At 40.1% G+C, this 57,671-nt stretch carries 50 protein-coding genes (2 of these 50 running past the window's edge); 30 read left to right on the forward strand and 20 right to left on the reverse strand.

The window, feature by feature from the left end; translation table 11 throughout:
• Positions 1-77, reverse strand: partial view of a cellulose biosynthesis protein BcsE gene (gene bcsE, locus ACT3S9_RS11130; RefSeq protein ID WP_444750942.1) — the 5' end (the start) only. The gene continues 976 nt to the left of window position 1, outside the view; the window shows 77 of its 1,053 coding nt (coding positions 1-77); its start codon is at positions 75-77; the stop codon falls past the left edge of the window.
• 97 nt (positions 78-174) lie between these two features.
• Between bcsE and istA (ACT3S9_RS11135) the strand changes: the two genes are divergently transcribed.
• The 3 genes from istA (ACT3S9_RS11135) (at position 175) to ACT3S9_RS11145 (ending at position 3,441) form a co-directional block, all read left to right on the forward strand.
• The gene (istA, locus tag ACT3S9_RS11135; RefSeq protein ID WP_443490040.1) at positions 175-1,668 is read left to right on the forward strand and encodes an IS21 family transposase; all 1,494 of its coding nucleotides are present in this window, start codon (positions 175-177) and stop codon (positions 1,666-1,668) included.
• Complete coding sequence (istB, locus tag ACT3S9_RS11140; protein WP_444750943.1) at positions 1,661-2,389, forward strand: IS21-like element helper ATPase IstB; 729 nt, start codon at positions 1,661-1,663, stop codon at positions 2,387-2,389. Before istA (ACT3S9_RS11135) ends, istB (ACT3S9_RS11140) begins: the two co-directional genes overlap by 8 nt.
• Positions 2,390-2,472: 83 nt before the next feature.
• Complete coding sequence (locus ACT3S9_RS11145) at positions 2,473-3,441, forward strand: IS30 family transposase (RefSeq protein WP_086959932.1); 969 nt, start codon at positions 2,473-2,475, stop codon at positions 3,439-3,441.
• Positions 3,442-3,546: 105 nt separating this feature from the next.
• On the opposite strand, the gene ACT3S9_RS11150 is transcribed toward ACT3S9_RS11145, so the two are convergent.
• Positions 3,547-3,837, reverse strand: coding sequence for a hypothetical protein (locus ACT3S9_RS11150; protein ID WP_441993709.1), 291 nt, complete (start codon positions 3,835-3,837; stop codon positions 3,547-3,549).
• Here ACT3S9_RS11150 and ACT3S9_RS11155 point away from each other — a divergent pair.
• Genes ACT3S9_RS11155 through ACT3S9_RS11175 form a run of 5 tightly spaced genes read left to right on the forward strand, consistent with a single transcriptional unit; the run spans position 3,830 to position 9,304 of the window.
• Complete coding sequence (locus tag ACT3S9_RS11155) at positions 3,830-4,450, forward strand: cellulose synthase operon protein YhjQ/BcsQ (protein ID WP_441836563.1); 621 nt, start codon at positions 3,830-3,832, stop codon at positions 4,448-4,450. The genes ACT3S9_RS11150 and ACT3S9_RS11155 overlap by 8 nt on opposite strands.
• Positions 4,443-7,124, forward strand: a complete 2,682-nt coding sequence (gene bcsA / locus ACT3S9_RS11160; RefSeq protein WP_441836562.1) for a UDP-forming cellulose synthase catalytic subunit — start codon at positions 4,443-4,445, stop codon at positions 7,122-7,124. Before ACT3S9_RS11155 ends, bcsA begins: the two co-directional genes overlap by 8 nt.
• 34 nt (positions 7,125-7,158) lie before the next feature.
• A complete protein-coding gene (locus ACT3S9_RS11165) occupies positions 7,159-7,776 on the forward strand; it encodes a cellulose biosynthesis cyclic di-GMP-binding regulatory protein BcsB (RefSeq protein ID WP_444750944.1) in 618 nt (205 codons plus the stop codon).
• 34 nt (positions 7,777-7,810) lie between these two features.
• Positions 7,811-8,572, forward strand: coding sequence for an IS5 family transposase (locus ACT3S9_RS11170; RefSeq protein ID WP_089367531.1), 762 nt, complete (start codon positions 7,811-7,813; stop codon positions 8,570-8,572).
• A gap of 3 nt (positions 8,573-8,575) precedes the next feature.
• Entirely contained in the window at positions 8,576-9,304 is a 729-nt protein-coding gene (locus ACT3S9_RS11175; RefSeq protein WP_444750945.1) for a cellulose biosynthesis cyclic di-GMP-binding regulatory protein BcsB, read from the forward strand.
• A 65-nt stretch (positions 9,305-9,369) separates the two neighbouring features.
• On the opposite strand, the gene istB (ACT3S9_RS11180) is transcribed toward ACT3S9_RS11175, so the two are convergent.
• Together istB (ACT3S9_RS11180) and istA (ACT3S9_RS11185) are read right to left on the reverse strand one after the other, a co-directional pair.
• Entirely contained in the window at positions 9,370-10,125 is a 756-nt protein-coding gene (gene istB, locus ACT3S9_RS11180) for an IS21-like element helper ATPase IstB (protein WP_008108839.1), read from the reverse strand.
• 14 nt (positions 10,126-10,139) lie between these two features.
• Complete coding sequence (istA, locus tag ACT3S9_RS11185) at positions 10,140-11,684, reverse strand: IS21 family transposase (RefSeq protein WP_444750657.1); 1,545 nt, start codon at positions 11,682-11,684, stop codon at positions 10,140-10,142.
• A 169-nt stretch (positions 11,685-11,853) separates the two neighbouring features.
• Here istA (ACT3S9_RS11185) and ACT3S9_RS11190 point away from each other — a divergent pair, with 169 nt between their 5' ends.
• On the forward strand, positions 11,854-12,321 hold the full coding sequence (locus ACT3S9_RS11190) for a cellulose biosynthesis cyclic di-GMP-binding regulatory protein BcsB (RefSeq protein ID WP_444750946.1): 468 nt from the start codon (positions 11,854-11,856) through the stop codon (positions 12,319-12,321).
• On the opposite strand, the gene ACT3S9_RS11195 is transcribed toward ACT3S9_RS11190, so the two are convergent.
• Entirely contained in the window at positions 12,308-13,444 is a 1,137-nt protein-coding gene (locus ACT3S9_RS11195; RefSeq protein WP_008466968.1) for an ISAs1 family transposase, read from the reverse strand. The two genes, ACT3S9_RS11190 and ACT3S9_RS11195, sit on opposite strands and share 14 nt — an antisense overlap.
• A 110-nt stretch (positions 13,445-13,554) precedes the next feature.
• Between ACT3S9_RS11195 and ACT3S9_RS11200 the strand changes: the two genes are divergently transcribed.
• The 13 genes from ACT3S9_RS11200 to ACT3S9_RS11260 all read left to right on the forward strand — a co-directional run bounded on the left by ACT3S9_RS11200 (position 13,555) and on the right by ACT3S9_RS11260 (position 30,754).
• The gene (locus tag ACT3S9_RS11200; protein ID WP_444750947.1) at positions 13,555-13,944 is read left to right on the forward strand and encodes a cellulose biosynthesis cyclic di-GMP-binding regulatory protein BcsB; all 390 of its coding nucleotides are present in this window, start codon (positions 13,555-13,557) and stop codon (positions 13,942-13,944) included.
• Between the two features lie 76 nt (positions 13,945-14,020).
• A complete protein-coding gene (gene tnpA / locus ACT3S9_RS11205; RefSeq protein WP_301563154.1) occupies positions 14,021-14,326 on the forward strand; it encodes an IS66 family insertion sequence element accessory protein TnpA in 306 nt (101 codons plus the stop codon).
• Positions 14,323-14,676, forward strand: coding sequence for an IS66 family insertion sequence element accessory protein TnpB (gene tnpB / locus ACT3S9_RS11210; RefSeq protein ID WP_301563133.1), 354 nt, complete (start codon positions 14,323-14,325; stop codon positions 14,674-14,676). The genes tnpA and tnpB overlap by 4 nt, the downstream gene beginning before the upstream one ends.
• Before the next feature lie 39 nt (positions 14,677-14,715).
• The gene (tnpC, locus tag ACT3S9_RS11215; RefSeq protein ID WP_443489209.1) at positions 14,716-16,239 is read left to right on the forward strand and encodes an IS66 family transposase; all 1,524 of its coding nucleotides are present in this window, start codon (positions 14,716-14,718) and stop codon (positions 16,237-16,239) included.
• A gap of 180 nt (positions 16,240-16,419) precedes the next feature.
• Entirely contained in the window at positions 16,420-17,550 is a 1,131-nt protein-coding gene (bcsZ, locus tag ACT3S9_RS11220) for a cellulose synthase complex periplasmic endoglucanase BcsZ (RefSeq protein WP_441835601.1), read from the forward strand.
• Complete coding sequence (locus ACT3S9_RS11225) at positions 17,541-21,377, forward strand: cellulose synthase subunit BcsC-related outer membrane protein (protein ID WP_441835602.1); 3,837 nt, start codon at positions 17,541-17,543, stop codon at positions 21,375-21,377. The genes bcsZ and ACT3S9_RS11225 overlap by 10 nt, the downstream gene beginning before the upstream one ends.
• A gap of 293 nt (positions 21,378-21,670) precedes the next feature.
• On the forward strand, positions 21,671-23,167 hold the full coding sequence (locus tag ACT3S9_RS11230; protein ID WP_441835603.1) for a peptide MFS transporter: 1,497 nt from the start codon (positions 21,671-21,673) through the stop codon (positions 23,165-23,167).
• Between the two features lie 269 nt (positions 23,168-23,436).
• On the forward strand, positions 23,437-24,327 hold the full coding sequence (locus ACT3S9_RS11235) for a hypothetical protein (protein ID WP_441835604.1): 891 nt from the start codon (positions 23,437-23,439) through the stop codon (positions 24,325-24,327).
• Between the two features lie 47 nt (positions 24,328-24,374).
• Complete coding sequence (locus ACT3S9_RS11240) at positions 24,375-26,183, forward strand: hypothetical protein (RefSeq protein ID WP_441835605.1); 1,809 nt, start codon at positions 24,375-24,377, stop codon at positions 26,181-26,183.
• 293 nt (positions 26,184-26,476) lie between these two features.
• The gene (gene hppD, locus ACT3S9_RS11245; protein WP_441835606.1) at positions 26,477-27,523 is read left to right on the forward strand and encodes a 4-hydroxyphenylpyruvate dioxygenase; all 1,047 of its coding nucleotides are present in this window, start codon (positions 26,477-26,479) and stop codon (positions 27,521-27,523) included.
• Between the two features lie 143 nt (positions 27,524-27,666).
• The gene (gene fahA, locus ACT3S9_RS11250; protein WP_441835607.1) at positions 27,667-28,980 is read left to right on the forward strand and encodes a fumarylacetoacetase; all 1,314 of its coding nucleotides are present in this window, start codon (positions 27,667-27,669) and stop codon (positions 28,978-28,980) included.
• A 141-nt stretch (positions 28,981-29,121) separates the two neighbouring features.
• Positions 29,122-30,273, forward strand: coding sequence for a M23 family metallopeptidase (locus ACT3S9_RS11255; RefSeq protein ID WP_441835608.1), 1,152 nt, complete (start codon positions 29,122-29,124; stop codon positions 30,271-30,273).
• The gene (locus tag ACT3S9_RS11260; protein WP_441835609.1) at positions 30,263-30,754 is read left to right on the forward strand and encodes a bactofilin family protein; all 492 of its coding nucleotides are present in this window, start codon (positions 30,263-30,265) and stop codon (positions 30,752-30,754) included. The genes ACT3S9_RS11255 and ACT3S9_RS11260 overlap by 11 nt, the downstream gene beginning before the upstream one ends.
• A 32-nt stretch (positions 30,755-30,786) precedes the next feature.
• On the opposite strand, the gene ACT3S9_RS11265 is transcribed toward ACT3S9_RS11260, so the two are convergent.
• Positions 30,787-31,269: a hotdog fold domain-containing protein gene (locus ACT3S9_RS11265; RefSeq protein ID WP_441835610.1), complete on the reverse strand. Its 483-nt coding sequence runs from the start codon at positions 31,267-31,269 to the stop codon at positions 30,787-30,789.
• A gap of 182 nt (positions 31,270-31,451) precedes the next feature.
• Here ACT3S9_RS11265 and ACT3S9_RS11270 point away from each other — a divergent pair, with 182 nt between their 5' ends.
• The 4 genes from ACT3S9_RS11270 (at position 31,452) to ACT3S9_RS11285 (ending at position 34,857) form a co-directional block, all read left to right on the forward strand.
• Positions 31,452-32,639 carry a multidrug effflux MFS transporter gene (locus tag ACT3S9_RS11270; RefSeq protein WP_441835611.1) on the forward strand — a complete coding sequence of 396 codons (1,188 nt, stop codon included), beginning with the start codon at positions 31,452-31,454 and terminating at the stop codon, positions 32,637-32,639.
• 14 nt (positions 32,640-32,653) lie between these two features.
• On the forward strand, positions 32,654-33,289 hold the full coding sequence (locus ACT3S9_RS11275) for a LysE family translocator (RefSeq protein ID WP_441992976.1): 636 nt from the start codon (positions 32,654-32,656) through the stop codon (positions 33,287-33,289).
• A gap of 119 nt (positions 33,290-33,408) precedes the next feature.
• Positions 33,409-34,377 (forward strand): IS30 family transposase, encoded by a 969-nt coding sequence (locus ACT3S9_RS11280; protein ID WP_086959932.1) that lies wholly within the window; start codon positions 33,409-33,411, stop codon positions 34,375-34,377.
• A gap of 12 nt (positions 34,378-34,389) precedes the next feature.
• Positions 34,390-34,857, forward strand: coding sequence for a methylglyoxal synthase (locus tag ACT3S9_RS11285; protein WP_441993519.1), 468 nt, complete (start codon positions 34,390-34,392; stop codon positions 34,855-34,857).
• Between the two features lie 5 nt (positions 34,858-34,862).
• Here the strand turns inward: ACT3S9_RS11285 and yegD are convergent, their stop codons facing one another.
• The 8 genes from yegD to ACT3S9_RS11325 all read right to left on the reverse strand — a co-directional run bounded on the left by yegD (position 34,863) and on the right by ACT3S9_RS11325 (position 44,171).
• Positions 34,863-36,230, reverse strand: coding sequence for a molecular chaperone (gene yegD / locus ACT3S9_RS11290; RefSeq protein ID WP_441834850.1), 1,368 nt, complete (start codon positions 36,228-36,230; stop codon positions 34,863-34,865).
• A 67-nt stretch (positions 36,231-36,297) separates the two neighbouring features.
• Positions 36,298-37,152, reverse strand: a complete 855-nt coding sequence (locus ACT3S9_RS11295; protein ID WP_441834849.1) for a DNA ligase — start codon at positions 37,150-37,152, stop codon at positions 36,298-36,300.
• Between the two features lie 38 nt (positions 37,153-37,190).
• Positions 37,191-37,847, reverse strand: a complete 657-nt coding sequence (locus ACT3S9_RS11300; protein WP_441834848.1) for an HAD family hydrolase — start codon at positions 37,845-37,847, stop codon at positions 37,191-37,193.
• 65 nt (positions 37,848-37,912) lie between these two features.
• Complete coding sequence (locus tag ACT3S9_RS11305; protein ID WP_441834847.1) at positions 37,913-38,212, reverse strand: hypothetical protein; 300 nt, start codon at positions 38,210-38,212, stop codon at positions 37,913-37,915.
• A 167-nt stretch (positions 38,213-38,379) separates the two neighbouring features.
• The gene (locus ACT3S9_RS11310; RefSeq protein WP_441834846.1) at positions 38,380-38,910 is read right to left on the reverse strand and encodes a hypothetical protein; all 531 of its coding nucleotides are present in this window, start codon (positions 38,908-38,910) and stop codon (positions 38,380-38,382) included.
• Positions 38,911-39,059: 149 nt separating this feature from the next.
• Positions 39,060-39,419 carry a hypothetical protein gene (locus ACT3S9_RS11315; protein WP_441834845.1) on the reverse strand — a complete coding sequence of 120 codons (360 nt, stop codon included), beginning with the start codon at positions 39,417-39,419 and terminating at the stop codon, positions 39,060-39,062.
• Between the two features lie 409 nt (positions 39,420-39,828).
• Positions 39,829-41,103 carry a group II intron reverse transcriptase/maturase gene (ltrA, locus tag ACT3S9_RS11320; RefSeq protein WP_086960535.1) on the reverse strand — a complete coding sequence of 425 codons (1,275 nt, stop codon included), beginning with the start codon at positions 41,101-41,103 and terminating at the stop codon, positions 39,829-39,831.
• 782 nt (positions 41,104-41,885) lie between these two features.
• The gene (locus ACT3S9_RS11325) at positions 41,886-44,171 is read right to left on the reverse strand and encodes a TonB-dependent receptor (protein WP_441834844.1); all 2,286 of its coding nucleotides are present in this window, start codon (positions 44,169-44,171) and stop codon (positions 41,886-41,888) included.
• A 686-nt stretch (positions 44,172-44,857) separates the two neighbouring features.
• On the opposite strand from ACT3S9_RS11325, the gene ACT3S9_RS11330 reads away from it, so the two are divergent.
• Entirely contained in the window at positions 44,858-45,403 is a 546-nt protein-coding gene (locus tag ACT3S9_RS11330; RefSeq protein ID WP_441834843.1) for an HdeD family acid-resistance protein, read from the forward strand.
• A 65-nt stretch (positions 45,404-45,468) separates the two neighbouring features.
• Here ACT3S9_RS11330 and ACT3S9_RS11335 read toward each other — a convergent pair whose 3' ends face one another.
• Positions 45,469-46,344, reverse strand: a complete 876-nt coding sequence (locus tag ACT3S9_RS11335) for a mechanosensitive ion channel family protein (protein WP_441834842.1) — start codon at positions 46,342-46,344, stop codon at positions 45,469-45,471.
• Positions 46,345-46,562: 218 nt separating this feature from the next.
• On the opposite strand from ACT3S9_RS11335, the gene ACT3S9_RS11340 reads away from it, so the two are divergent.
• The 3 genes from ACT3S9_RS11340 (at position 46,563) to ACT3S9_RS11350 (ending at position 52,532) form a co-directional block, all read left to right on the forward strand.
• Positions 46,563-46,772: a hypothetical protein gene (locus tag ACT3S9_RS11340; protein WP_441834841.1), complete on the forward strand. Its 210-nt coding sequence runs from the start codon at positions 46,563-46,565 to the stop codon at positions 46,770-46,772.
• 249 nt (positions 46,773-47,021) lie between these two features.
• A complete protein-coding gene (locus ACT3S9_RS11345; protein WP_441834840.1) occupies positions 47,022-49,154 on the forward strand; it encodes a M3 family metallopeptidase in 2,133 nt (710 codons plus the stop codon).
• A gap of 348 nt (positions 49,155-49,502) precedes the next feature.
• Positions 49,503-52,532, forward strand: a complete 3,030-nt coding sequence (locus ACT3S9_RS11350; RefSeq protein ID WP_441834839.1) for a carboxypeptidase regulatory-like domain-containing protein — start codon at positions 49,503-49,505, stop codon at positions 52,530-52,532.
• 537 nt (positions 52,533-53,069) lie between these two features.
• Here the strand turns inward: ACT3S9_RS11350 and ACT3S9_RS11355 are convergent.
• The 5 genes in view from ACT3S9_RS11355 to ACT3S9_RS11375 are tightly spaced (each overlapping or abutting the next) and all read right to left on the reverse strand, a layout consistent with a single transcriptional unit that may run on beyond the window.
• Positions 53,070-54,257, reverse strand: coding sequence for an exo-beta-N-acetylmuramidase NamZ family protein (locus tag ACT3S9_RS11355; protein WP_441834838.1), 1,188 nt, complete (start codon positions 54,255-54,257; stop codon positions 53,070-53,072).
• Positions 54,257-55,192 carry an N-acetylmuramic acid 6-phosphate etherase gene (gene murQ / locus ACT3S9_RS11360; RefSeq protein ID WP_441834837.1) on the reverse strand — a complete coding sequence of 312 codons (936 nt, stop codon included), beginning with the start codon at positions 55,190-55,192 and terminating at the stop codon, positions 54,257-54,259. The genes ACT3S9_RS11355 and murQ overlap by 1 nt, the downstream gene beginning before the upstream one ends.
• On the reverse strand, positions 55,182-55,433 hold the full coding sequence (locus tag ACT3S9_RS11365) for a hypothetical protein (RefSeq protein ID WP_441834836.1): 252 nt from the start codon (positions 55,431-55,433) through the stop codon (positions 55,182-55,184). The genes murQ and ACT3S9_RS11365 overlap by 11 nt, the downstream gene beginning before the upstream one ends.
• Positions 55,388-56,092, reverse strand: a complete 705-nt coding sequence (locus ACT3S9_RS11370) for a BadF/BadG/BcrA/BcrD ATPase family protein (protein ID WP_441834835.1) — start codon at positions 56,090-56,092, stop codon at positions 55,388-55,390. Before ACT3S9_RS11370 ends, ACT3S9_RS11365 begins: the two co-directional genes overlap by 46 nt.
• Positions 56,089-57,671, reverse strand: partial view of a sodium:solute symporter gene (locus ACT3S9_RS11375; RefSeq protein ID WP_441834834.1) — the 3' portion only. 10 nt of this gene lie beyond the right edge of the window; only the last 1,583 of its 1,593 coding nucleotides appear in the window; its start codon lies off the right edge, out of view; it ends in the stop codon at positions 56,089-56,091. The genes ACT3S9_RS11370 and ACT3S9_RS11375 overlap by 4 nt, the downstream gene beginning before the upstream one ends.

Below are 57,671 nucleotides of genomic sequence, written 5' to 3' on the forward strand. Positions count from 1 at the left end.
AAGCTTTCGTACAACTTAAGCTGTTCAATCAATTCATTGTGATTGTATGGTGTGATTAAATCTGTATTAATATGCAAAATGTATTAAGCGACAATTACGGTGGCCGGTCTAGCGACAATTATCTTGGCCGGTTGATCTGATAAGGTTCGGTACAGCAGAACGGAGGAGTTCACTGTGCCGGGAACACGAATCACTGATCAGCAGGTCACTATTTATATGAAACATAGAAAACGTAATAGCCAAGTTATCGCGGCTGCGAAAGCAGGTATTTCAGAACGTTCAGCAAGGCGCATTGATAAACTGGATGAGCAGCCATTGTCTAATAAACGCCAATGGCGAACGCGTATAGATCCACTTGAGTCTATCTGGGACAGTATTGTTGTCCCTCTACTTCAAGGTGATGCAACGTTAACTCCGGTGGGAATTTTTGATCACCTTTGCGAGTTTCACACCGACAAATTTAACCCTAGCTCACGGCGTACATTAGAGCGTCGAATTCATAAATGGCGGGCACTGTATGGCTCAAGTAAAGAGGTCGTATTCCTGCAAACACACGAGTATGGCCTATTAGGTATGTGTGATTTTACACATGTGAAGTCACCCGTTACCATTGCTAGTGAACCCTTAAAGCATATGTTGTTTCATTATCGTATGCCCGCCAGTGGCTGGGCTTACGCCCAAGTGATCTACGGCGGTGAAAGCTTTGCTGCTTTTTCTGATGGCGTGCAAAACGCATTTAAAGCAGCCGGCGGTGTGCCTAAAGAAGTGCGTACAGACAGTCTGAGTGCCGCCTATCGTAATCACACTAATGATAACGATTTTACAGAGCGCTTTAATGAATTAGTCACCCATTATGGCTTTAAAGCGACCCGCAATAACCGCGGTATTGCGCATGAAAATGGGGCTATTGAGAGCCCTCATGGGCATCTTAAATCGCAACTGGAGCAAGCATTAAAAATCCGTGGTAGTTATGACTTTCAGACAAGAGAAGTCTATGAATCGTTTGTTGCCGACATTGTAGCTCGCCGTAATCGCCGTGTAAGTGATAAATACGCAGTAGAGCAGCGACAATTACATGCTTTACCACGGACGATGAGCGTCAATTACACCGAGCATTATCTAACGGTGTCACGTACGAGTACTATTTCATTGAAACGTGTTACCTATAGCGTCCCGTCACGCCTTATTGGTAGCCGATTACTGGTTCGTTTATATGACAACCGTTTAGAGCTGCACTATGGCAGCGATTTAGTTCAAACGTTAGCGCGTGTCTATGCTTCTAAAGGATGCCGTGCACGTAATATTAGTTACTTGCATGTTATTGACGCACTGGTTAAAAAACCATTGGCATTTCGCTACTCACAACTACGTGACGACTTACTTCCAAGCGACAATTACAAAGCTATTTGGGAATACGTTAATGCCCACCTTTTAGCGGATGAAGCGAGCTATTACATGGTAAAACTGCTCCATTTAGCAAAACAAAGTGGGTGCGAACGTCAATTAGGACGATTTGTAGCAGCGTCAATTACTCAGCGACAATTACCGGCCATCCGAGAATGTGAAGCGCAATTTTTAGTGATTGCATCAAACATACCCACAATAACAATAAAGCAACACAGCTTGAGCGCTTATAGCAGCATGATACCGGGAGGTCTACATGGATAACTTCACGGCCTCGTTACCTTTAATGCTGAAACAATTAAAGCTTAGCACCATGCTTCAACAGTGGAATACCCTGGGCAAAAAAGCGATAGAAGAACAATGGAGCCCACAGCAATACTTATCTGAGCTGTGCCATATTGAACTTGCGACACGCGATGATAAACGCCTTCAGCGGCTTTTAAAAGATGCAAAATTGCCCGTGGGTAAACACCTTAGCAGCTTCGACTTTACCCTTGTTGATGGGGTTAGTAAGCCCCTTGTTGCTGATTTAATAAATCAGCCGGATTGGTTGAAGCACGGTGGCAATATATTGCTATTTGGCGCCAGTGGTCTTGGTAAAACGCATATCGCCAGTAGTATCGGTTATGGCCTTATCGAGCAGGGCCATAAAGTTAAGTTTGTTGCCGCGTCAGCGATTGTTCAACAACTCCAGCAAGCAAAGCGACATTTACGCTTGCAAGACGAACTTGTAAAGCTCGATAAATACAGCTTATTAATCGTTGATGACGTTGGTTACGTACGAAAAACGGAACAGGAAACGAGCGTGCTGTTTGAATTGATAGCCCATCGCTATGAGCGACACAGCATGATCATCACATCAAACAAATCATTCGAACAATGGGATGAACTATTTGATGATTCAACGATGACTGTAGCGGCAATAGATCGCTTGGTTCATCATGCAACGATTATTCATTGCGAAGGTGAAAGTTACCGACCCTAAATTCGGATAATAAGTGCAATTTCTCAGATTAGATGGCCAGCTGTTATAATTCGGCCATTTTCTCGCCAAAGGAAATTGCTTTAATGAAATATAAACAGCTGACACAAGAAGAAAGATACCAGATTTACGCGTTAATAAAAGCAGGAAATAACCAAAAGCAGATAGCTGAAGAACTAACTCGTTCACCGTCATCTATTTCTAGAGAGCTAAAACGCAATAAAGGACTTAAAGGCTATCGGCCTAACCAAGCCAATAACTTTGCTGAACAAAGACGTAAGTCATCTTTCAAAGCAAGTAAGTTAACAGAGGACGTCACTCACTGGATTAATAAATTGTTGCATGACGGACTTTCCCCTGAGCAAGTGGCAGGCCGCTTAGCTTTAGAGAAACAGGTCGTTTTACATCATGAAACAATTTATCAATATATTTACAGAGACAAGGCTCGTGGTGGCAAGCTACATAAGACACTCACTCGTGCATGTAAAAAGTATAAAAAACGCTATGGAAGCTATGATAAACGTGGACAGATAGTTAATCGAGTCAGCATTGATGAACGCCCAAGTATTGTGGATTCAAAGTCTAGGATTGGTGATTGGGAGGGCGATACAGTGATAGGTAAAGGGCGTAAAAATGCGCTTGTCACAATGGTTGAACGTAAAACGTTATATACAGTCGTTCACAGAATTGAAAGCAAGCATGCGAAAATAACAGCCGATGCGCTGATCACGTGTATGACACCATATAAAGGTAAGGTTATTACCGTGACGTTAGATAATGGAAAAGAGTTTGCTCACCATGAGCATGTTGCACAAAAATTAGAAGCTGATGTGTATTTCGCTCATCCCTATTCATCATGGGAGCGGGGCATAAATGAGAATACCAACGGCTTACTTAGACGCTTCTTCCCCAAGGGAACTGACTTTATGGCGCTAAGTGAAGCAGAGATACAGGCGGCAGTTGATAAGCTCAACCATCGGCCAAGAAAAACAAGAGGGTATAAAACCCCTCATGAATTATTTACGGGGCAATCAGAAGTTCTGGTGGCTGCATAATGATTGCACTTAATACTTGAATTCAAGGACGCAAAACAGCGCTCAATAAGAGCAAATAAAATTCGGTGTCAACCGGCCAAGATAATTGACGCGGAACCGGCCAAGTTAATTGACGCTAGATAGCAAAATGACAGTAGAGCCAAAAAGCTCATCGTAAACTTTTAATTCTGCAAGCAAACCACGAATGAAATGTAACTTCTTTTTCAAAGCCGTATCGCTATTAAACGTAAATGGATGTACTTTGCCTTTGTTAAATAAGCCGTTTACGGCGCTTGAGTATGGACTTTCAAAAAAAATATCTATTTGCGAAGATAAAATAAACACATCTTGTTCTGATTTTTCAGAAATTGCCTGCAAAGCAAATTCTACCCCTTGGTTATCAAATGTTTTGCTCATTGATCTTGATCCTAAAAGTGATGTCGGACTTCACCTTGGCCTTCCTTGGGAGCATGATTCAGGGTGGAGTAATTACCCAAACTTCGAAAGTGGCATAGAAGAATTTTTTACTGATAATGATGGTGTAATATTTTTACCGTTTGGCAGTGATTCATCAGCAATAGAGCGTTTACAAGAAACCATATTAGGTGCAAGTAACTTAAAAACAAGTCAAAATTCGTGGGTTATATTTGATTGCCCAAGTTATGCCGAGCTCAATAATCTTCCTGTCACTGAACAAGATATCATTTTAGAAGTCATAAATTGTGACGCAATTTGCCATAATTTAATCTACAAACGGTTGTTTTCATTAAAACAAATGGAAAAAAGTTGGCGACATTACTTTTTAATAAACAACTATAACTCAGCCAGTGAACTTGAATCTGACCTGTTACAAGTGTGGCAATCTGAAACCCCTTTATTTGCACCTGTTCATATTAATAAAGATGAAGTAATAAAAGAATCTACGGCGTTTAAAAATGTCGCTATAAATTGTGCACCTTACAGTGTTGCTTATGATGATTTTGAAACGCTTGCTGGGTGGCTAGTAAGCAAGGCTAATAAAAATGACTAAGCATCATTATGCCACAGGGGCTCTTCAGCATTCTTTTGCTCTTATACTCAGTATTTTATTTACTGAAAAGCTCGTTCGTTTTATTTTTTTCAAATTCCATTGTTATTTTAATCAACATAAGATGAGTGCCTTAGCAGCATTTGTAATGCCGTTATTTTTGCTGTTTACAACTATATTCGTCAAGCTGAATAATAAGAAAAAACAACGTTTAAAGACCAAACTATCACTGCTCTACCCGCACATCACTTCGCCTTTTGGTTCATTAGCAAACGTTATCCGGATACTATTGCAAAGTGTTTATCTAATCACCTTTAACGTTACAACAAAGGACGCTCCTTCACGAAATGAACATAAAAAGGCAACTGCACGATTAATTAACCGAGTATTTAGAGCTATTCGTTATATGGATAGTAAACTGACACGACGATGCAAAAAGTTGTGGTTACAATTACAATTAAAGTTAAATAACAAGACAAATGTAAAACCATTGCAACGTGTTAATAGTTTCAATTTATGGCAAAACCGTATATTAAAATTTGTATTTTACTTCATGTTCGCATTCACAATACTACTTTTTGTTACAGTCCCATTTAGCCTTGAAGCACAAGCAATATTTATTAGTTTGATTCTAATAGTTGCCTACTCGTTGAGACGTGTTGGAGGTCAAATGGCCACAATTACAATGATAACTCTTGCTGTGACGACTTCAACAAGGTACCTATGGTGGCGTTACACTGACACTTTAAATTGGGGCGATCCACTAGCATTAACTTTAGGTATTGGCTTATTACTCGCTGAAACCTATGCATGGCTAGTATTGACTTTAGGCTTTTTTCAAACAATTAACCCATTACATAGAAAACCGATCCCAATGGATGGTGATACATCAAAGTGGCCAACAGTCGATATATATATTCCTACCTATAACGAGCCATTAAATGTTGTTAAACCCACTGCAATTGCTGCACAGAGCATAGACTGGCCAGCAGATAAACTAAACATCTACATTTTAGATGATGGTAAGCGACCTGAGTTTGCAGAAATGGCAAAAGAAATTGGCGTGGGTTACCTTGATAGACCAGATAATAGCCATGCCAAAGCAGGTAATATGAATCACGCGATGAAATATACCGATGGTGAGTACATTGCTATTTTTGATTGCGACCATATACCTGCCCGCTCATTTTTACAAATGACCATGGGACAATTTATTAAAGACGAAAAAGTATGTTTAGTTCAAACTCCACATCATTTTTTCTCAGCAGATCCATTTGAACGCAACCTTGATAATCACCGCCAAATACCTAATGAAAACATGTTGTTTTACGGCCTAATTCAAGACGGTAATGATATGTGGGACGCGACCTTCTTTTGCGGCTCTTGTGCAGTTTTAAAGCGCGAAGCACTGGATGATATTGGCGGTTTTGCAGTCGAAACCGTTACAGAAGATGCACACACTGCACTACGAATGCAGCGCGCGGGCTATAGAACAGCATATATCAACATTCCTCAAGCTGCTGGTCTTGCTACAGATAGCCTATCAGCGCATGTTGGCCAGCGTATTCGTTGGGCTCGAGGCATGGCGCAAATATTCAGGCTAGACAATCCGTTGCTAGGAAAAGGACTGAGCTTGGTACAGCGTTTATGTTATATAAATGCCATGCTGCACTTTTTGTCTGGTATTCCTCGGATTGTATTTTTAACGGCTCCACTTGCATTAATTTACTTAGATGCCTATATAATCTACGCTCCTTTCATTGCTATATTTTTATATATAGTGCCAACCTTGATGCAAATAAAAATTACAAATTCACGTATTCAAGGTAAGTACCGTTACTCATTTTGGGGAGAGGTTTATGAATCTGTTCTTGCTTGGTATATTTTAAAACCCACCACTGTCGCCCTATTCAACCCTAACAAAGGGAAGTTTAACGTAACAGAAAAAGGCGGTTTAAATGACGTTGCTCGATATGACTGGCTTATCTCAAAGCCATACATAGCACTATTACTATTGAATGTGCTTGGTATGTGTTATGCCATCTTTAGATTAATATTTGGTGATGTATCCCAAATTGGCGTGCTATTAATCAGTATGTTATGGGTTAGCTATAATATGATGATTTTAGGTGCTGCTGTTGCGGTTGCAGCTGAAGCTAAGCAGGTCAGAAGCTCTCACAGAATAAAAGCCAATTTTCCTGCTGCAATTAGACTTGCAAACGGACGTACAATAAAAGTTAAAGTTACTGACTATTCTGATAGCGGTGTTGGTATTGAAACCGTGCATGAACATTCTTGTCGAGAAAACGATAAAGTTGAACTGCTCATAAGCCGGGGGAAAAAACAGTTTTCCTTCCCGACTTTTATTTGTAATACAAGAAAAAGGCAAATAGGCTTAACGTTAAGGGATCTTAACTTAGCAAAACAAAAAGCATTCGTTCAATGCACATTTTCTCGTGCAGATGCTTGGCTCGATTGGCAAGATAACTTTAAACATGATAAACCGTCGTACAGTTTCAAGCGGGTGTTTTATACTAGCCTTCGTGGCTATAGTAACTTGATTTTTCATGCGCCTAAACCATTTAGACCATTCATTATTTTTATGACTAGCGTTATTGAAGTCATGATTACGCTTTTACCAAAAAAACCAGAAAAGTATTCTAAATTATATGATTAAACAATTAGCTACCTCAGCCCTAATAATACTAGCTTTGGCCAGTACTCAATTTACAAACGCAGCAACTCCACTTATGGATAAGTCTATATTTGATGATGGCTACCCTGAGCAGGCACCTTCAGAAAGTCTAACGCTCAGCTTTAAACGTCTGGGGGTTAACAAATTCAAGCTAGATGGAATCGACAATACCACCTATGTAGATTTCACTAATCGGTTAGATAAAATAGGCAAAGAACTTAAATTAAACTTCTCCTATAGTCATTCGCCAGCATTGATTAGCCGCGTATCACACTTAAAAGTCTATTTTAATGATAACTTGATCACTGTTATGCCAATTAAAGATCAAGAGACACAATTTAGTCAGTTAAAAAGCCACAGCCTTGCTCTCAACCCAAAGTTAATTAAAGACTTTAACCAAATACGCTTTGAACTCGTTGGCTATTATGACTTAGTCTGTCAAGATGATTTTAGTAAAACAATCTGGACTGAGTTAAGCCAAAACAGTTCTATTACTCTTGAGCAGCAATCACTAGCACTGGAAAGTTTACTGGAGTATTTTCCTGCACCATTTTTTGATGAACGAGATTATACACAACTAGGGCGTGTTGATCTTTGTGGTATGAAAAACAAACAGCATGAAGATAAGGTATAATTGAATTCGCCAGAAAACTTTACACCGAACCTACATGCCAAGATTAATGTTAACAGACGGGACATGGAATGTCTTATCAAAAGTAATGTACTTAAGTGGTCGAATTTATAATAAGCCCAACCATAGAAAAACGCTCGAAGGCATACTGTATAAGATGCGCACAGGTATTCCATGGCGAGATTTACCTTCTGATTTTGGCCGTTGGAGTGCTATCTACAGACGGTTTAATTTATGGTCCAAAAAAGGGATTTTGAATGAACTGTTTCGCGCATTATCTCGTGATGCGGACATGGATTGGGTCTTCATTGATGGCAGTATTGTCAGGGCTCATCAACATAGTTGCGGTGCAAGAACTGCTGACAATGAATCAATTGGAAAGAGCCGAGGTGGAAATTCTACGAAAATTCATCTTGCAGTCGATAGCGGAGGGTTGCCTGTTTATTATGAATTATCCTGTGGGAATACGCATGATATCGTCCATGCAGAGTCACTCGTAGCTAATTGCCCAACAAGTAATATGGTTGTCGCAGATAAAGGCTACGACAGTGAAAAACTGAGAGCGTTTGTTCGTGATAATAACGCTACACCCGTTATTCCACGTAAGGGCAACAGTTTAGTAGGCAATGAAGATATTGACTGGTGCATGTACAAATATCGGCACTTGGTTGAGAATGCATTTGGCCGTATTAAGCAATATAGAGGGATAGCCACGCGGTATGAAAAGCTTGAACGAAATTATCATTCAATGCTCGCTTTAGCATTTACTATGATGTGGCTACCAATGTGGGCTGATTGATATATGTACTACAAAGATCAACAGCCCCTAGACTTACCTTTTATCTTCGCGAACAACCCTGATGAAAATACACTTGAAGCAGCAGCAACTCTCTCAAGCTGGTTAGGTGCCCAAGCCAATTGGCGTAAAGCAACTTTCCCGGTACAATTTAATCAAACACCTACAAAACATAGTGTCGTATTTGCGACCAATACAAATAAACCTGACTTTTTACTCGATTATCCAGATGTATCAAAGCCAACTATTGAAATCATCTCTAGCCCAACTCAACGTTATGCAAAAGTACTACTGATACTAGGCAAGAATACGAAGCAGCTAAAAGAGGCCGTCGTAGGTTTAGCATTTGGTCATAAAGTTATGACAGGGCGAACAGCAAGTATTAATGAAATTAATCATTTACCCTTAAGAGACGCTTATGATGCACCTCGCTGGGTAAGGTCCGATAGAGCCGTTAGATTTGATGAATTCACTGAGTATCCAAACCAGTTACAAACACAGGGATTAAAAGGACAACCAGTTAACCTTGATCTGCGTTTTGCCCCTGACTTATTTACTTGGCGTAAAGAAGGTATACCTATCAACTTGCATTACCGTAATGCACCAGCCGAAGACGCCCTACTTTCTCGCTTAAACATGCTCATTAACGGTAAGTTTGTCAATGGTTTTGAACTTAAGAGTCATGATGATCAAACAGTAGAAAACGAAAGCTTTGTACCCTGCGTATTCCGGTGATGGTGAACACCGATTCCGGTTTTATCGTGAACACTTAAATTCCACGCATTGGGTTCATGACATTTTTAACCTAAGTGTTCACGATGGTCAATTTTAGATTGAATTTTTCTCATAGACTCCCCCTTTAATTTTATCCGATGAGCATTGTGCATTAGTCGATCTAAAATGGCATCGGCTAAGGTATTATCGCCGATGGATTGATGCCATTCTTCGGTGGGTAATTGACTGATGATGGCGGTTGATGAACTGCCGTGCCTATCATCCATGATCTCCATTAAGTCATTTCGTTGTGCCGCTTTAAGTGGCTCAAGCCCCCAATCATCTAAAACGAGTAAGTCGATCTTAGCGAGTGACTGTAACATTCGACTGTAAGTGCCATCTGCTTTGGCTTGTGTCAGCGCAAGCATCAACCTTGAGAGTCGGTAATATTTAACGCTGTAGCCTTTCATGCATCCTGTATGCGCAAGCGCACAAGTGATATAGGTTTTACCGCTACCGCAAGGGCCTGTGATGAGTAAGTTTTGTGATTTATTCAGCCAATCACATTGCAGTAGCGATGCCATCATCGATTGATTGAGACCTCGCGGGTGATGATAATCTATGTCTCTGGCGTTAGCGGCTAATTTAAGTTTTGCCGCTTTAAGTAAGCGTTGTTGTTTTCGGCTCTCTCGGTCTTGGGCTTCACTGTCTGCTAGCAGTTGTAGTCGCTCATCGAAGGACAACCCTTCATAAGTACTTGGTTGTTCCATTTGGCTCACTAAGGCGTTGGCCATACCACTGAGTTTGAGTTGACGAAGCTGAGTTATCGTTTGTTCTAACATAGAATTTCCTTACCTTAATGGAAGCTTTTAGGACCACGGATATTTTCATGGGATTGTGGCAATAACGTCGACGGCTCTTCTTGCGTTCGCGGCAATTTATCTTGGTTGCTACTGAGTATGTCTTTGATATGTTTTAACCGATATAAACTGTATTGATTGGCTATCGCACAGGCGTTATTGAGCCGATCGGCGGGATAGCTTCTTGATAGGTTGAGTAAGCCTAAGCACACACGATACGCTTGTTCTTCATGTTGTTTCTGTGCCAATTGTGCTTTCACCCAGAGCAAAACGTCATCTCCAATATCTTTCGCCCAATTCATTAAACGCCCTGGTGACCATTTATGATGCTTCTCATGCTTTACAGGCATGTGCTCGGATGTGGTGGTCATGCCCGGATGATATTTTCTCGGGTGACTGGTGATGCGTTTATGCTTGAAATAAACCTCAATCAAGTTGTCTTTGGCATGAAGTTCAAGCTTTTCACCCACCAAGTGATGGGGTACCGAGTAAAGATGGTTATCATACTGAACGTGATAATCAATATTCACTTTGACGTGTTTAATATCCGTGAATTGATAAGCTAGTTTGGGCATGGGCGCGAGGGCGGGTTTGTCGATTGACTCGAACCATGATTGTCGTGTCCCACTCAGTTGCTTAAAGGGCTTATTATTGACCTCAAGCAGTAAGGCTTTGATGCAATGGTTTAGCTCAGCTAATGAGAAAAAGGTTTGGTGTCGTAACTTGGCGAGTATCCAGCGTTCAATGATTTGCACGCCCACTTCGGCCTTGGCTTTATCTTGTGGTTTTCTGGGACGAGCAGGCACAATCACGGTGCCATAATGCGCGGCCAATTGCTGATAACTCGGGTTAACATCAGGGTCGTAGCGACACGCTTTACTGACACCACTGCGTAAATTATCGGGGATAACCATGTCAGGTATACCGCCGATAAATTCAAATGCTCGCACGTGACTGCCGATCCAGTCGGGTAGACTTTGGCTCCAGGTTGCTTCACAAAATGTATAATTTGATGCGCCCATCACCGCCACGAATATCTGGGCGAACTTCACTTCACCCGTCGCATTACAAACAATGGGCATCGTTTGACCCGCATAATCGACAAAGAGTTTTTCTCCTGCTTTATGCACTTGTCGCATCGAACGTTTTTGCTTTTTAAGCCAGGTCATATAGCGATCGCAGAACTGAGAATAGCTGTAACAACGATTCGGATATTGCTGAGTATATTCTTCCCAGAGTAAGTTCTTGGTGACGCCTTTGCCCGTTAATTCTTTTCGAATGGCTGGCCAATCTGGCACTTCAAATCGCTGGGATGGCCGAGTGTCGGCGCGAGGATAGAACTGACTAGCAAGCACAGAATCATCAAGCTCGTCGGGCAGTGGCCAACTTAACGATAAAGCTCTGGCTTTAGTGAGTAGTTTTTGAATACCACCGACACTGATCTTAGTGCTGGCACTTATTTTTCTGACACTGAGTTGGGCAGCAAAATGTAGCCTCAACACTTCTCGAATTTTACGCATTGTGATCCTCTTAGTCGCCATATCCCTTCCTCAGTAATACAAAAAGGAAATAGCTTAACAAAGTAATTAATAATCAATGCGTTGAAATTGTACTGGTTTGGTGTGAACACCGATTCCGGAAAATCAGTCAAAAGTGTTCACGATAAAACCGGAATGAGCGTTCACGCTAAAACCAGAACGGGTGTTCACGATGGGCCGGAATCACTGTTCACGATGCTCCGGAATATGCATACCCCTTATTTCAAGTCAAGGTACAGCATACAACAAACAAGACTTTGATATAACAGGGCTGGATTTAAGTAAAAAGAATAAGCTTACCTATGACTTTAAATTTGGCGTAGTTAAAGTGGGTGAATGCAGTGCGGTACAAGCTGGTGGTGAGTATGGAGTAATAGACGGCAGCTCTACCATTGATGTAAGTGGGTTTGAACATTACATTGCATTGCCTGATTTAAATGTATTTGCAAACAGTGGATTCCCGTTTACGAAATTTGCTGATTTAGAGCAGACTACACTTATTATGCAAAAAGAAAGCTCAGCGCAAGCGATACAATTATTGTTAAATTTTACGGGGCGTTTAGGAGAAATTACTGGATATCCAACTCATAGACTTGATATTGAGTTTCCGGATCCCAGTCTCACGGCTAGCGCATTTTAATCCCAGACTCTAACAGGGTTGAGCGGTAATCATCGTCTAGCCCTGCCATTTTCTTTTTCCTCGCCATACTTGCTGACTTAGATGCATCTTGTTTAAAAAGCGCCATGGCTATCTTTCGCATTACATTAAACATTAATGGCCCTTGAAGTTTGCGTATTCTCGATTCATCTTCTCTGAAGTTCATATCAAGCATCCAATGCATGCTTTCAACCTGCCAGTGACTGCGTACTGCATTGAGTGCTTGCGCTGCATTTAAGTCTAATGAACTTATATACCAGCGTGTTTCAGTGGTATCCGACCCTGCCGACTTATCATGAACTTCAGCCCTGACCTTAATAATACTCGTTAAGCCAGGCCAACGATAATCCTTGCCTAGCCAGCTTTTATCTATAAGTAACTGCTGGCATGTACGTGTTTCAACACGCCCATGTCCTGAGCTTATTTCGGTATGTTCATCACAATTATGCTTAGTTAACCTTTCACGCTCGCACTTGTGCCACCACGCTTCTAGTTCCTTTTGCATGCCTGAATGATTACCTTTAAGTGCAAGAATATAATCTGCTTTTTGTTGGATGATTTGTTTTGCTATTTCTTGTTGGCATCCCATCGCATCTAACGTAATGATACTGTTTTCAATATCGAGCAGGGTGAGTAATTCTGGTATTGCGGTGATTTCATTTGTTTTATTATCAACAGCCGTCTGCCCAAGCACTAACTGGTGTTGGCAACTCCATGCACTGACCGTGTGTAAGGCACTTTTTCTGTCTTTTGTGGTAAATGAACGCCGTGCGGTTTTGCCATCGATAGCGATGATATCTGCACCTGTAGTTTCAATCAGTGATGATATCCAAGATTGAAATGCCCTTTCTATTTCATTTGCTTTTAACCGACACATGACGCGAGCAATCGTGTCATGTTTTGGAATTCCTGCGTTGAACGTGCCGTATTTTTTTAACCAATCAAGCTTTAGGTGCCCAAAGTCTTCAATATCTTCCCATCCTTCTGCACCAGAGAGTACAGCGCTAATAGCAAGGAGAAGAATATCGATAAGTTCATGCTTTTTACAACGTTCAATGCGAGGATCTGTAATTGAATTAAAATGTTTCAGAAAAGTAGTGCTCATATTTATGCGACCAAGTAATTATTATGCCTTGATCTGATCACTACTTGCTCTATAAGTTCAATTTATAATGATCTTGCCGTGATCCCAGTCTTGTCCTTGATGATAAAGATTTGATTGTTATTGCAAAACCAGATGCATTTACGACGGGGTTACCTCAAGATGCTGCAATCAGTGTCTTGTTAGAAGCGAACCAACGAATCGTTGAACAAGCAATTTATAATGGTGCTTATAATAATAACGATGCTCAAAAGGTAAAAGTGAGTATTGAAAGCCAAGGTAAGCTAGGAATTATTGCTGGTTTTCAATCACCATTTAATTCTGACCGTTCTGTAGTATCAATGACAGCAACAACTGATAATGCATTTACATTACTAAGTGACGCGCTGATAAAGGATGAGTCAACAGCCTTGATAAAAGGTAGCGCTGCAATAATTAATAGTTCAGGTATAAAGACAATTAATACTGATGATCAATATTTTGTCGGCTCAGTACCTATGTAAGCGCGTAATTAGCCCCACATACCAATGTTAATGGCACCTATGCATAATTTACTCAGCATATTAACCTGAGGTAATTATGAATAAACAGCAAAAAATAAAACACTGGCAAGGCATTTTTGAGCAGCAAAAATCGAGTGGTTTAGCCATCATTCAATTTTGTCGTGATAACAACATTAACGCATCGACTTTCTATGTTTGGCGTAAACGCCTTTCTGACGAAACGGTAAGGGTTAAAAAGCAACAGGTGATCCCGTTTGTTATTCATGAGCAAGCCTTTACGCAACCTTCAATCATTAAACTCACCACACCAAACGGCTATCAAATAGACTTCGAGTCGACATTAGCTAACCAAACGCTAGCCAAATTATTGAGCGTACTGTGACACCTTGCACACACCAAGTTTACTTGGTCACGGGGTTCACCGACATGCGCAAATCAATCAATGGCCTAAGTATTATTGTCAGCGATACCCTATCTCTCGATCCTTTAAGCCAAGCGTGGTTCGTTTTTTGTAATAAACAACGCGATAAATTAAAGATTTTATTTTGGGATACCAACGGTTTTTGGCTCTATTATCGTCGTTTAGAACAAGGACGATTTCAGTGGCCAAAACAGACTAATGAACACACGGCTATGGGCATCGAGCAACGCCAATTACAGTGGTTGCTATCAGGGTTACCGGTCAGTAATCAAACACGGCACCCGACTTTATCGGGGTTATCGGTGATGTAAATTAATCAGATCGTTTTTTTTACTTGAACGATCTTTCCCATGTGTCATGCTATTAAAATGCCAGACACTATTCTCATCACCGAACTACAAAATCAGCTTGCACTTATGCAGGCTAAGCTTGATGCTTTACAAGAAGATAAGGTTGAAATGCAATCGCGGATTGACCACTTGCTTGCTGAGCTTAAGTTAAGTAAATCCCAAAAATACGGTAAAAAAAGTGAAAAAGCCCCACGGGGCACCTTCAATGAAGCGGAGCAGCATAAAACGACTGAGCCGCCTAAACACCATAAGAAAGGCAAACAAACGCTGGCTGAGCACTTTGAACGAGAAGAGGTTGAGCACACCTTAACCGAGTTAACGTGTCAGTGTTGCGGTGAGCAACTACATCAATGTGGTAGTGAAGACAGCGAACAAGTTAAAATTATTCCGGCGAAAGTCAGCGTCATTAAGCACAAACAATTTAAATATGCTTGCAGACATTGCGAGCATGAACAATTGACCAGTAAAATCATCACCGCGCCTAAACCTAAACAACCGATACCGGGGAGTATTGCCAGTCCCGAGGCATTAGCGGCGGTTGTGACAGGCAAATACTGCGATGCCTTACCGCTTTATCGTTTCGTTGAAATACTGGGCCGTGGCGGCCTTGAACTATCGCGCGGAACATTAGCTAATTGGTGTATTAAAGCGGGCCTGCTAATCAGCCCCTTAGTGGCAGCCATGCAACGTCACTTGCTTAATGAGCACAGTTTATGTGCCGATGAAACCCGTACACAAGTCTTAGATGAAGGTGACAATCCTAGCAGCAATTCCTACATGTGGGTTTATCGCAGCAATGAGGTTAGCCATGAGCCTGTCGTGATTTACGATTACCAAGCAGGTCGAAGTCGCGCTTGCGCAAAAGAATTTCTTGCCGGTTATCAAGGCTATTTACAGTGCGACGGTTACCGTGTTTATGACGGTATTGAAGGCATTACCCCTGTTGGTTGTTGGGCACACGCTAGACGCAAATATAACGATGCCTTAAAAGCAGAGTCGAAAAACAAAGGTCGAGCGCATAAAGCCATCAGCTTTATCAGCCAATTATATAAACTGGAAACCCAGGCTAAAAACAAACAGTTATCCCCTCAAGCGCGGTATCAGTTACGACAAGAAAAAGCCTTACCCATATTAATGCACTTTAAAGCGTGGCTTGATGAAGCCGAAGGTAAAGTAACGGCGGGGAGTTATATTGGCAAAGCGATAAAATACACGCTTAATCAATGGCCGAAATTAATGCGATATAGTGAAGATGGCGAACTAGGGATTGATAATAATATTACTGAGCGAGATATTCGGCCGTTTACCACTGGTAGGAAAAACTGGCTATTCTCAAAGTCAATTAATGGTGCCCAAGCAAGCGCCACACTCTATAGTATTGTGATGACGTGTCGTGCCAATGACATCAATCCTTATAACTACTTTGTGCATTTATTTAAAACGTTGCCGAATCGAGATGAGGGTGATGATGATTTTACCGACCTAATGCCGTGGAATGTGCAGCTAGACTTCGATTATAGCTAAGCGCACTGCTTAAATGCGCGCTTACGTACCTATTCATACACTAATATGGTTTCACTTTTCTGATCACCCATTTATATTAGCGCTACTGTCTATTTTTGTCTTATTACTTATCTCCTTTTTATTATGGCGATTACTAGGTGTGTTAACTCAAAAACGTTTATCTGAAGGGGATGAGTAATTATGAATATTTATTTTAAAGTGTGTTTAGTTCTCACTATATTTTTATTTTCAGCACCTAGTTTCTCACAAAACATGTGCACCCCGTGGCCACAATGGGAAACATTTAAAACAAACTTTATCAGCCCTGAGGGGCGAGTAATCGATATAGGTAGTCGCCAATCAATTACCACTTCAGAGGGTCAATCTTACGCCTTATTTTTTGCACTCATTGCGAATGACCAAGCTACATTCGACAAAGTTTTAGACTGGACTCAAGTCCACTTTGCAGAAGGTGATTTAAGTACACGCTTACCAGCCTGGCAGTGGGGCATAAACAAACAAGGTCAAGAAGCTATTCTGGATTCCAACCCTGCTTCAGACTCAGATTTATGGATAGCTTACGCATTATCGCAAGCAGCGCAGTTATGGGAAGATAGGCGTTACAGTGTACTTGCTACTGTTATGGCAAAGCGTATCATTCGCGAAGAAACGGCTTACCTTCCTAACTTAGGTTTATCATTATTACCAGGGCCAAATGGCTTTGAGTTTGATAATACACGTTGGAAGCTAAACCCAAGTTATGTGCCACTGTTTATTTTAAAGCAATTTAGTCAACTCTATCCAAACTCCCCGTGGCAGCAACTGCATGATGCATCGGCTAAAATGATTATAGAATCAAGCCCCAAAGGTCTTAGCCCTGACTGGGTCATGTACCAAGCCGATGAGGGCTTTTATCATGATAAAAAAACTACCGATATAGGCAGTTATAATGCAATTAGGGTTTATTTATGGGCAGCAATGATGGCCGATGATGCGCCTTTTAGAAATGAGTTAATTACACATTTTAAGCCCATGAGCAATCATGTTGCTAATAGAGTAAACACACCATTAAATGTTTTTTCAAAAACAGGAAAAGCACAGAAAAATGGACCATTAGGCTTTGATGCAGCTATGCTTCCTCTACTTGAAATCCATAATGAAATACAAGCAAAGACGGCATTAGAGCAACAATTAATGGTTGATACTACATTTACCAAAAACCGTTATTATGACAGCGTATTATATTTATTTAGTCTAAGCACAATTAATGGATTGTATGAAATCGACACGTTAGGCAAGCTAGAACCTAATTGGAGCAATAAATGCCACTAAAATGGCTAATTAGCGCGACTATCTTAAGTGCTTTCTGTTATATCTCAGATGTGGGCTCTCAAACATCTACGGACCTCGATACAGACTCCATAGAGTGGCTAGTTAGCCAAATTGAACTCGGTGAAATTCAGCAGAATCAATTACTGATGACTAATAGCCTTGATAAGCTGTTAAGCATAGCACCTAATAATATTCTTGCTAAATGTGCCCAAGCTCGAGTATTGATTGTACAAAATAAACTGAATCAAGCACAAACTATAATCAATCAATTTAGTGCTTTTGATAGTAAACAAACATGTGTGAAACAATTAAAGTTACTAGCTCGAGTAAACACCTCTGATAAACAACAAATTCAACAAGCTCGCTTGCTTGCACGTGCGGGCCGCTACCCTGCAGCAATACAAATTTATGGTAAATTATTTTCCAGTGCTTACCCTAGCATTGAGTATAAATTTGAACATATCAACTGGATTGCCAGTGATTCAAGTAATTGGCAACAAGCATATAGAGGCTATCAATCTTTACGTGCTCGCTTCCCTAACGTAGGCCGCTTTGATATAGCCTATGCCCGACATGTTTTAAAGAAAAAACCTCAAGATAAAGACGCATTAGCAATTTATCGCCATTATGCGCAAAGTAATCAATACAGTGTGGAAACTGAATTTGCTTGGTTAGCAGCGCTCAACAATATGCCCATTAATCAACAAACAGACAAAGCATATCAAGAGTATTTAAATAGTTACCCGAATAGTAGTAAAGGGAAATTACAATATACAGACTTTCAAAAAGCATTAAAGCAGGAGCTAATAAAACAAGCAGATCCCGCTTATAAACTATGGAAAAGAGGCGCTGTTGCGCTTGAAAAAAAGCAATATAGCAAGGCTGAAAGACTGTTACTACAAGCCTATAAAGGACGCCCTAACGATCATGATGTGTTAAACAGCCTAGGTTTTTTGTATTTAAGACAAGGTATAAATGCAAAAGCATATACTTATTTTAAAAAGGCTCAACGCAGTACTGATAATATAGATTTAGTTTCTGTCTATCGAGGTTTGGCTAATACAGCTAAATTTTGGCAATATATTGATGAAACAAAAAAGGCAATAGCCGCTAAAAATTTTAAAAAAGCGATACAAAAAATCGATCTTGCTGATACCCTCTCTGAAAGCCCAGAAACCGTATACTACTATCGAGGAGAACTTTCGCGTACGCAAGGAAAATTCAAGCAAGCAATAGATTATTACAATAAAGTACTCCAAAGCGATCCAACTAACGCATCAGCACTGAGTGCGATATTAGAGGTTTTGAGTATAGATAATAACTTTGAGCGTACAAACCAATTTTATTATCAATTAACTCAAGCACAACAAATAGCGATTGCGCAGCAATACTCTCAGTTACAAAGTCGACAACTGCGGCTACGTGCAACAAATTTGGCCGAACAAGGTCAACTTGATGAAGCAGTAAATTTATTACTATTAGCGATTAAGCAAACCCCAAGGCAAAGTTGGTTGTATTACGATTTAGCTAATTTATATCAACAACAAGGTTTATTAGATCACGCTAAAGCACTTTATAAAAAAACATTATGGCAATTCCCTCTTGATGCAGAGCTAAGATATAGCCATGCAGTTTTTCTGCGCTCTATTAATGACTATCAAGGTGCTTTAGAAACACTTACTTATATTCCCAACAATGCGCGTGATGAAAATATTGTTCAGCTAATGCAGCAGCTCAATATCAATGCAAAAATGAATGAACTTGCTAGTAATATGACGGATAATAAAGCGACTATAATTTATAATTTAACTGAACTTGGTGCGCAACCGTTAACGCCTCTAATGCAAGCTGAGCTCGCTACACTTTGGAAGCAAATCAATGAATATAATGAGGCAACTAAACAGTTAAAAATAGCTCTGGAGCGAGACCCTACTTTAAATACATACTGGCATATGACCTATGGGCAGTGGCTTTTAGAAGGTAATAATGAGCAACAAGCTAAGCAATGGCTTACTAACTATCAACTGCCTCAACCTGCAACTGAAGAACAACAAACTAACTGGATTATTTTACAGGCTGATTATATAAATAAGTTTAACCAAGGCGAAGATCGCCTTGAGCTATTAAATCAACTTACGCAGTCCTACCCTAATAATTCTGCAGCATACGATGCCTTGATCAACGCCAATATCCAGTTGGGCTCCCCAAATAAAGCCGTTGAATTATACAAAAACCAACAGTTTCAGCAAGGCACACCCTTGGCTCAAGAAACAGAGCTTGCTGTGGCAAAAGTGAGTCGTGAATTAGGTGAAGATGCTTTATCCGATCGAATCATCGCTGCGTTAATAAATGACATTGATAAAGAACAAACTTATCAACAACAATTGTTAATGACTGAACTTAATGATTTTCAAGATGAAACGAATGTAATGCGCCTTGCAAATGACTTGCTTGTAAAATCAAACTATAGCCAACAGATGTATTACCAAGCAGCGCAAGTTGCACAAAGTCATGGACAAGCTGACTTTGCCGAGAGTTGGTATAAAGAAGCAATTGAGCCGCACAGTAGTATTAAGTCGAAAAACAACCCATCTCTAAATTACCAACTTTACAGTTTAGATGAAAGCGCCCCATGGTATGTCAATAATGCCAAACGTGAGCTCGCGCGAATGCAGCAACAAAACCAAGCCTATATCACCGCAGGTATTAATTTAAGTAGTCAAACAAGTACACAAAGTGATGCTACCTTAGGTGCAAGCTCTTTCCCTATAGAAGCAGGTTTTTCGTTATGGGACGGCATGGCTATTATTAAGCTCGATCCAATGTCGGTATCAAGTCAAGAAACCCGCTTTGACGAAACATTTTCAGGCAGTCGTTATGGCAAAGGTGCATTGTGTATTTTAGATTGCCCACTGAACAGCATCGAACCAAAACAACAAGGTCTGGATATTGGTTTAGCATGGCAAAATGAGACTTGGCGATTTGACATAGGAACGACTCCACTTGGTTTTTTAGTTGAAGATGTTGTTTGGGGTGTTGATTATAATGACAGTTTTGGTGACTTCGGCTATAGCGTAACATTGAATAAACGCCCCGTAACTAGCTCCGTATTATCGTATGCAGGCCTAGAAGATGTACGTACCAATCAAATATGGGGCGGTGTAAGAGCAACCAGTTTACGCTTTAACCTGTCTCATGACTTAGGTCTCGACTGGGGCTTTTGGGGATCTACTGATTTTCAACTATTACAAGGTAAAAACGTTAAAGACAACCAGCGCTATAGCATCATGGGTGGAGTATATAATCGCTACATTCGCGAAAAAAATACCGAGTTAACTCTGGGCGTTAATTTATTACATTGGTCTTATCAATACAATTTAAGTGAAGAAACCTTTGGCCATGGGGGTTACTATAGCCCACAGAATTATATAGGCGCTTCCCTACCGGTTATCTTTGACCGACGCGTAAATAACGACTTTATATATCGATTACGAGCCGGGTTATCATGGTCAACGACCACCAATGATGAGAGCGATTTTTTCCCCAATGACCCTCTATTACAAAACCAAGCTGAAGCACGGGAATCGCTAACGGGTGTTAACCCTAAATTTGAAGGTAGTTCAAGCTCAGGAGTATCTTACAACCTTGGGGGGAGCTTTGAATATCGCTTTACTCCACACTGGTTTTTCGGTGGTTTCTTTAACTTAGACCGGGCTGATTTTTACGAGCCAAACTATGCGCAATTATACTTTAGGTATTATTTCAATCCGGTGTATAGCGAAATGGCCTTTCCAGGAACTCCTGTAGTACCTTACGCAGATTATTAATATATGCTAAACACCTCAATAATACTTTTATAATGAGGTGTTTGGCTATACCCACTATTTCTACCAACTGTCGCAAGCACTTCCCCTAACCATAAGGTCTATGTATACTTAGCCGCAGTTGTAGCTAGGATAAAGGTGTGACTCTTACCACTAAGTAACACCTTAGTAAGCAAACCATTATCTTAGCTGCATAAAAAACATTCATGGCCGCCCGTTCAGTTAGTGCATTACTTACACGAACAATAAAAGCAAAAATAAAAGGCCGCAATAACAATATAAGTTAGGAAGTAAATATGAGTTCATCTTCAAATGGGGGGTTTTTCGGCCACCCAAAAGGACTTTCAACACTGTTCTTCACTGAGATGTGGGAACGAATGAGTTACTATGGTATGCGAGCATTGTTGGTGTTATTTATGACCGCAAGCTTACAAAAAGAAGGTTTAGCATTTACTGTTGCCTCTGCTTCTGCAATATATGGTTTATACACTGGTGCTGTATACTTCTTAGGCTTGCCAGGGGGTTGGCTTGCTGACCGCGTATTTGGCGGTCAAAAAGCGGTATGGTACGGCGGTGTCATTATCATGATTGGTCACATTATTTTAGCCATACCACATGAGTATTCATTTTTTATCGGATTGATTTTTGTAGCCTCCGGTACGGGTTTATTAAAACCAAATATCAGCGCGATGGTTGGTCAGCTATATTCTAGTGAAGACGACCGCCGTGATAGTGGTTTTGCCATTTACTACATGGGCATTAACTTAGGTTCGATTATTGGTTACTACGTATGTGGCTACTTTATGGAAAATGTAGGCTGGCACTGGGCGTTTGGTGCAGCAGCGGTAGGTATGGGGATTGGTTTAATTCAATATCACTTCACCACAAAGCATTTACCTACTCATAGCTCAGCTCCCGCGAATCCATTAAGTGAGCGAGGCATGACTCGTACTTGGTTTGCCATCGCAGCTTTTATAATTATTGTCGCATCGATTGTAGCTGCCGCTATGACAGGCGCTTTAGTTATTGATCCAGTAGAAGTTGCTGGCTACGTTGCCATTGTATTCACACTTATCTTCTTTGCTTACTTTGGTATTATCTATTTTAAGGGAAATCTAACTGAAGCTGAAAAACGCCGTATGTGGGCACTCTTCTTAGTGTGTGTTGCTTCAGCATGTTTCTGGTCTGGTTTTGAGCAAGCAGGCTCGTCACTTAATTTATTTGCTCGTGATTATACTGATCGTTTAGTTGGCTCCTTTGAAATCCCTACTGCGTGGTTCCAATCACTAAACGCAATTTTTATTATTGTACTTTCGCCATTTTTTGCAGCCCTTTGGATCAACTTATCAAAAAGCATGATTTCGCCTTCTTATAGTGTGAAGTGTGCATTTGGGTTGATCATCATGGCATCAGGCTTCTTAGTAATGTTTATGGCGGCTCAATATGCTGCTGAAGGCTTAAAAGTAGCACCTTACTGGTTAGTTACTACCTACTTCCTACATACTGTGGGTGAGCTTTGTTTAAGCCCTATAGCATTAAGCGCTGTGAGCCGTTTATCTCCGCAACGCTTCTCAGGTCAGATGATGGGTGTCTTTGTATTAACCTACTCTATCGGTAATATTATTGCAGGTTTACTAGCAGGTGGCTTTGATCCTAAAAACATGCAAGACATTCCTTACCTTTACCTACAAATTGCGCTATTTAGTATTGGCGTAGGTATTGTACTAGTGCTAATGAGTTTTAAAGCTAAAATATGGGAAAAACAAGGTCTAACTGAAACAAGTACTCAATAGAACCTAGGTTTTATGAATTAGTATCAAAGTATTTTCTTATAAGGCAAGATAGCAATATCTTGCCTTATCACTTTCAAGCACATCATTTAAACTTTCTCACCTTTAGTAACTAAAAATAATCCTTACGACAAATAAGTAAAATACTCTGCAGTAATATAAAAACCAGCCTATTTAATGCATATTCAAAGCATTCATGAGTGATTTTTTCTACAAGCTTGTTTCTAAAACTGATATAATTAAGCTACTCAACTAAGTGGTAGTACAGGTATATGTCTTTTTCTTCATTAATTAAATTCCCTATTTTTATAACAGCTTTAGCTCTACTAAGTAGTTGTGGCGGTGACAATACGAAAAAAGATATTAACTTTGAGGTTGAAGAAACAGGCTTAGTGATTTCTGCAAATAATGGCTTAGTTGAAAGTTTTGATAACAATTTAGTTCAGTTAAACGCCCCCGCTAATTCCGTTACAACTGACACTAGCTTTATTTTTAGTAAAGCCGAGTTAGATACTCCTAATAAAGAGCTTAATATTGTTTCCCCTCTTTATACATTTAGTCCCCAAGATCTAGTATTCAAAAAGCCTGTTACCATTAAAATTGATGTTACAAGTACTGAACCACAGCAGCTTTTAACTATAGTGCAATTAATTGATGGTCTCTGGCAGCCTTTAACCACTATAACCAGTGGCTCAAACAGCGTCAGTGCATCAATGACTAACTTTGGTACTTTCGCTGTTCAAACAAGAACGGAACCTACAATAACAACAAATATAGGTCCTACCTGTACAGCTAATCAGTCAAGTCAAACTCTACGCTTTATCCACGTTGCTGATTTACACGCCCGCTTTGGCTTCAAAGAAAAGTACTTTAGCCACATTAAAGGCTATTATAACAACGCAATAGCAGAGCAACCTTACACCGTATTTACAAATGGTGGCGACGATTATGAAAAAGGCACCGTTGCGGAACAAACCTCTATGGGAAAAGCCACCGTTGAAGCAATAAAAGCGATGGAGTTTGATGTTAGAGTTATTGGCAATCATGATTATGCTTGGGGACCGGAACAGCTGGTTGAGTACGCTAATGACGACCACGCTATCGTATTAGCAAGTAATACCAGTTATGAAGGGTCTCCACAGAGCAAGACTTTGATGGAGTAGATTTCTCAATTGTTCAAATAGGCTGCCTTAAAGTAGGCTTTTTTGGCATGACCTCTGTACCATGGAACGAACTTGATGAACCCCTGGAAGACGATCCAATCCCAGACTTTATCCGTAACTTTAAAATGAACTGGCAATGGCAAGATATTGCAGAAAATATTGTGAATCAATACCGCCAAGATGTCGATTATATGATTATGCTTAGTCACCTTGGTGAAGGTCATGATATTCGCATCGCAGAGAATGTGCCAGGCATTGATCTTGTGCTTGGCGGACACACTCATGGCGGTGAAAATTATCAACAACTTGAAAACGGCAGCTTAATTATTCAACCTAATTTTTTTGCACAAGGCCTGACCGACCTCCAGCTCACTTTTGACTTAGCTAATAAAACCCTCAAAGATATTGATTACAGCACAATAGATACCACTTTAATTAAGACCTTAGATACAGAGCTACAAGGTGAGATTGACCTAATAATGGGTCGTTACGCTCCTGATGCAAGTACAGAAATTGCTGTTTCTGAAAACTATCCCTCCGTGCTGCAACTAAGTAATATTACGGCCTTGGCAATTAAGCATCAATTTCAAAATATCGATGCGGTATTATTCGACCCAAGTCAAGTCCAAGACCGCTGGACACCGGGCGCACTGACCCAAGAGGATTTTCATGCCGCTTTTCAAGTAGAGAGACAACCCTCAAACACCTCAGGATTTAGCGCTATATATCAGGTAACAGTGACAGGGTCTGAATTAAAAGCATTAGCGACAAGCCAACCTGATTGGGTTCTAATCTTGCCAGAAGTTATTAATAATAGTCAAAGCTATACGCTCGCCTTACAAAAAGGCCCGGCATTTAACAGTGTACTATTTTTTAACAATGTAACCTTGACCGAACCACAATTGCTTTCTGAAGCTTGGGAGACACTTGATAACTACGCTCGCTATCGAACAACACAATGTTTTCATATTGACACAGACACACAACTTAATTCATGCCAAGATTATCAAGAAAATAATATAACTATTTGGAACTTTGATGACCCTTCTACTCCTTTCAAAGCTGATTATGGCCTTTCGACACTAGGCTATTTTGATCCAGATAATAGTAACTGGGGAGTTGAAGAAACGGTATTTGATACAACGACTGAGTTGAATATTGCTCCACTCGCTGATGGCCCATCTGGGGTAATGAAATTTACTGATCACTCTCCTAACGAGGGACTACTTCTTAATCTCAATACGCCAGCAAATGGTGACTTTAAAAATGAAGGATTAGTGTCTGATTATACTTTAGTGATGGACATTTATTGGCCACTTGCCGCTAAGGATATTTATCGTGCGTTAGTACAAACTGATACGGATAATTATCTTACTGACGATGCAGATATGTTTATAGCCCCTGACGGAGCGTTGGGTAAATCAACCAGTGAAAGTGGTTACTATGGAGTAACAAAATCTGATACTTGGCACCGTATTGCATTTGTATTTTATACCGCTCCGACTAACGGTGTATTTGAAGTATATGTTGATGGAGAGCTGGCTGGAGTAAAAAAAGAAGGTGAAATTAATCGCCGCTGGGCACTCGACAAAGCATTGTTACTACTAACCGATGACAATTATGAAACCGAACCAGGTTATTTAAATGCATTACTTTATGCCGGTCGAGCATTGACTGAAAGCGAAATAAAAAGCATTGGTAAGGCCCAAAAAATTATGCGGTTTAAACCCGAGGTACGGACCCTAAATCAAGCGGTCGAACGTCATTATCAGAATGCACCCACCATTACTCCAAACCTTTGGTTAGAGCAACGCAGTAAATTCTTCAAAAAAACAAGCTCTAACGTAAACAATTAATTACAGCTAAAGCAGGTCGTAAAAAGTGTACAGTTACTTTACTACCTGCTTTAAAAAAAATAAAAACATTTAAATCAATAGTCTAAAAACATACTTCCTATACTTTTCATTCTGTTTTTTTTACTATTTAAAGTATAGCTCTTTAATCCAACCACTTTAAAAATACCGTCCCATTAAATTTACAAATAGTCGCCTGGTTAAATAGCGAGCCATACTTCCCCTGCCATCATTTATAGTTAATTATCTGTAAATTGAAACAACAAAACGCAGTGTTTGATTGCGGGAGAATTATTATGAGTGAAGTGAATAACCCTTTAGGTTTAGTTGGTATTGAGTTTACTGAATACGCAACACCAGACGCTGACTACATGGATAAAGTATTTACCGATTTTGGTTTTTCCAAATTAAAAACATTTAAAGGTAAAGATATCGTTTATTACAATCAGAACGATATTCACTTTTTACTTAATAATGAACGTGATGGTTTTTCTGCTGAATTTGCAAAAAGCCATGGGCCTGCTATTTGTTCAATGGGCTGGCGTGTTGAGAATGCACAAAAAGCATTTGAAACAGCAGTAAAGCGTGGTGCAAAGCCTGCTACTGGTTCGGAAGATAAAGATTTACCCTATCCAGCAATCTATGGCATCGGCGATAGTTTAATTTACTTTATTGAACAGTTTGGCAGTAAGGGGTCAATCTACGACAATGACTTTGAAGACTTAAGCGAACAAAATGTAGTCGATAGTAAAGGTTTCCTGCGCATCGATCACTTAACTAACAATGTTTATAAAGGCACTATGGACACATGGGCGAACTTTTATAAAGACGTGTTTGGTTTTACAGAAGTACGTTACTTTGACATTAAAGGTCAAAAAACGGCTTTATTATCATATGCATTAAAATCACCATGTGGCACCTTCTCCATCCCTATTAACGAAGGTAAAGGTAGCGATAATAACCAGATAGATGAATATCTAGGTGAGTATAATGGCCCGGGAGTTCAACATTTAGCATTTTTAACTGATGACTTAGTAAACTCACTAGATAAACTTGATAAATCAACTATCGCGACCCTTGATATTATCCCTGAGTATTACGAAACAATTTTTGACCGTGTACCTTGGGTTGCTGAAGATAAAGAAAAAATCCGTGAGCACCAAATATTAGTCGATAGCCAAAGCGAAAATTGCTATTTACTACAAATTTTCTCTAAGAACTTATTTGGCCCAATCTTTATCGAAATGATTCAACGTGTTGATGATGGTGGCTTTGGTGAAGGTAACTTTCAAGCACTGTTTGAATCAATTGAACGTGATCAAGAGCGTCGCGGCGTTTTATAAAACCGACATTACAAAACGAAAGCAGCGAAGCGTTCGCTGCTTTCGTTGTTTATCTCAATTAAGTTAAAGAGAGATGTTTTAAATTACGCTATAGAGCACCATATGAGGTGTATGCGTAGTCTTACAAAGGAAAAGGAAATAAAATGAGCTTAATTAATGAAACCCATGATATTAATTTAAAAAGTTGGGTAACATCTGCCAATGTTGCTAACTGCGACTTCCCTATTCAAAATTTACCTTTTGCAGAAGTTCGTCGTAAAAACAGTAGTGAAGCATTTCGTGGCGCCGTTGCTATTGGTGACCAAGTTATCGACCTTGCAAAAGTAAATGAGCTAGCTATTTTTTCAGGCGATGCGCAAACAGCTATCGCTGCAGCAAGTCAAACCACTTTAAATGAATTTATGGGCCTTGGTCAGCAATACTGGTCAGCACTTCGTTTAGCTCTTTCGAAAGCGTTACGTGAAGATGCTGCTGAGCAAGCAACACTATCTGATGCACTTATCGCCCAAACTGACATTGAATTTGCCTTACCGTGTCGTATTGGCGACTACACTGATTTTTATACATCAATTTACCACGCAGCCGCTGTGGGCAGCTTGTTCCGCCCAGATAACCCTTTACTGCCTAATTATAAATGGGTGCCTATTGGTTATCATGGTCGTTCATCATCAATTGATGTATCAGGCCAAACTTTCCATCGCCCTAAAGGTCAAACTAAAGCACCAGACGCCGACGTTCCTTCATTTGGCCCATGTAAACGCTTAGATTACGAGCTAGAATTAGGTATTTACCTTGGTAAAGCTAATGAGCTTGGTGATGCGATTGCGATTGAAAATGCTGAGAACCACGTGTTTGGTTTTTGCGTATTTAACGACTGGTCAGCACGCGACTTACAAGCGTGGGAATATCAGCCACTAGGTCCGTTCCTTGCTAAAAACTTTGCATCTACTGTTTCTCCTTGGATTGTAACTACTGAAGCACTTGCACCATACAGGACTTCTTGGACGCGTGACGAAAACGATCCACAACCAATGGATTATTTAGAATCAACAGATAACCGCAAACAAGGTGCTTTTGATATTAAGATGGATGTACAAATCGAAACGCAAAAAATGCGCGACGAAAGCCACGCTCCAGAGCAAGTATCAAAATCAAGCTTTAAGCACTCTTACTGGACCGTTGCACAAATGGTTACTCATCATACGGTAAACGGTTGTAATTTCATGCCTGGTGATATGTTAGGGTCAGGCACACAATCAGGTCCTACTCACGAAGAAGCAGGTTCACTACTTGAACTTTCTCATGGTGGTAAAGAGCAAATTACCCTGAGCAATGGCGAAAAGCGCAGCTTTTTAGAAGATGGCGATAATGTCATTATGCGTGGTTGGTGTGAAGCTGATGGCTTTGTACGCATTGGCTTTGGCTCAGTAGCTGGTACTGTACTTCCAGCTAAGTAACTAAAATATAAACATTTATTAAAGTTATTTATTGTAAGGAGGCAACTAACGTCTCCTTTTTTACGACTAGTTACATTTTTTTTCTGGCTTTTCTAGCTCAGGTTGCTATCTTAACTGGTTTATAGTCAGTCTTTATGTGTTATGTCAGTATTTATTAAGTCTTTTTATCATCGGTTTTTTCCAGCTAGACAGCTGTTGATCCGCCAAAATGGCGAAGTAAAGCACCTAGTATTAGCACCTTGGTTACAGATAACGGCTGTGTTGATTGCTTTTTCAGCAATTGTATGGCTAAGCGTGTCTACTTTACAGGTTTATACGCAAACACATCACATTTCTGATATAGAACAAAGTCAATATTCTAAACAGCAACAATGGCAACAACAACGTAAAGCTCAACAAGCCCTCCATGAGAAACAACTAGAACAACTATCTGCGCTTGAACAAAAGCAAGCCTTGTTACAAAGCATGATTGACTCCCTGCCAGCTTCAATGAGCACCACCACCGAAGCTATAACTGATCCTGATAAGGTCATTAAAGAAAAGCAAAGCGAGTTTCATGAACCTTTAATTGATGAAAGCCCTACTAATACTCAAGTACAATCAAAGTCGCTAAGTGTTGAGCAGCGTTTTGCATCACTTAATAGCCAATATAAGCAAAGCTTTCTCAACATTGAACAACAAATTGAGCGAAGACAGCAAGACATTGTAACCATGCTTAAGGGCGCTGGATTGGATACCGCCCTTGCCCAGCAACTAAATAGTGAAGCAACACAGGTTGCGCAAGGTGGTCCACTTGATTTATTTGATGAATCAAAAATTCCTAGCAAGTTTATAGCTATTGCTGACAAACTACTGACCTTGAACAACCTTGAAAACTTACTAAACGAATTACCGCAAACACTGCCTGCGGCTGATTATTATATTTCAAGTAGTTTTGGTTTACGTAAAGATCCTATGAATAAGCGTCATGCTTATCATAAAGGGGTTGATTTAGCCGGTCGGCATAAATCTAAAATTTTTGCTCCTGCATCAAGCACAGTATTACGTGCAGGTCGCAACGGCGGTTATGGTAACTTTATAGAGCTTAAACATAAAAATGGCTTTGTAACTCGTTTTGGCCATCTTAATAAAATAAACGTTAAAAAAGGCCAAGAAATTAATAAGAATGATGTTATTGGCTTAATGGGAAGTACTGGTAGAAGTACAGGTACTCACCTACATTATGAAGTATTACTTAACGACAAACATGTCAATCCAGTAAAAATAACAAAGGCGCTTTCTCGTGTTCGGTAAAAAAAAACAACCTATCGCTAGCTCTGCTGGCAATGCATTAAAAAAAACAAACCACGCTCCTTCTATCATTTCAGAAGATATTAGGTTCACAGGCTCTTTAGTAAGCCTAGGTGAAGTACAATTAGATGGCCGTGTTGATGGTGATGTACGGGCAAGCCATCTAGTAATTGGTCACACAGGGGTTGTTGAGGGAAGTGTATGTGCCGATAGCGTAATAGTTAAAGGCAAAATCATTGGTTCATTAAATGCTAGCAAAGTAATTATTGAAAGCTCGGCACAAGTTCATGGTGATGTTTATCAAGACTCGTTGAGTATTGAAGCAGGTGCCACTATAGAAGGTAACTTAAAACAACGTCATGAAGCTGAAACAATTGAGCTAATTGCTTCAAACGATGATAATAAATCAGAGCCTACCTCGGTGCTAGATGATGAAGATAACGACTTGTCATTTTTCAATAAACAAGCCGCTGAAAAAAAGTAACCTTTATTCGCTCAGTTTTTCTTAGTGCTTTTTCATCTTGGTTTTTTCTTCTCAGTAATGTACATAGTGATATCTGCGGTGAACACCAGTTCACCGCGAGTATTATAAAGTTTAACGGGTACAATTAAATCTTCTTTATCTTGCCACTGTCTTGGCATATCTATTTCTGCAACCGCAGTAACATTTGTGTCTACTTTTGCTAAATATTGTACAGTCATGCCTTTTGGGATCCAACGATGGGTTTTAAACGGCACTGTGGAATCAACCAACACACCTGCGCACAACTCAGCTAAATTACACTGTGCAATCGCATGAATCGTTCCAATATGATTAAATATACTACGTCGCTTCTTAACCATTGCACTACAATAACCATCGCGAACATCTAAAATATAGGGTTTTATAGAAGCAAAGTAAGGGGCTTTAAAGCATACAGCTTTACTAAAAAGCCAATTCCCACATGGCCACTTGCGCATTTTAAGCCACGTTTTTAACACCGCTGATTTATCACTCATGCATCACTCTGTTTAGCAAAATTGTTATAATTACAAATTAACACATCAGACCAGTTAGAAGAAGTTTAATATAGCTAAATATAATATTTTTCCTTTGTGATTAAAAATGACTACGTATATACCCTATTAATACTTTCAATTTAATCTGCGGCGCTCTAAAATAGCAGTCCAAAGGAGAACTCATGCATACTCGCTCAATACCACCTAACCGCAGCTTACTCGTTATCTTAGTACTACTGGTTATTTTTTGCCCGCTGGGCATCGATATTTATTTGCCCGCCTTCCCTGCCATAGCAGAGCAACTTAAGGTTAGCGAACAGCAACTCCAACAGACAGTGGCAATATTTATGCTCACTGTTGGTTTAGGGCAGCTCATTGCTGGGCCATTAGCAGATAAGTTCGGCCGAAAGCCAGTGGCATTATTTGGTGTAAGCACTTACGGTATAGCAGCCGTACTGGCCTTTTATGCTCCAACTTTTAAGGTGTTAATGTTCGCAAGAGCCATACAAGGGCTTGGCGCATGCGCTACCTTCGTGATTGCATTTGCAATTGTCAGAGATAAGTATGGCAGTGAGCGCAGCGGTCAAATGATCACTTACCTAAATGGAATTGTTTGTTTTATTCCTGCGCTCGCCCCTATTTTAGGCGCTTGGCTCACTGTACAATTTGGTTGGCGGATTAACTTTTTATTTTTAGCCTTATTCGCATTAATTGGCTTACTTATTACGCTATTTTTATTTAAAGAAACTCGCCCTGAAAACACTTTATACCGAGGCCACATTCTTGATTTAAGACGCTTCATACCAATAATAAAAGATCCAATATTTTTTTTTAATAGCTGTATTTGCATGATTTCTATGTCGGCTATTTTAGCTTACGTAACGTTAGCACCAGGCTGGCTTATTACCGAGCTTGGCGGTACAGTCAGTGATTTCACCTTTTGGTTTACCATTAATGCTCTTTTAAGTATTGTCGCCAGTTTCATCGCGCCGATGTATATTAGAAAACACAGCCAAACAGCCCTACGATTAGGGTTGAGTCTGCTCGTGCTTGCAGGCGTAATACTTGTCCTTACCAGCCACATCAAAACAGCCCTAGCATTTATGTTGCCTATTTTACTTTCTGCACTGGGTTTTGCATTAACCATGGGCTCTGCAGCAGGTAAAGCGCTTTCAGGCTTCGCTCAACAAGCGGGGACGGCGTCCGCGTTACTTGGAGTAATGCAAATGAGTGGCGCGAGTATCTTAGTGGTAGTCACTCAAATTAGCGGTCTATCAACCCCACTACTTATTGCGTTACACTTACTATTTTTACTGCCTCTTTGGGCTATACTACTGACTAAGCAGGCTCATAAATTTCACTCAACATAATGTGAATAATAACGATGATAAACCCTGAATTTTTGCTCTCTTTTTTAGCAGCTAGCTTTTTAATTGCGATAGCACCGGGGCCTTCAAACGCTTTTTTAATGGCGCAAACATTTGCAAATGGCCGCGCTGCGGGGTTGCAAAGTGCATTTGGTTTCGCTTTAGGTGGTGTCGTTCATACTTTTTTTGCTGTAGTTGGCTTAACCGCTATTTTAAAAGCCTCTGAAACAGCCTACACAATAGTACAGTATGCAGGTGCGACTTATCTTTGTTACTTAGGTGTAGTGATGGTTAAAAGCACGTTTATGAAACCTTTATGCAATAGCCAAGACAAGCCCCATATCACAACCAAGAAAAAGTCGAATGTGATGTTTCAAGCCATGGTGACTGAAGTATTAAACCCTAAAGTTGCGCTGTTTTTTATTGCCTTTATACCGCAATTTGTTGATCCGAGCTTAACCACATCGACTACTTTCCAGCTGGCTTTTTTTGGTTTGCTGTACCCTATTTTTGCTTTTCCGATTGACTGCACATATATTTACTTTGGCGATAAAATTGCAAAGTATTTCCGCTCGCATCCAAAAAGCCAAATTTATATCGACCAAATTACCGGCGTAGTGTTTATCGCACTCGCAATAAATCTTCTTATATAATAAAAATTGAGTCAACATGGAACAAAAACAACCTAAATTCGGATAATAAGTGCAATTTCTCAGATTAGATGGCCAGCTGTTATAATTCGGCCATTTTCTCGCCAAAGGAAATTGCTTTAATGAAATATAAACAGCTGACACAAGAAGAAAGATACCAGATTTACGCGTTAATAAAAGCAGGAAATAACCAAAAGCAGATAGCTGAAGAACTAACTCGTTCACCGTCATCTATTTCTAGAGAGCTAAAACGCAATAAAGGACTTAAAGGCTATCGGCCTAACCAAGCCAATAACTTTGCTGAACAAAGACGTAAGTCATCTTTCAAAGCAAGTAAGTTAACAGAGGACGTCACTCACTGGATTAATAAATTGTTGCATGACGGACTTTCCCCTGAGCAAGTGGCAGGCCGCTTAGCTTTAGAGAAACAGGTCGTTTTACATCATGAAACAATTTATCAATATATTTACAGAGACAAGGCTCGTGGTGGCAAGCTACATAAGACACTCACTCGTGCATGTAAAAAGTATAAAAAACGCTATGGAAGCTATGATAAACGTGGACAGATAGTTAATCGAGTCAGCATTGATGAACGCCCAAGTATTGTGGATTCAAAGTCTAGGATTGGTGATTGGGAGGGCGATACAGTGATAGGTAAAGGGCGTAAAAATGCGCTTGTCACAATGGTTGAACGTAAAACGTTATATACAGTCGTTCACAGAATTGAAAGCAAGCATGCGAAAATAACAGCCGATGCGCTGATCACGTGTATGACACCATATAAAGGTAAGGTTATTACCGTGACGTTAGATAATGGAAAAGAGTTTGCTCACCATGAGCATGTTGCACAAAAATTAGAAGCTGATGTGTATTTCGCTCATCCCTATTCATCATGGGAGCGGGGCATAAATGAGAATACCAACGGCTTACTTAGACGCTTCTTCCCCAAGGGAACTGACTTTATGGCGCTAAGTGAAGCAGAGATACAGGCGGCAGTTGATAAGCTCAACCATCGGCCAAGAAAAACAAGAGGGTATAAAACCCCTCATGAATTATTTACGGGGCAATCAGAAGTTCTGGTGGCTGCATAATGATTGCACTTAATACTTGAATTCAAGCAACAATCACTCCCAGCTAAAAAAAATATTGCGCTTGTTGCCCACGACGGTAAAAAAGCAGCCTTAAAACTTTGGTGTGAAAAGCACCAACAAATCCTTAGCGAACATACTTTATATGGCACAGGTACAACGGGCCTTTTAATCGAACGAAGTACTGGTTTAGATGTAGTTAAACTATTAAGCGGTCCGATGGGCGGCGATCAGCAACTAGGCGCAAAAATTGCTGAACATGAAGTGCATATGTTGGTCTTTTTTTGGGATCCTCTAGCTTCTCAGCCACACGACCCTGATGTAAAAGCGTTATTACGCTTAGCTGCGGTGTGGAATATTCCTGTAGCGTGTAATGAAGTCAGTGCAGATATGCTATTAAGCTCACCAATGATGAACGCAGAGCTTGACCGCAGCCTTCCAGATTACGAAAAATACTTAGCTACTCGCCAAATTACCTTATAAAAGCTTTAGCGATAAAGCATCTGTGCCCACTTTGTTAGCCCAGCAGTAACGCTACCAAAGTGGTCGCCATTGATCATCGGGATATTGCCTAAGTGTTCACTAAGCGCCGCTTTAACAAGCGGTGATTGTGCGCTACCTCCAGTTAAATAAATAACATCAGGCGCGGTACCTGCATCTTTAATTGCTTGCTGCGCTAACTCTACAATTTGCTTAATACTACTATCTACAGCCAAGCCTAGTTCTGGCAGGGTTATATTTTTATCAAGAGCATCCGCTAAAAAACCTAAATCACAGTTAAACTCAGGTTGTGATGACAAGGCGATTTTTGCTGCTTCACCTTGCTGTACTAATTGATGCCCTTGCTTATTTTGCTGTAAATCAATTAGACGCTTAAATAGCTCAGGCTCACTAACATCTCTTAGTTGAGCGATAAGCTCGCGGGTATTCGCTTTACTATAAAATTGACTTTGTAAATTTACATCATTAATTTTACAGGCTTGCCAAAATGCTTGGTTCGGTAAAGGTAAACCTGATTTAAACTGACTTCCTAAGCCCAATAGAGGCATTAAACCGTGGTAGCTTAAAGCAATGTCTAAGTCATTACCGCCAATACGCTTACCAATGTGTGCTAAAAAGTCATTATCTCGCTCGCTATTGCCTCGAAAGCTCGGCCCCATTTGCACAAATGAACAATCGCTGGTACCGCCACCAATATCAATCACTAAGACTTTCTTATCTATAGTTAAGTTGGTTTCATATTCAATACCTGCCGCTAATGGCTCATATAAAAAAGCCACCTCGGTAAAGCCTGCACGTTGTGCAGCACGCTCTAAAATATTCAATGCCTGCTGGTTAGACTCTTCTGCGCCCACTGCCTGAAAGTTAACTGGTCGCCCTATCACTGTATGGGTTAGGCTTTTTTGTAATGAGTTTTCCGCGCGTTGTTTAATATTTAAGATCATTGCAGTGGCGATATCTTCAAAAAAATTGATTTGTGCCTGCTTTAGTCCTACCGCGCCAAAAAAAGATTTTGGGGACTTAACAAAATACCCTTCGTCAGGAAATTGCGTATATTCATCGATTGCTTCGCGCCCGACAAAAATAGCTTTATCGCCACTTTGAAAGTCTAGCTCTGATTTAATTCGCGCCATACTATTTAATAGTGGCTGGCGTGTTTGTAAAAATACAGCTTCGTGGTGAGTACCTTTTAGATGTTCAGCTACATAATCAACCACTAATGCAGAATGTGGTGTATATAAAGTAGACGGTAAAAAATGTTTACCTTGCTCAAGGGGAACAAGCTCTACTGTTTGCTGTGCATTCATTACACCCATTGCACAATTTGAACTACCATAATCAAAACCAACCAACATTTTGCCACCACTAGAACGCTAAAAGGCCGCGCAATTTAGCACGTTTGATGATTTTATTGAAACTTTATTACTGCTTGCGCACCCGTAAAAAACTAGCAAAGCGCGGCAAACCATTTTTAGTAAATCCATGATACCGGTAAGTAATAGTCGCACCGATTGCAGGAGGATTAGCTCGCTCATTATCACTGAATCCTGTGCCGATTGAAAACATGACTCCGCTATCCGTTTTAACTCTAAGAGCCCCCATCATACCGCTATATTTTCCTTTACCGGGCAAGTATGCCATAACGATTGCTTCGTCATCTAAATAAGGCTTTAACTTTAATAAAGCATTACTTCGACCATCTTTATGCTTTGCGCTTTTCAGGTGTAACATCACCCCCTCTGCGCCACCTTTAATCAACTCATCAAAGTACCGGTTAAGCTCACTATTATTAGCAAATTGATGTTGCATCACTGCTCTTATATGTTTTGCAGAGACCTCCTTAACTAAAGCATGGTAGTTATTGGCTCTTTTAATGAAAGGCTGAGTATCATTAGGCATATCGAAAATTTGATAAGTCACTTTCTGCCACTCTTTATCAATTGGTTGATGCTTAGAGACAATGCTACTGAGGGCTGAAAAATCTTGGCGCTTTGTCCAAAGTTCGCCATCTAACCAACGATTGGGTAATACTTGGGTAAACCATTTTGGCGCATATATTTTATTGCCATTTCGAGTTACAAGCTCCGCCCCCGTCCAAATAGCCCGAATACCGTCAAACTTTTCGCTAACTAAGTAATCACTAATTGCCTGTTCACTATCAGTTTGGTAAATATTTGCCAACTGTACTTGAGGATCAGGGCTTGCAAATACACCAAAACTTATTAGTGAAAGAACAAGCATAAAAAACGATAAATAAGACTGTGTAGATGTGTACATACCAGCATCCTTGCCAATTGATAAAATAAGTACTCTAATTATAGCTTAGTTTGCACCCACCGCCAGACAGCCTGAAGACTATCAAATCGTCCCATGGCTTTGGCAAAATCGTGGCTTACAGTATGTTGATTAGGTATAGCCATCACCGCTATTCCCGCATTGCTTGCTGATGTAACTCCTGTATGAGTGTCTTCAATAGCAATAGCCTCGCTTGGCTTTATACCGAGATGTGTTAAAGCGCGTAAATAAGGCTCGCCAGCTGGCTTTGGATTGGTTACATCGTCTTTAGTTATCACACAATCAAAATAATCATAAAAGCCGTAGCCTTTTAAAATAGGAAGTGCTTCATGGCGGGCACTGCCCGTCACTAATGCCATTTTTAAACCGCTCGCTTTAACTGCTTTTAATATCTCTTTGCTAAACGGCATTAATGGAGGGAGATTAGTTACAACGTATTTTTCAAAGTAATCATATTTGGCCTTTGCTAATTGCTCAGGCAGAATATCGAGTTGATATTCTGCAATAACATTCTCTGCCGCTATTAAAGTAGGTTGACCTGAAAACTGCTGGCAAAATGCGGCTTCTTCATAGCAAATATTGTACTTGGCAAGCACCTCGTTCCAACAGTTAAAGTGCAGACTCTCAGAATCAACTAAGGTACCGTCCATATCAAATAGTATTGCTTTTAACGTCATACTCATTCCTTTATATTTAGATAATAGACAAAAAAAAGGCGCTCGAAGCACCTTTAATTGATAACTTATTCAGTTAATCCCGCTGGCGGTTCCGCAGAAGCTTCCTCACCGGTTTCAACATCCACTAGCTCATAACCACGTTCTTTTCTAACAACTTTTAGTGCTGGCTTTTCAAAAGCGGTTTTTAAACGATCGCTATCAGCTAATAGTTCTTCAACCGTATTACCAAATGGCGCGGCACCGGTTTCAGACCAGTTAGTTACTTTACCATTGAGGTTATATTCTACTTCGTGAATTTGATATTGCGCAGCTTCATCTTTAGTTGCTTCACAATAAATTACTCGATAATTCCAAAATCCGGCCATTATTTATCTCTTCTGTATATAAATTAATTATCGCTACTTTAGCAGCAACGTTTATTAATATAAACGAAAAAACCGTTTTAAAAGCCGGTATTATGTGCACTAATTAACTAACTTTAAAAGAGGCAGTGAATTAATTAAGTTATTTAATTAAGTTATTTAATTAACCTTCATTTTAGAAAAGCTTCTTTAGGAATCGACATGCAATAATCCCAAATCAGTTGCTGAGCGACAATATTTTTACTGTTTTTTACTTTTAGATTCTCATAGCTTTCATAATACTTAGTGACAACATCAAGCTTTCTCATCTTTAGAGTCTTATCAACACTTAAAGATGATTTTTCATCATCCCATGGTTCCAAGACCGCGCTAGGAACCGGGATATAGCCGTCTAATTCATAGTGATAAGACAAATCAGCAGACAACTCGTCTATCAATTTCCCTTCCTTGAAGTGCTTCCTATGCATACTTGCAGCAACACTCCCCGCACTCACGGCAATTCCCATACAGCTAGATAGCTTCTCTTTCGACAGCCCATCAAGAGCCATAAGATTTCTAATGCTGGGCTGTACGGACCAGTGAAACTCACCTAAATAAGGGTTAACAACGGGTACATCAAAGTCTTCAGCGACAGCGTAGCCACCAATAAATATTGCTGACCCCATAAGACAAAAAGAACAAGCCTTAAATATTACATTCATTTTAAACCTCAATAAAACATTACATTATTACACAGTCAAAAAACGCCAGAACTTATATAGCTTTCAGTATCCTAGCTTGGGCGAAAATCAACCAAGCTTGCAGGAGTATTAAATCAAATAACGTTTTGTGAGCCTCGCAAGACTTGAACTCAAACTGTATAAAATACAGTAGAAACTTTTAATATGAAATTTTCTGGAACAATTTCATTAATCCCTAAAGAAACAGGCTGTAATGAGCTCGAGACGACATTACATTTCCCTAAAATAATAACGCAGAAATGTAAAAATGGACGACAAAATAAAGACTCAATAATTAAACTTGGGATTAAAGCAGAAACAGCCACAGGTAACTTCTGTGTTTTTTTTATACGTTTCCTTGCGGTGACATGAATAACTGCGGGCTGCTTATATTTTGCACCTAGCGCCTCGCCAGCGGCAGGAGAAAATGAAGTACCTACTATAAATAACAACGTTGTATTAATTAAGGTTGCTAACGCAGATATTTTCATGTCGTGCTTTAACCTTTTTAGTGCTCGCTTGTTAAACGGCTTCGGGGTTGCGTTTAATTCACTCGATGAGTTCGGGCAATTTTTTTTCGGCTTATAATAAGTGGTATGAGCCTATGTTATTGCGGGAATAAAATAAGCAAACTGAATTAAAACTTATCATAGCAAAGTAATGCTACAATAACCTTACATAAAAAACATTTAAACAAATATTTCATAACATATAGTATCAATGTAAACGACTTTAAAAAATGCACTTAAGTTTTAATTTAACAGATACTTTTCCTATATTTTTTATTTAGGATTACACTGCTGAAACATCGAGTAGGGTGAGGCTTATGCCTCATCCCTCTCACAGAACCGTACGTACGGACCTCGTATACGGCTCCTGTACCCTTCACATTTTATCAACTTATTTCCTAAACGCCGATAAAGCAAGCCATCCCGTATTCACTTTTTCTATTGGATATAAACCAAGCTCCTCAAACCATTGGTTTGGCATCGATACACAAGATAAAGGGCTTAGTGAGTTACGCCACGAGTTCATCTTAATGAACTTAAACGGTGGCTTTTTTCCTAACTGCTTTAGTCGTCGATGTAGCCTTGATGGCTTCTTCCACAACCTCAGCTGTATTGCCCTTAGTCTTCGTCTGATCCAACCTGCCAAGGCTTTTAGCTCTCGTTTACAATTGGCTATACTAAAATAATTTACAAAACCGCGCACAACTGGATTTAGCCGTTTTATTACTTCTGCTAAATTTATGCCGCCGTTACGTTTTGTTAATTGCTTCACTTTTTGTTTAAACCCGATGAGTTTTGATGCTTGTATCCGTGTCCACTGGCTACCTATCTCTACTCCCAAAAACTTCACTCCTTTGCTGCTATGAGCAATATGGGTTTTATTTTGGTTCACGGTTAATTTCAAGTCTCGCTCTAGTATCTGGGTGGATGCCTTAAGTGCTTCTTGCGCTGCTTTTTCTGTGCTGCACAAAATCAAGATATCATCTGCATACCTCACTATTCGGTGATTACGCTTTTTCATTTCTTGATCGAAAGCATCTAGGTAGATATTGGCCAATAACGGGCTAATTACGCCACCTTGTGGGCTTCCTATCGTACTAGCCTCCCAGTGTTCACCTATCATTACTCCGCTTTTTAAGAACTGATTAATCAGTTTTAAAATACTACCGTCCGTCACTTTGCGTCTAACACTCCTAATTATCAAAGCATGATCAAGCAGGTCAAAACACTTCGACAAATCCATGTCTACGACCCAGTCGCGATGGTATTTACGGATAAATACACTTGCTTTACTGATAGCGTCATGACAGCTTCGTTTCGGCCTATACCCATAACTCGATGGGTGAAAGTCGATGTCGAATATCGGTTGGAGTATGTTCAATAGTGTTTGTTGCACTATTCGGTCTCGAACTGCGGGGATACCTAGCATTCTGACACCGCCATCATCTTTGGGTATTTCCACCCGTTTGACAGGTTGTGCCCTATATTGCTTGGTTTGCAGCTCAAGTTGCAGTTGTTTTAAGTTTGCTTCTAAATTCAGGGCGAATGCGCCTACGGTCTGCCTATCTATTCCGGCCGCTCCTTTAGCTGCTTTCACTTTTTTGAATCCCTTGTACAGGTTATTAATGTCTAATAATTGTCCGTACAAGCTGTAGTAAACTGTCATTTTCTGCCTTTGCTTGCGGTATGTCTGCTCGTGTCACTCTACTTATCGCTGATTCTTCATGATGACATTAGGTGTGCTAGCCTTTTTTGGCAATCTGCCTAAGTGGTCAGTCATTACTCCATTGCTCGCCCTTCAATTCTCAGCGTCTACATTCCTGTTTGGCCGTCATATTTTGGCTATTTCCGTCGAAATACTTGTGAGCCGATAAACAAAAGTTCCCGTCTTTCATACGCTTAAAGAATACTTCCCCCCTTCGCAATCAATTAAAGCTTTTGGCTAAAGTTGACCCCATCAAACATAATGTTGATGGTCGGCTTGGTTTTCCCCTCCACACCATTACTGGCTTTCATCGGCCTAGCCTTACTCACTACTACGGGTTCATCTGCCACCTCACACCGACACTAAATCTTGGCTTTCACCTTGAATTTAGGCCACTTACTCTCATTAAGTTTAGATGCCAGGCTTCCCCAGTTACTGCACTGGCTCCCTGTTAGAAATCCCACCCTCAAGCACAGTATTGGTCTGACTAAGTATAGGGCGTTGCGCTATTTTGCACGCTGACCCACCAATACTGCCGAAACAGGTTACGGTTAGTTGTGTACCTCTAACTTCTTATGGCTTCCTTCAGACCCCACCGTTGGCCAGTGACGCCCTTGCCATTCAGATTATCTTCCCCTTAGTCAGGGTGATAAGGCATCTTTCAGCCTATCGGGTTTGCCAGCTTCGCTGGGCAAACAAAAAACCCGCTTTAAAAGCGGGTTTCAAATGGCTAAACAATCTGCTTAGAAAAAGTTAACTTTGAATTCAGCGCCAACAAAACGCCCTTCGTTAACCATTGCTGTATTGTTATTAAAGTCAATTGCACCTATTGATTGCTGCTCATCAAATAGATTACGAGCAAAAACAGCCACTTGGTATTCGTAATCACCATCAGCCCAAGCATAACCACTACGTAAACCTACCTCAGTAAGTGCTTTTCCTTCAAATTCTACTGACTCATACAAAAAGTAGTTAATTTCGCTACGGTATGAAACATCAGCATAAGTAAAGAACTCACCATCAGCTAACTCTTTACTGTAACGTAATGTTAAGTTTGAGATCCACTCAGGTGCGTGCGGCAGACTATTACCATCGATGATAGCATTACCATCAACCATAGGATCTGTAATTGTTAGCAAGCCATCTGAAACACGACTCGGTACTGGAATCGAAATTGAATCGTCTTTTAGTTCAGTATTATTGTAGCTTAAGTTAAATGTCGCATTTAACTCATCTGTTAATACCCACTCAGTATCTAACTCAAAACCATAACCCGTAGTTTTATCGGCATTTAATAGACTTGTTGTATTTGTGGTGCCACCAACGGCTGTTAATTGTTGATCCTTCATGTTGAAGTAATAAACACTTGCATTTACACGACCACGACCATCTAATACATCTGACTTAATTCCTGTCTCGTATGACGTAACCGTTTCTGAGTCAGCTTTAGTCAGCTCATCAGAGAAAGTAATACGTCCTTGGATACTTGGGGCACGGAATGTATTCGCAATACGGCCATATAAATTAACTTCATCGGTTAATTTATATGACGCAGATAAATCCCAACTGATATGATCATCGCTTGCATTTTCTGTTCGTGTAATATCTGTTTGGCATTGCATTAAGTCAAAATTACATTCATTTAAATTAGCCGGGACAATTTTACGAACTGCAACGAAGTCTTTTTCATCATCTGAATAACGCAGACCTGCGGTTAGTTTTAAATCATCACTCACAGTGTAATCAACAGAGCCAAATACAGCCCATGCTTTGGTATCTTGTTGCTGATTTACATAACCATTAAGTGAGCCACCAGCCAATGTGTCATAACCAAAATTCTCGATGGTTACTGACTCATCAAAGTAAAATAAACCTGTTTGATAATTAAAATCACCAGCAAAGTTACTTGATAAGCGTAGTTCTTGAGTGTATTGATTGTGATCAGGTAAGCCACTTTCACTTTCAGATTGATAAGGAATGACACCAGGACCGCCAACATAGCCGCCATCAATATCACCACGAGAGTTTACCTCGGCGCTTTCCCAACCAGTAATTGACGTTAATGTATAATTAGTAAAGTCGTACTCAAGTTTTAAGCTCGCACCTTGTGAATCAACAACCTGAAATTCACGTGCAGCAGCATTGTGATAAACTTCATCAGCATCAAAACCATCAACTAACTCATTTGAGCCAGTTTTAATTGCGTTAGCATAAAATGGGATTGGTGTACCTTCCATGTTACGAACGTGATAGTTTAATAATGCCGAAAAATCATCTTTTTCATATAAGAACTGAATGCGTGCAGCGCGATCGGTGTAACCACCCAAGATGTCGTCTTCTTCAAAGCCCGGAGCGCGGTTATCAATATAATCCTCTTTATCTTGCCATAATACAGATACACGAGCAGATAAGTTATCAGTTAAACCACCGCCAACAGCGCCTCGAAAATCAATTGAATTATTTGTACCGTAAGACACGGAGCTAAATCCATCAAACTCTTGGTTTGGCTTTACAGAATCAAATTTAACAAGGCCTGCAGGCGTATTACGACCAAATAATGTACCTTGTGGTCCACGTAGTACTTCAACACGTGCCACATCAAATACCGGGAAGCCTTTTAAAATAGCATTTTCTTGAACAATGTCATCGACTACTAAAGACACTGGCTGTGACGCGTTCAAGTCAAAGTCGGTATTGCCTAAGCCACGAACATAAAAACGTGGGAATGTGCGACCATAAGAAGACTCAATAGATAAGCTTGGAATTTTGGCATTCATAAAACGAATATCCATACCAGCTGAGCTATAAGCATCTAGCTTGTCACCTTGAAGTGCAGAAACAGCAACAGGTACTTCCTGGGCATTTTCTACACGCTTACGTGCGGTGACTTGAATAACTTCAAGTTGATTGTTTTTTGCAGCTGGCGTTTGCTCTTCTGCGCCAAGGGTAGAAAATGAAGTACCTGCTACTGCAGAGAACAACGTTGCATTAATGAGGGTTGCTAACGTAGATCTTTTCATTGCTTTCATGTCGGGCTTTAACCTTTTTAGTGCACTCTTGTTCAACGGTTTGGGGTTGCGCCAAGTTCACTTGGCGGGCTCGGTCAATTTTTCGCGCCTTGAAAAAAGCTGCGCGGACCTCTTTGTCGAGAGTGCAAAACAAAGTAAAGAGGCTGAACGAACACTTAAGATTATAACACTGCGTGACAATATTGCTGCATAAAAATACAATTAAATGAACTTTTTACAACATATAGCGTCAACATAAAGGATTTTAGAAGAATTTAAGCACTTATATTTTAAACAACCGGACATTTGTCCTTTACGTATAAAGAGTGGGGCGGTAGCTGTTTAGTGTAAATACTCTTGATACGTATTTTATTAAAAATAAAAAGTACCTATTATTTTAATCTACCGCTAGGTACGCTAAAAACTTAAGTCTTACAAACTCACAATGACGTTAACTCGAAACTTCAAGATGACTAAGTTTAACGCTCCAACACTGCCATATACTCAGTAAAGTAACGGTAACGCCCATGGAGTAAAAACTTTAAACATACGATAAGGTTCACTATTTATTTTTCATATTCATCTAGAAATGACTTGAGTCCAACAAGCCCTAAACTATAACCACCAAATCACCCACTTAAATTTATGATTGACCCGACTCAGCCTGAAAGCTAACGTTGAGTAACATCTTATATTAAGGATAAAAAATGGATTTAACAAACTCACTCACTAAAAGTTGGCGAGTGCTTTTAATGCGCGGTTTGATCGCCATTATTTTTGGTTTAGTTACCTGGTTTGCACCGAGAGCGTCATTACAAGTAATTCTGCTTATTTTTGCCGGTTATTTCTTCTTTGATGGTTTGCTGCGGGTTTGGGTCGCTATTTCCTCAAAAAGTAACAATCCATTATGGTGGTTGTTACTAGTTGGAGGAATATTATCGATTGCCGCTGCGTTAATGACCTTGTTTGTCCCAGACATTACCACTTTACTGCTGTTATATTATATAGCGGCTTGGGCTATTGCCATTGGCGTTGTTGAAATTTTAGTTGCGATGAAATTACGGCATGAAATAAGTGGCGAGTGGCTACTTATTATTACTGGTGCGCTATCAGTGATATTTGGGCTATATTTAATGTTTAACCCCGGCGCGGGTATTTTAACCCTGCTATGGTTAGTGGCAACTTATGCAGTTATTTTTGGCAGCTTAATGGTGTTATTTGCACTTAAGCTTAAAAAACTAACTCAGACCTAAATTAACTTTAGCTTCAATTGTTGAGGCTAAGTGCAGTAATACACTTGGCCTCAACAATCAGCAAATTACTCTTTTAATACGTACGGTTTTTTCAGTGCTATTTCGCCATCAATATGGATATCACGTTGCGCAAAGGCAATACGCACATCATTCTCTTTAAATATTTTATAAATACTAAAACGAATATCACTGCGCACCAGACGAAGCATAGTTTCTGATTCTGCGCACACCCAAAAAATAGCACTAAACACCAACGAACTTTCAGCAAAATCATCAAACATTACTGACGAAGCAGGCATGGGCAGTATAGCTGGATGCTCACTCAGCACCTGTTTAATTAACTTTTCAACAAGCAATACGTCACTGTCATAAGCAACCCCAACATTAACTGATGAACGAGCATTGCGGTCTATCAACGTCCAGTTAGTGACTGTGTTTTCAAGTAATTGGCTATTAGGGACTAACATATGTACGCCATCGTTACGGCGAATACGCGTAGAACGGGTATTAATTGTTTCTACCACGCCTTTAGCTGTTCCTACTTCTAAAAAGTCACCGATGCGTATTGGCCTCTCCCACATAAGTATCCAACCACAAATAAAGTTATTAATGATATTTTGTGCGCCAAAACCAACACCAATGGCAATAGCACCAGATACAAAAGCAAAAGCAGTCAACGGAATATTTAATACTTCTAATGAAGTGAATATTAATACTCCAATAGTAATCACTAGGTAAATTCGGGTAAACAAATGTACGGCGTCAGGGCCAAGATTGCGTGCCAGTAACGCACGACGAATTAGTCGACCAACTCTTGCCACTACAAACCATATTAATAATAGTATTAATGGCACTTGAATTATTTTTAGTATGGTAATTTGCACACCATTATAGCTAAACAACACATATGTAAGCGCAGACTGAAAATCAGCTAGGGTCATTAGTTTTATCCACTAAGAAAACTCTTAAATTATAATTAAACCTAATTTGGTTCTTTGGTTCAGTTTCCACTAAGTTTAGCACGGCATAATAGCTCCTTAGTATAAAGAGTTTAGTAATTAGTAAGCTCTTTATGCACTAAATGAATAGTTTATTAGCATTTTATTGCAGTCAGAGCTATATAAATAGTAATGGCTACCCAAAGCACGAGGAGAGATCAATGCCGCAATTAACTTTAAACCAAAAATTAGCTACATTACAGCCAATGGTTGATCTAGATTTATTTGAATCAAGTTTAAGTTATCGAAATAAAATATTATGTTTACTCGCTGAACAAGAGCAAACATTAAGCTCTATCAACAAAGAGTTTGGTCATGCAGTGCCAGCTAGTTTTGGCAGCGAGCAGAAGTTCGTATTAGGTTACAACTAATTTGCTTAAAATGGTCTACACTTTTATGAATTACCCATTAAGTAATATGACAACAACCCATTAGTAGCTTTAATACGAGCGATTGCATTTAAGCTACTATTTTTTTAATTACTAATATTTTATCTGTAATTCCGCCTTTTTGCGCTCAATCCACCCAATAAGTCGATAAACTTGATTGTATATAATCTAAAATTTGCTAAGTTAACGGTGTTTAGCCAATTGGCTTATGTTTTTTTAATTGGAGCTCTTATGCGCAAATCTCTCATCGCTAGTACTATTGCCAGCGTTTTATTATTATCAGCTTGTAGTTCACAACAAGTTGAAGACAGTAAAGAAACAGCCTCACAAATACAAGACGTTAATGCACAAAATGTATTAATGAAACCTAGCCCATTACAATATATGGCGCCTGAGTTTGATAAATTTGATACTAAAGATTACGAACCGGCATTTGATGCTGGTATTGCAGCTCAAAAAGCAGAAATAGCAGCAATTACTAATAACCCTGCACCAGCAACGTTTGAAAACACCTTAGTTAAAATGGAATATTCAGGTGAGCTACTTAACCGCGTATCAACTGCGTTTTATAGCTTATCTGGGCTTATCTCAAATCCTGAATACCAGCGAATTGCTGCAAAAATGGCGCCGATATTATCGGCTCATTCAGATGATATTTACTTAAATAAAGCATTATTCGCCCGCGTTGAAAGTATTAATAACAATAAAGCGAGCCTAAATGCGGAAGATCAACGCTTGGTTGAGTTTTACTACACTAAATTTGTTAACGCAGGCGCAAAACTAAACGAGACTCAAAAGGCTAAAATGCGTGAACTTAACGCAGAACTTGCTAAATTATCAACTGAGTTTTCACAAAATATTCTTAAATCATTTAAAGAAGATGTAATTTTAGTTACTGATAAAAGCGAACTTGCGGGTCTATCTGAGGGTGAAATTGAAAGTCTAGCCGCTGCTGCTAAAAAAGCAGGTAAAGACGGTTACATGATCACTCTGGTAAACACTACGCGACAACCTGTTTTAAGCAGCCTTGAAAACCGTAAACTTCGTGAGCGGATTTTTAAAGCATCATCAACGCGTGCACAAAAAACAAATGGCCCGATCATTATTAAAGAAACGAACCTACGCGCACAAAAAGCAGAGTTATTAGGTTACAAAGATTGGGCATCGTATGTGATGACAACACGTATGGCCAAAACCACTGAAAACGTGTATGGCATCCTTGATGATCTAGCACCAAAAGCAGTTGAAAAAGCCAAAGATGAAGCCGCTGAAATTCAAAAAGTAATTGATGCTGAAGGTCATACTTTTGATTTACAGCCATGGGATTGGGCTTTTTACACTGAAAAAGTGCGCCAAGCTAAGTACGACTTAGACCCTGCACTTGTTAAACCTTATTTTGAAATGCAGTCAGTTATTCATAATGGCTTATTCTTTGCTATGGAAAAACTGTACGGTATTACTTTCAAAGAGCGTAATGATTTACCGGTATACCATGAAGATGTAATGGTATTTGAAGTATTTAATGAAGATGGCAGCGCCATTGGCTTATTCTACATGGACCCATACGCACGTGAAGGTAAACGTGGTGGCGCATGGATGAGCTCATACGTAGTTCAAAGTGGCTTAAAAGGCACTAAACCGGTTATTTCTAACGCGCAGAACATTCCAAAGCCAGCTGAAGGTCAACCAACCTTAATGACCTTCTCTGAAGTAACTACTATGTTTCATGAGTTTGGCCACGCGATACACGGTTTATTCTCAGACGTTAAATACCCAAGTCTTGCAGGCACTTCAACTGCACGTGACTTTGTTGAATTTCCTTCACAAGCCAATGAAGATTGGAATATTGAACCAACCGTGCTTGCTAACTACGCGAAGCATTACAAAACAGGTGAACCAATTCCTAAAGAGTTACTTGATAAAGTACTTGAGTCACAAAACTTCAACCAAGGTTTTGGTACTACAGAATACTTAGCCGCTGCACTGCTTGATATGGAGTGGCACTCATTTGGCGCTGATAAAAAAATTACTGACGTACAAAAATTTGAGCACGAAGCGTTAGATAAACACGGCATTGCATACTACCCAGTACCACCACGTTATAAGTCTAGCTACTTTAGCCACACTTTCGCTGGTGGTTACTCTGCAGGTTACTATGCATACCTTTGGACTGAGGTATTTGCAGCAGATGCATTCGCTCACATGACCGAAGAAGGCGGCCTGACTCGTGAAAATGGTGATAACTTCCGTAAAGAAGTTTTATCAAAAGGTAACAGCCGTGACTTAATGCAAAGTTACATTGAGTTTCGTGGCCAAAAGCCAACTACAGACGCGCTACTTAAGCGCCGTGGTTTAGTTGAGTAATTTAGCAATTTAAAGCTTGATTAAAGTCAAAAGCCCGCACATTGCTGCGGGCTTTTTGTTGAACCCTTAGCAAACACAAACCAACTCCAAATACTCCACCGACCATCTGTACCTACTTAACTGTTTTTATTTACTCTTTTAAACACTATAACTCAATGAATGAATTAATAATTCAACCACACCTTGTATATTTTATTTTAATAAAATACAACGTACAGAAAAAAATATTCTTGACCCTCCCGCTTAACGGATGTTTAATGTATTGATAACAAGTAGAGACACTCTTTTACTTGTTATTACTAAAACAGTCCAAATCGACAATTAAAGTTATAAAAAGGACGGGAAACAATGAAACAACATACATCAACATTTACTTTAAGCTCTATATCACAAGCCACGCGAAGTATATTAAGAACCCCTAAAACGGCTATTACAGGCGCTTTAATCGCAGCTGCATTTACTACAGCTCCTGCTTTAGCCGCTCTAACTGGTGGTATTAAAGGTCAAGTGGTAAGTGAACAATCACCTCAATCTGTCGCTGGTGTTACTATTACTGCAACAAGTAACGTTATGCCCAAACCACGTACAGTAGTGACGCGTGAAGACGGCAGTTATAATTTACCAAAACTTAAGCCAGGCACTTACGAGCTTACTTTTACTGACAACAATGGCGTAACACAAACAATGAACGTTGAGGTGTTGCTTGAGCAAACATCAAACGTAAATGTATCGCTTTCAGGAGCAAAAGAAAACGTCGAAGTTATTACCGTTACGGGGAGTAAGCTATTTCGCCAAGGTAACTCAGCGCTAACCAACTCATTAGGTGAAAAAGCCATTGAAGGCGTGCCGGTTGGGCAAGATTACCGTGATTTACTAAAGCTAGTTCCGGGCGTCGAACTATCTCAAAACTCAACACTTGGCCCATCAGCCGGTGGTTCGGGTGTAGATAACTCATATGGTTTTGATGGCGTGAACGTATCTCTGCCAATGTACGGTAACTTAGCATCTGAGCCGTCAACTCACGATGTTGCGTTTGTGACTATGGACCGCGGTGGTGCAAAAGCTGTCGGCTTTAACCGCTCAGGTGGCTTTTCAATTGATACCGTATCAAAGTCTGGTACTGATGAATTTCATGGTAACGTTGAATACAAAACCCAACCAAAAAGCTTTGTAGCAACACCTGCTGGCGAGGAAAGCTATGAAACAGATAAAAGTTGGTTAACCGCAAGTTTAGGTGGCCCGCTGATTGAAGATGAACTTTACTTTTATACTTCATATTATCGCCCTGAAGAAACACGTTCAAACAAAGATACAGCTTACGGTGAAGTAAAAGAGTACGAAAGCATTCGCGATGAATATTTTGGTAAGTTAACGTGGGCTCCCACGGATGATTTGTTATTTAATATCTCACAACGTACTTCTGAAAAAACCATTGAAGGTCGCTCTATTGGCGCTTATGAAACTGATTCGGTATCCGTAGGTGAGACAGCAGATCAAGATATATTTACACTTGATGGTTCATGGATCCTTGGCTCAGCAACCACGCTTTCGTTTCAATACAGCAAATTTGAACTTGATTCAGGCTCACAGCCAGATACTGTACTTTCTGTTATGCCTTCGCTTGATGGTCAGTTAGATATTAATAATTTAGATCAGATGGGTTACTTCGCAGTGCCAAGCATTCGTGAATATGATCCAGGAACAGACTTCACCCAAGCACAAATTGATACCTTTAATGCAGGCGCTACACCGTTAGTTAATCAATATGGTTATACTGAAAATGGTCAATTGAAAGGCGGTGGCGGTGTCGGTGCTTATTCTCAGTACGACGACTCAGAGTTCTCGCGTGATAGCTTTGAAGTTAACCTAGAGCATGAATTTGACTGGGGCGATGCATACCACACTCTACACTTTGGTGCGAAATGGGAAGAAGGCAAAGAAGTATTAACCCGCTTGTCAAATGGCTGGGGCAGTATTTCGTACGTGGGTGGTTTGGATGAGAGCCTAGAAATGGGTAGCTCAGCTCCTGTTGCATACAGGGCTTACGTACAACAAATGAGCTTAACGCTAGATGGCGATACAACAGTCCCATCAATTACTTCAGAAACACGTAGTCTTAACTTTGAAATTAACGATACGATAGAAGTAGGCGATTGGACTTACAACCTAGGTCTTCTTGTTAGCCAAGATACAATGTATGGACAAGGTTTACGCGAAAAATCAGGTACTGTGTCAGGTTATGAGTTAGCACCAGGTAACAAGTACAAAATGTATCAAACCGATTGGACTGATATGCTGCAGCCGCGTATTGGTGCAACGTGGACGTACTCAGGTGAAGACTCGGTATTTGCTAACTTTGCAATCTACAACCCTGAAGCAAATTCACTTGCACGTGCAGCGTCATGGGATAGAAATACTGCAACGACACTTGAGGTTGAATTTGATGATGCCGGTAATGTGCTCTATTCAGAACCGCGTCAAGGCTCTTCAGGTAAAGCGTTCCAAGATGATATGAAGCCTCGTCGTATCAATGAGTTTACTATAGGGACAACTAAATATGTAGGCTCTGACTTAGTATTACGTGCTCACGTTCGTCATCGTAAAGGTATGCACTTTTGGGAAGATATGCCAAACGATGCACGCTTAACGGATTACTCAGATGTAGATGCGTCAGGTGTTCCTCAGAACATTGCCGATAAAGGGTTATATATTGATGACCTTGCTGCAATCCAAAACGAAATTGGTGGTGGTTCATATGTAATTGCTGAAGTTGATGGCGGCGAAACAAAATATTGGGAAGCCAGCCTTGAAGCAGAATATATGGGCGAAAACAGCTACATAAACGCCTCGTATGTATGGAGTCATTACTATGGTAACTTCGACCAAGATAACACCACTACAAGCAACGATGCGAATAACTTTATTGGCTCTTCGTACTATGGTGATGGCCGCGGTCGTTACTCGTGGGATAATCGCTATGGGACACTTTCGGGTGACAAACCACACTTATTAAAAGTGTATGGCTACTACACAGTACCGTGGGAAGCAAACATAGGTGCATATTTTGTATACCAATCGGGTAAACCTTGGGAAGCATGGGATGGCTCAATTTATGGCTACTCTTCTGACGTAAGTCGTTACGGTGAGCCTGCTGGTAGCCGTCGTAGTGCAAGCCATTGGCAATTAGATTTAAATTATACCCAAGATTTCAAAATCGCAGGTGATTTTAACATGCAATTCCGCGCTGATTTGTTTAACGTGTTTGATCGTCAAACAGGTTACAACAACAACCCAGCAGTTTCATCTGAAACGTTTGGTGAGTACCGTAGTTACTATAACCCACGTACTTTACAGCTTTCATTCAATGTTGAGTTTTAATCGCTTTAAGTTTAAGTACTCACTAAGCTAAGCACTTAAACTTTTGTAAATATAAGGCCACTTCAATCATTGTAGTGGCCTTTTACTTTTCATGTAAAAACCCTTTCATACTCATCAATCCAAAAATAAAGTTTAAAACAGCCTTAGGTTAGCCACCAACCTCAACTATAAATCAAGACCTGCTTATCCGTCATTTTATATTTATAAACAGTTTCGTCGCAGCTCAGAAGCTAATATAGGGAATGTGGATGCGCGAGGTTTAAACTATTCTGAAGTCGTTTCGACGATTGTATTTTGCACTAAAGAGCGCGACTACCGCCTTTATAAAGATGATTTTTGTATTCTAGGATTTTTACAAATAGAGCTGGACTATATTGCTCCTGCTTTTAAAAAGTAAAAGCTTACCCATGTATTAAGGTGCCTTTGATAACGTTTCAGGTAAAACCATATGGTCACTAAATTACGACGCAGTTGACTTAGATAAGGTAATAAAAAACGTAGCCTAAGCTACGTTTGTGTTCTTTACTTAGATTAACTTTACTTATACAACAAGTACTTTTTACGCTGTTGTTTAAAGGCTTCTAAGTCTAATTGCCAGCTTTGTTTTATTTGCGCTTCTGTCTTCCCTGCTTCGATAGCTAAACGTAATTTGTCAGTGCCAGCAAGTTTATCCATAAAGCCAGCACGCTCAAAGAAGGTTTCATCAGCGGCTGATAATTTATGGTATGCATCAATAAATAAGCCAAGATCGAGCCCTTCAATAGTGGCTTTGCGTAAATCTTGGCCTTGTACTTCTATATCTTTAAACTTAGGATTCATTGAAGCACCTTTAATGGCACGTGGTTTAAAGCTAAATTCACCTAATGCAACGGGTGAGTAACCTATCACTTGAAACGGAAAGTCAGTGCCGCGACCAATAGTAATTGGCGTTGCTTCAAAAAAGCACAGTGACGGGTAAAGCGCTATTGACTGATCGTTAGGTAGATTAGGGCTTGGTTTAACGGGTAAGCTGTATGGCATATCACGGCTATAATTAGCCACTGGCACAACAGTCAAGTTAAGCTTTTTAGCTTGATCTATCCAGCCTTCACCTTTAATCATTTTGGCCAGCTCACCGACGGTCATACCGTGTAAAACCGGGATTTCGTGCATGCCTACAAATGATTGAAACGCAAGATCTAAAATAGGCCCATCAACATAAGCAATGTTTGGATTAGGTCTATCTAGAACGATAAACTCGATATCATTTTGTGCTGCTGCTTCCATCATATAATGCATCGAGCTTATATACGTATAAAAGCGCACACCCACATCTTGAATATCAAAGATGATCACATCTAATTCACTCAAAACATCACTATTTGGCTTTTTATTGCTACCGTAAATAGAAACTACATCAATGCCGGTTTTCTCATCAACCGTGCTTTTTACATGAGCACCTGCATCATGATCCCCACGAAAACCATGCTCTGGTGCAAATATTTTAGTGACGTTGACGTTTTTTTTACGCAGTAAATCGACAATATGAGTGCCATTAACTTGTGAAGTTTGATTAACCACAAGGCCAACACTTTTGCCCTTTAAAGCTGGTAAATAAATGTCATACTGCGCGGCTGCAACACTTAACGCCTGGCCTTTAGTGGAATTAGTCTCTGTAATCGTAGTTACGTTATTACTGCAAGCGGTAAGTAACAATACACATACACTCAGAATATATTTAACCATTATAACTCCACAGCTTTACGTAAAAAGCCATCTGCTTGAGTTAGCAGCTGCTTCGCTTTTTCGCCATTATGGCCTGTTAAAACAATCAATGTAGCAAGCTTTGCACTTTGGTCTGCTTCTTTAAGCGCTGCAACAGCTGTTTCGTGACTACACTCGGTTGCTTGCATTACGATACGAATAGCTCGGGCATGTAACTTTTCATTACTGGCACTCACATCAACCATAAGGTTTTTATATACTTTACCGCTTCGGATCATGCTAGCGGTACTCAGCATATTCAACACTAGCTTTTGCGCTGTCCCTGATTTCATACGAGTTGATCCCGTTACCGCTTCTGCACCCACTACAGGGCAAATACCAACTTGTGGTAAACGCATCACAGCTGAATCTGGGTTACAGGTAACCCCTACGGTAACGCACCCTAAAGACTTAGCGTATTCAATGGCAGCGCATACATAGGGAGTACGGCCACTGGCTGCAATGCCTACAACGACATCTTTTGCTTGTAAGTTAATTGCTTTTAAGTCTTCAGCACCGAGTGTGGTGCTATCTTCAGCGCCTTCTACGGCTTTTTTAAACGCTGTTTCCCCACCAGCGATAATACCCATTACTTGCTGCTCACTTACACTATAAGTAGGCGCACATTCAACGGCATCTAAAATACCTAAACGACCACTGGTGCCAGCACCGATATAAATCAGACGACCTTCCACCTTAAACGCATCAACAATGCAATCAACTGCTTTGGCAATTTGTGGAATCACCAACTGCACAGCGTATGCTACTTTTTGGTCTTCATTATTTATTTTGGTCAATACACCTTCGCTATCGAGTAAATCAATATCAAGTGTATCTGGATTTTGCCCTTCAGAGACAATGCCGTTTAATTCTTTTAGCAACTGACTTTGTTGGTTAAAGACATTTTCAGAGCTCATTATAGTGTCCTTTATTAGTTAATTCGTCGTACTCTATGGCGGCCAATATTGCCGCACCGGTTAGTGAGTCTCCTCGACGAAAAGATAAGCTTTGTTGTATTTTGGTATCAAGTAAAGCCACGCTGACATCGCCTAAACCACCAATCACAATAGTTGGTAATTGCGCTGAATCACGCGACTTTTCAATTAATTGGGTTACATCTTGGATATGTTTGGCAAGTACCGAGTCGGCACCGCGCACTGCTTTTGCAAACTAAAAATCAGCGGGCTAAAGCGTGCATAATCACCCGCCTTAGCATCACGTAGCCAACTGGAAATAACGCTACGGTTATCGCCTATTTGCTCACTAAGCTGCTTAGTAAGTTTGCTGGTTGGTCCGTCATGGCGGTCAATATCTTCAAGTAATTGCTGCACGCCATGTAAGCCTAGACGCGCGCCGCCGCCAAAATCATCAACAGGAAAGCCCCAACCGGCCACAATTTTAGTACTGCCATCAGCACTTAAACGCGCACCCACAGCGCCGGTACCAAGTGCAATCACCACACACGGCTCACCAAGGTTGGCGCCATATAGTGAAGTATGCGCATCACTGACAATATTAAGTTTGGCAAACTCAAGTTTAAAAACCCGTTTTAATACCGCTTTAACACGATCTACTAACTGTGTTGATGAGCCACCAGCGAGCCCCATTACAGCGAGAATCTGTTCAGGTGTCGCACCGCTTTGTTTACATAGGTGCGTTATTACCTGCTGCAAGCTATCCACGGCGCCATCAAAGTCGTTATAAATCGATGCTGCGCCGGCTTGGGCTGTATACTCTTGGGCTGAATCGGTATTAATTAGTTTGGCGAGAGTTTTTGTACCACCGCCATCAATCGCAAGTAAATACTTTATATTCATGCTGGCTGCTCGGGCGTGGTGCTGCTTTCTAAAGGTTTAGACTGTGCTTTACCTATGCAACACACAAGCGTTGAAAGTGCCGTGCCAATACATAACTGCCATGTAAAGCCAAGTGAAAAGCGCATACTTTCTGGTAGTAACCAATCAACCATATATGGCTGCATTAATAAGGTAATGCTAAAGCCGATGATTAATGCTGCAAGTACCGATCCTTCACTACCGCGCTTGGTAAATAAGGTCGTGAAATAAACACCCAGTAGGCCACTGTATGAAAACACCATGACACTAAGTGCAAACTTAAGTAGCGGCATATCGCTATATTGCTGCCAAAAGTAACAAAGAATAGCCATCACAGCCAGTGCGGCACTCACTACAGCCATACCAAAACGACCCGCTTTAACAAAGTGGTTGTCATCAACCTGCTTATTTTTAGCAGCTAAATATGGCCGATATAAATCTTGCACAATAACCGACGACATGGAGCTTAAACCTGAGTTTAAAGTAGAAATAGCTGCAGCAATAATACCTACGCTGACTAACCCTTTAACACCCGCTGGCGCTTCATTTAAAACGTAGTACATAAAAATAGTAATTTTTTCGCCGTTGAATTCTTGTACAACTTGCGTACCAGTACTATTCATAAGCGTTGGCTGTTGATACACAATATAAAGCAGTAAACCAATAAATATAAATACTAACATTACCGGAATAACCATCACGATAGAAAGCACTAATGCTTTGCTGCCTTCTTTGGCACTTTTACAGGTTAATAAGCGCTGAGTCATATCTTGGTCAAGACCAAACGCAGCAATATTTAATAGTACAAAGCCCGTCAAAACTGAGGCCATATTGAATACGCCACTAGGACCAAAATCTAAGTCAAACTTAAATATTGCAAGTTTTGAATCTGCGCCGTTACCCGGTTCATTCATAGCTGCTAAAATAGTCGAAAAGTCAGCAGGAATTAATATCAGTAAACACCAAATAACTGCAATCGCAGCGCTAACATAAACAACAGTTTGCAGTACATCTGAATAAATAACACTACGAATACCACCAAATACGGTGTATAAAAGTCCCACTAAAGCTAATAGTAATGTAGCGACAATAACACTTTGCGCTTCAATGTTACCATATAGGATCATAGCTACAGCAATAGCAGCCATATATAAACGTGCACCACTAGCAAATATTCGACCAAATAAATACATTAAACCACTGCGGCGCTTCGCTTGAGGGCCAATACGCTTTTCGAGTAATTCGTAAACGGTATAAACTTGTTGTTGGTAAAACTTAGGAATAAGAAAAACTGAAACTATAAAAGCGGCAACCAACGCACCAATATTTGTCGCTAAATAAGATAAGTCACCTTGATAGCCTTGGTCCGGACCGCCGATAAATGTTGCTGCAGATTGTGAGGTAGCTAATACTGAAATGGCTACCATCCACGTAGGCATACTATTACCGCCTAAGAAGAAATCTTGACTTGAGTTTGCGCGTTTGCGATTAAACCACCAACCACTCAATAACAGGATTGCACCATAGCCTGCAAACACGAGCCAATCTAGTAAAGTATATT

The organism is Pseudoalteromonas sp. AOP31-A2-14 (assembly GCF_052378035.1).
GTDB lineage: Bacteria > Pseudomonadota > Gammaproteobacteria > Enterobacterales > Alteromonadaceae > Pseudoalteromonas.

Bases quoted from the DNA above. Each gene is read 5' to 3' on its own strand.
- istB (WP_444750943.1), top strand. From the start codon at position 1,661: ATGGATAACTTCACGGCCTCGTTACCTTTAATGCTGAAACAATTAAAG.
- ACT3S9_RS11145 (WP_086959932.1), top strand. From the start codon at position 2,473: ATGAAATATAAACAGCTGACACAAGAAGAAAGATACCAGATTTACGCG.
- ACT3S9_RS11150 (WP_441993709.1), bottom strand. From the start codon at position 3,837: ATGAGCAAAACATTTGATAACCAAGGGGTAGAATTTGCTTTGCAGGCA.
- bcsA (WP_441836562.1), top strand. From the start codon at position 4,443: ATGACTAAGCATCATTATGCCACAGGGGCTCTTCAGCATTCTTTTGCT.
- ACT3S9_RS11170 (WP_089367531.1), top strand. From the start codon at position 7,811: ATGCCAAGATTAATGTTAACAGACGGGACATGGAATGTCTTATCAAAA.
- ACT3S9_RS11175 (WP_444750945.1), top strand. From the start codon at position 8,576: ATGTACTACAAAGATCAACAGCCCCTAGACTTACCTTTTATCTTCGCG.
- istB (WP_008108839.1), bottom strand. From the start codon at position 10,125: ATGTTAGAACAAACGATAACTCAGCTTCGTCAACTCAAACTCAGTGGT.
- istA (WP_444750657.1), bottom strand. From the start codon at position 11,684: ATGGCGACTAAGAGGATCACAATGCGTAAAATTCGAGAAGTGTTGAGG.
- ACT3S9_RS11190 (WP_444750946.1), top strand. From the start codon at position 11,854: ATGGGCCGGAATCACTGTTCACGATGCTCCGGAATATGCATACCCCTT.
- ACT3S9_RS11195 (WP_008466968.1), bottom strand. From the start codon at position 13,444: ATGAGCACTACTTTTCTGAAACATTTTAATTCAATTACAGATCCTCGC.
- tnpA (WP_301563154.1), top strand. From the start codon at position 14,021: ATGAATAAACAGCAAAAAATAAAACACTGGCAAGGCATTTTTGAGCAG.
- tnpC (WP_443489209.1), top strand. From the start codon at position 14,716: ATGTGTCATGCTATTAAAATGCCAGACACTATTCTCATCACCGAACTA.
- bcsZ (WP_441835601.1), top strand. From the start codon at position 16,420: ATGAATATTTATTTTAAAGTGTGTTTAGTTCTCACTATATTTTTATTT.
- ACT3S9_RS11225 (WP_441835602.1), top strand. From the start codon at position 17,541: ATGCCACTAAAATGGCTAATTAGCGCGACTATCTTAAGTGCTTTCTGT.
- ACT3S9_RS11230 (WP_441835603.1), top strand. From the start codon at position 21,671: ATGAGTTCATCTTCAAATGGGGGGTTTTTCGGCCACCCAAAAGGACTT.
- ACT3S9_RS11235 (WP_441835604.1), top strand. From the start codon at position 23,437: ATGTCTTTTTCTTCATTAATTAAATTCCCTATTTTTATAACAGCTTTA.
- ACT3S9_RS11240 (WP_441835605.1), top strand. From the start codon at position 24,375: ATGACCTCTGTACCATGGAACGAACTTGATGAACCCCTGGAAGACGAT.
- hppD (WP_441835606.1), top strand. From the start codon at position 26,477: ATGAGTGAAGTGAATAACCCTTTAGGTTTAGTTGGTATTGAGTTTACT.
- fahA (WP_441835607.1), top strand. From the start codon at position 27,667: ATGAGCTTAATTAATGAAACCCATGATATTAATTTAAAAAGTTGGGTA.
- ACT3S9_RS11255 (WP_441835608.1), top strand. From the start codon at position 29,122: ATGTCAGTATTTATTAAGTCTTTTTATCATCGGTTTTTTCCAGCTAGA.
- ACT3S9_RS11265 (WP_441835610.1), bottom strand. From the start codon at position 31,269: ATGAGTGATAAATCAGCGGTGTTAAAAACGTGGCTTAAAATGCGCAAG.
- ACT3S9_RS11270 (WP_441835611.1), top strand. From the start codon at position 31,452: ATGCATACTCGCTCAATACCACCTAACCGCAGCTTACTCGTTATCTTA.
- ACT3S9_RS11275 (WP_441992976.1), top strand. From the start codon at position 32,654: ATGATAAACCCTGAATTTTTGCTCTCTTTTTTAGCAGCTAGCTTTTTA.
- ACT3S9_RS11280 (WP_086959932.1), top strand. From the start codon at position 33,409: ATGAAATATAAACAGCTGACACAAGAAGAAAGATACCAGATTTACGCG.
- yegD (WP_441834850.1), bottom strand. From the start codon at position 36,230: ATGTTGGTTGGTTTTGATTATGGTAGTTCAAATTGTGCAATGGGTGTA.
- ACT3S9_RS11295 (WP_441834849.1), bottom strand. From the start codon at position 37,152: ATGTACACATCTACACAGTCTTATTTATCGTTTTTTATGCTTGTTCTT.
- ACT3S9_RS11300 (WP_441834848.1), bottom strand. From the start codon at position 37,847: ATGACGTTAAAAGCAATACTATTTGATATGGACGGTACCTTAGTTGAT.
- ACT3S9_RS11305 (WP_441834847.1), bottom strand. From the start codon at position 38,212: ATGGCCGGATTTTGGAATTATCGAGTAATTTATTGTGAAGCAACTAAA.
- ACT3S9_RS11310 (WP_441834846.1), bottom strand. From the start codon at position 38,910: ATGAATGTAATATTTAAGGCTTGTTCTTTTTGTCTTATGGGGTCAGCA.
- ACT3S9_RS11315 (WP_441834845.1), bottom strand. From the start codon at position 39,419: ATGAAAATATCTGCGTTAGCAACCTTAATTAATACAACGTTGTTATTT.
- ltrA (WP_086960535.1), bottom strand. From the start codon at position 41,103: ATGACAGTTTACTACAGCTTGTACGGACAATTATTAGACATTAATAAC.
- ACT3S9_RS11325 (WP_441834844.1), bottom strand. From the start codon at position 44,171: ATGAAAGCAATGAAAAGATCTACGTTAGCAACCCTCATTAATGCAACG.
- ACT3S9_RS11330 (WP_441834843.1), top strand. From the start codon at position 44,858: ATGGATTTAACAAACTCACTCACTAAAAGTTGGCGAGTGCTTTTAATG.
- ACT3S9_RS11335 (WP_441834842.1), bottom strand. From the start codon at position 46,344: ATGACCCTAGCTGATTTTCAGTCTGCGCTTACATATGTGTTGTTTAGC.
- ACT3S9_RS11340 (WP_441834841.1), top strand. From the start codon at position 46,563: ATGCCGCAATTAACTTTAAACCAAAAATTAGCTACATTACAGCCAATG.
- ACT3S9_RS11345 (WP_441834840.1), top strand. From the start codon at position 47,022: ATGCGCAAATCTCTCATCGCTAGTACTATTGCCAGCGTTTTATTATTA.
- ACT3S9_RS11350 (WP_441834839.1), top strand. From the start codon at position 49,503: ATGAAACAACATACATCAACATTTACTTTAAGCTCTATATCACAAGCC.
- ACT3S9_RS11355 (WP_441834838.1), bottom strand. From the start codon at position 54,257: ATGGTTAAATATATTCTGAGTGTATGTGTATTGTTACTTACCGCTTGC.
- murQ (WP_441834837.1), bottom strand. From the start codon at position 55,192: ATGAGCTCTGAAAATGTCTTTAACCAACAAAGTCAGTTGCTAAAAGAA.
- ACT3S9_RS11370 (WP_441834835.1), bottom strand. From the start codon at position 56,092: ATGAATATAAAGTATTTACTTGCGATTGATGGCGGTGGTACAAAAACT.